Genomic DNA, 56,112 nt, shown 5'->3' with positions numbered 1-56,112 from the left:
TGCCGCACCCAGCCGCGGCTCCAAGGAGAACTCCGCGTGGCGGCTCACCATCAAACCGGGGACCGACGCCCCCGCTCACGCCCTCGACCGCGAGGAGATCTTCATCGCGCTGTCCGGGTCGATGACCGTCACCATGGGCGAGGAAACCTTCGCCGTGGCGGCCGGGGACGCGCTCATCGTTCCCGCCCACCAGCTGTTCGCCATGGCCAACCCGGGGAGTGAGCCGTTCGAGGCGATCGTCGTGCTACCGGTCGGCGGCCAGGGGCTCATCCCCGGCCAACCGCCGATCGTGGCCCCCTGGGCCCGCTGACCTATTCCTTGGTGCTCGCCGCGTCCAGGCCGAGCATCTCGAGCAGGTGCGCGCAGTCCGCGGCGTCGAGCGCGTGGCTCGCGACGGTGAGTGCGGCGGTGGCGTTCTGCTTCTCGCAGGCGGCCTTCTCCGCGGCACGCGCGGCGCTGAATTCGCTCTGTTCGTGACGAAGGGTGGTCTGACGTGCAGAGGTCATGTGAATTACTTCCCGCCGGTGGGGCCGGGTGACCGAATCCGAATGATGCGGGCCGACTGCTTCGATCCTCACCCTACGGTGTGCTCGGTGATCTCAGAACATATCGGCGAGTTTCTTGGTGTCGTCGAATAGTTCCTGTAGGGGTGCCGCGGCGATCTGAGAATCCGCCGCGGCGGCCGCTTCGGCACCGGCTCGGTCGGCGTAGATGTTCACCCGGTCGCAATAGACCTGGCGAATTTCGCCGCCGTGCGCCGGTGCGAGGGTGAACCATACGTCCGGGTGTGAGATGTTCTCGAAGCCGGTTGGGGTGACGGTCCACGAAATCCGTTCTCCGGTACGGGGATCCAGCGTGGAAACGTCCGAACGGGCCTTCAGCACCATCGGGAACATCACGATGTCGCAGACGCACCAGTTGTAGAATCGGCGGTCATTGATGGTCGAGATGTGTCCCTTCGACTTTTCGTCCGCGATCAGCGAAATGCCCGCTCCGACAATATCTCCGGCGGCATTCACTTCCAGATCGTAATCGCGGTCGGCGAAATACTTGATCATGCCCCGGGCGCGATCCGCCGGCGTCGGCAGCCACGAATCCGCGAGTTCGACGGGCAGCGGCCCATGATTGATCAGGTGGGTGGTGATCTTCGCGCCCTCCCGGATCAATTCCACGCCGGCGGGCTGTTCCCACTTCCAGATCAACTGCGCGGCTACATCGTGCAGCTTGGCTTCCTGAGCGGTGGTCATCGTGGTCGCGGTCATGACTTTCACGCCCTCTCCGGTGTGTTCGTGTGTGCCGATTCCGCAGGCCGCCGCGGCACCGGCGGCGAGTGCGGTAGCGGTCACGGCCAGAAATCGCTGTCTGCTCATTCGCAAGATCGCACCTCCCGAAGGCACAAGAAAAGCGGCCTCCGTGGTCGGGGACCGCTCTACGTGGCTTCGGTCGAAGCAATCGGGGGTCGGCTCCGACCCGCACTGTCCGTTCTCTAGCAACCTTACCGCAAACACGAAGCGCGTCCGGACTGTGAAACCACCCACATCGTCCGTGAGCGGCGGCACCGCCATCAGTGCGGCAGTCGGTGCTCGGTAGCAGCTCTACTTGGCCAGGGCTTTGCCGCCCGTGGGGTTGACGGCGAACCAGGTGCCGCCGACACCCTGACCATTGAGGTCGCCCGGGGTTTTGTCCTTGGAGAAGTAGTAGACGGGCCAGCCGCCGACGGTGATCTGGCAGGAGCCGTCGGGGCGCTCGATGAAACCGGTGCGGGTCGCGTCGATGCCGTCGACGTAGAGGGCCTGGCCGCGGCTGACCAGCAGGGGCGGCCAGGTGGTGGCGCAGTCGCCGGTGCAGTTCGACTTGGACGGGTCGGCGGTGTCCTTGTCGAAGCGGTAGAGGGAGCGGCCGTCGCGGTCGACGACACGCAGGCCGATCTTGGGGTCGGTGACCACGCGCAACTGCACCGCGTTGACGCCCTGCGGGGCGGTGCCGGTGTAGATGCTCAGCCATCCTTGGGTTTTCGTGGGTGCCGGGGTGGCGACCGTCGAGGTGTCGGGCTGCGCGAACGCGGCCGGGGCGGCGGGCAGGGTCAGGGCCGCGGTGGCGGCGAGGGCGGCGAGCGCGCCGCCGAGCAGGGCGGTGACCTTCGGCATTGTTTGTCTCCCAGCGGATCGTGTTGGCTACGAACACAATTCTGTGGAGAAACGGCGGTCGGGTCTGTCGGCGCGGTGACGGCTGTTGTGTGTCCGCGCCGACACAACGAGGTTCAGGCGTGGGCGCGCATCACGCCGTGGGCGTCGGCGGAGGCGACCAATTCGCCGGTGCGCGTGAAGATCTGGATGCGCTCGTACATCCGGCCGCCGCCCGCGAACGGGCTCTCGCAGCGCAGCAGCAGCCAGTCGTGGAGAGTGAAGGGGCGGTGGAAGGTGATGGTCTGGGCGAGCAGGGCGGCCGCTCCACGGCCGCCGCGGCGGGCGATCTCGGCCTGTGGATACGGGCGCATCGCGACCGGGCCCAGGAAGGCCTCACTGCCATGGGCCAGCAGCGCTCGGGCGGTTCCGGGTAGGTCCGGTGCCTTGTCGCAGCGCATCCATACATCGAGGGTCGGCGAGCCCGACAGCTCCAGTGCTACCGCATCGGCTCCGCCGAAAGTCCTTACCTCCCAAGGGAGCAACGCGCATGGCAGCTCCGCGCAATCCTCCGGCCCGGGGACATCGACCGGTACGACAGCGCCGTGCGCCAGGAAGTCGGGTTCTTCGATGCTCAGCATGGCCAGCACCCGCGCGTGCTCGCGCGTCTCCTGACGGAACGACACCTGCACCGTCGCCAGCGCCCGCCCCGACTGCACGACCTCTACCTCGACATCGACGTCGCGGTCGGCATAGCCGCCGCGTGGGAACACACCGTGCAGCGACTGCACCGCCATGTGCGGCACCGTGCGCTCGGCCGCCACCACCGCCTGCGCGAGCGTTTGACTGCCCAGCGTGGACGGCAGCGTCGAGCTCACGTTCCGCGCGCGGAATCGGCCCGGCCCGACATCATCGAGATCGAGTACGCCGAGCAGATCGTGCAGATCGACCACCGGCCACAATTGGGTTCCACCAGCCACCGCGCCATGCTCGCACACCCGATCGGACCCGGGAACTCCCAGGATCGGTGAGTGGTGACGCCGACGCCGCGTTCAGACGAGGTCGATCGCGTCGAGGAAGCGGGTGCCGAGCTCGGTGTCTCCGGTGAGCGTGACATCGCAGTCGCGCCACGGGGCCCGGGTGGTGGCCCACAGTGGAAATTCGCTGCCGGGCGTCACAATTCGAACCGCCGCGCCGTCCGGGTCGCCGGGCTCGACGCGCAGTGTTCGGCGCGGGTCGGGGTGGATACGCCAGGTACCGCCGCCCGGACCCGTGCAGGTGAGCGCAACGGATGCGTCGAGCCAGGCCAGTCGCTCGCGCTGGGACTGCGCGAGTAGAGCCGTCAACCAGTCCAGGATGGCGGCCATGCGCGGCGCGTCGGTGGGGGGAAGCGGGCGGCCCAGCGCCGTCGCCATGTCGTGGCGCAGGTGGGTGTGGAAGTCGAAGAGGTAGAGCGCCGGGAAGATTCGCAGCGGATAGCGGCCGAGTTCCGCGACGCGTAGCGGTATCCGGGCGATGCCGGGGGCGGTCATGACGGCGAGGGCGGTGGTACCGATCCGGGTCCAGGTCGCGAAGTCGTCGAGGATGGCTTGCGGGGACTGCGACCGCGACGCCGCGACAGCGCGCTCGTTGAGCGTCTCCACATCGTCGGTCCGCATGAAAGCGATCGCCGCCGGGGTGACGAGCGTCCGCATATCGGAGGCCATATGCGCCACCACGTCTTTCACGCTCCAGCCCGCGGCCCGGCTGTCGGCCTGCCATTCGGCGGCGGTGAGATCGGCGCAGAAATCCAGGACGGCCTGCCGCTCGACGCGCAGTGCCGATAGGTGCTCGTTGGTTGGCACTGGTGCTCACTCCCCGCGGTCGTTCGAATCTCCCACGACGATCACACCATGCGCGGCCGCCCCGCACCCGGCCTTCCAGCCGGATGCGGGTGAGGTTCAGCGGTCGTGGTCGTGGTCGTGACTGTCGTTGCCGCCGGGACCGATGCTGTTGTGGTCGTCGTTGAATTGGGTGCAGTCCGGATTGTTGACGTCGGGATACGGGCAGAGCTGGGAACCGGGGTCCGGGGCCGGGTCGTCCGGGTCGGCGTAGGCGACTCCGGCGGTGAGGATCGAGGCGGTGAGGCAGCCCGCGGCCAAGGCCGCGGTGACACGGCCGAGGGCCGCGGTGACAGGGCGAATCCGCATGGTGCTTTCCTCTCGTAGTCTCGGAACGCGAAGAGGTGGAGCGATGCGTTCCGAGCCTACGCCGGCCCCGGGACCTGCGATTTCGCTACTCCCTCCGCTGGACGGCGGCGGCGAGCTCCGCGGTCAGGGACCGCAGGGCGGCGTGACCCGCGGTCTCGTCGGGTGCGTCCAATAGCGCCTTGACCAGTGCGGAGCCGACGATCACTCCGTCCGCGAAGGCCGCGACCTCGGCGGCCCGGGCGGCGTCGGAGATCCCGATGCCGACGCAGACCGGCAGCTCGGTGGCCGACTCGACCCGGCGCACCAGGGTCTTCGCGGACTCCCCGGCCGCCTCACGGGAGCCGGTGACGCCCATCAGTGCCGAGGCGTACACGAATCCGGAAGCCGCCGAAGTGATTGCGTCGAGCCGCTCGGTGGTGTTGCTCGGGGCGACCACGAAGACGGTGGCCAGATCGTGGGCGGCCGCCTGCGCGCGCCACTCGGCGGACTCCTGGACGGGCAGATCCGGCAGGATGCAGCCCGCGCCACCGGCCTCGGCGAGCTCGGCGGCGAATCGTTCGATGCCGTAGCGGGACACGGGATTCCAGTACGTCATCACCAGCACGGGTTTGCCGGTGACGCGGTGGGCCGCGCGGACCGTGCGCATGACATCGGCGATCTTCAATCCGCCGCGCAGGGCGATATCGTCGGCCGTCTGGATGACCGGGCCGTCCAGGACCGGATCACTGTGCGGCAGGCCGACTTCCATGATGTCGGCGCCCGCGTCCAGGACCGTGGTGATCGCGGCGATCCCCGCGTCGACGGTCGGGAACCCGGCCGGGAGATACGCGATCAGCGTGGCGCGGTTCTCCGACGCGGCCTTGGCGAAGGTGTCGTGCAGTAGCTGAATGTTCCCGCTCACTTGGTGTGCTCCTCGCCGTTGCGGCCGAAATACTCTGCGGCCGTAGCCATGTCCTTGTCGCCGCGGCCCGACAGATTGACCAGGAGCAGTCCGTCCGGGCCCAGTTCGCGGCCGACCTCGAGCGCTCCGGCGAGCGCGTGCGCGCTCTCGATCGCCGGAATGATGCCCTCGGTCGCCGATAGCAGTCGAAACGCTTGCATCGCAGCGTCATCGGTGATCGGGCGGTACTCGCCGCGCCCGGAATCGTGCAGGAACGAGTGCTCGGGACCGATGCCGGGATAGTCGAGTCCGGCGGAGATCGAATGCGCCTCGGTGATCTGACCCTCCTCGTCCTGCAGTACGTACGAGCGGGAGCCGTGCAGGATGCCGGGCTCACCCGCGGACAGTGAGGCCGCGTGCTTGCCGGTCTCGATCCCGTGCCCGGCGGCCTCGCAGCCGATCAGCCGCACGGCCGTATCCGGGAGAAAGGCGTGGAACAGGCCGATCGCATTGGAACCGCCACCGACACAGGCGATTGCGGCATCGGGCAGCCGCCCGGCGCGTTCCACCAGCTGCCGCCGCGCCTCCACGCCGATGACCCGCTGGAAGTCGCGAATCATGGCCGGGAACGGATGCGGTCCGGCGACCGTGCCGAAGATGTAGTGGGTGTTGTCGACGCTGCCCACCCAGTCGCGGAACGTCTCGTTGATGGCGTCCTTGAGCGTTCGCGACCCGGAGGTCACCGGAACGACCTGTGCGCCCAGCATTTCCATCCGGGCCACATTGAGCGCCTGCCGCTGCGTATCGACTTCGCCCATGTAGATGACACATTCGAGCCCGAACAGCGCGCACGCGGTCGCGGTCGCCACCCCGTGCGAGCCGGCCCCGGTCTCGGCGATGATGCGGGACTTGCCCATTCGTTTGGCGAGCAGCGCCTGACCCAGCACATTGTTGATCTTGTGTGAGCCGGTGTGGTTGAGGTCCTCACGCTTGAGGAACACCCGCGCGCCACCCGCGTGCGCGGCGAACCGGGGCACCTCGGTGAGCGCCGTCGGCCGTCCCGCGTAGTTGACCAGCAACTCCTCGAGCTCCGCGACGAACCCGGGATCGATCTTGGATTTCTCGTACTCGACGGCGACCTCGTCGACCGCCGCGACGAGCGCCTCCGGGATGAACTTGCCCCCGAAACTACCGAAATAGCCCTCGGCGCTGGGGAATTGGCCCTCCCGGGCCGGGATGAAGAATTCTTCGGTCATGATGGACCCACTCCTGATCCGGGACATGTGCCCCGGTAGTGCGGTTGATGATGGTCACGACAACGCGCCCGTCCGCACCGAAAAGTGGATCGTCAGAAACCGAATCCGATGCGCGGCGCATCGCGCCATCGCATCCCATTGACCTGACCGGGTTCCGACCCGATCACATACCGCACCCGGCGTCCATGCACGCGCCGCGCAGGCGCCCGGCAGCCGCGCGGGCGGCATCCGGGACCGAGTCGGGCAGCGATGGACATACCTCGACCATAACCCATCCCGGCGCGGCGGCCGGTCATCGCCCGGGTGGCCTACCGTGCCCGCCGGTTGCGGGTGTAGCGGCCCGGGGGTTCGCCCTTCCAGGATTTGAAGGCGTGGGTGAAGGCGGAGGCGGTGGAGTAGCCGAGGCGCTCGGCGACCTGCTCGACGGTGAGGCCGGCGTCGAGGAGTTCCTCGGCGAGCAGGCCGAAGGTTTCCTCGCTGACTTCGCGGAAGGTGGTGCCTTCGTCGGCGAGCCGACGGCGCAGGGTGCGGACGCTGAGGGTGAGGTCGGCGGCGACCTCGGGCTGGGCGGCGATGCCGCCGCGGCGGACCAGGGCGGCGCGGACCTGGCCGCTGACGCCGAGGCGTTCGCTGCGGCGCTGCACCAGGTCGGCGCATTGGCGTTCGTACATGGCCGCGATGTGCGGATTGGCTTGGGGGAAGGGGATATCCAGCGCTGACGCGTCGATGATGAGGCGGGGGGCCGGGGCATCGAAGACGATCGTCGCGGTCGGCGCGTAGGCGAGGAAGCCGTCGTAGACGGGATCGGCCGGGAAGGGGAGTTCGAGGCGGCGAACCGGTAGATGGATCGGGATCAGCTCGTGCTGGATGGTGAGGGTGGCCTGGAGATCGCGTTCGGTGTGGAAGCGGCGGACCTGCGGGGGTACGGCGCTGTCGTCGAAGGCGATGACGGGATGCGGGCCTTCGTAGTCGAGGCGGATGCGGGCGAAGGAGAACGACAGTTCGGCGAATCCGACCCCGACCTCGAGCGCGCTGCGCACGTTGGGGCTGCTGATCACGGCGAAGCCCCACACTCCGTGACTGCTCGCGTGATAGCGCGTCCCGGCGGCCAGGCCGAGCCCGGGCCGGTCGCCCAGCTCGTCGATCACGTTGCGGAGCAACGACAATTCCTGGCCCGCGGTGATCTCGGCCATCGGGTCGTGGAGCAGTCCGACGCGGATGCCGGTGCCGCGCAGGGTCCGGGCCGTGGGCACGCCGAGTTCGGCGGCGAAGTCGGCCAGCAGTGCGGCGCTGGTCACCGATCGCAGTTTCGACCACTGATCAACCACGTGGCCCATGCTGCGGGCAAGTGGCCCAACTTCGCAAGTCTATGGCCCGGCATCTGATGGTTCGCCCAGGTCAGCGGCCATACCGTCAGACATGACCGAGACCACAGTGGTGAAGGGATATTCGATGGATACGACCGCAACGGCGCGGGCGCAGGATTCCCGCCCGCCCGGCCGGGTCTCCGTGGCGATCATCGGGGGCGGATTCAGTGGGCTGGCCACCGCGATCGGCTTGAAGCAGGCCGGGGTCGAGGACTTCGTACTGTTCGAGCGTGCCGAGGGTGTGGGCGGCGTGTGGCGGCACAACGAGTACCCGGGCGCGGCCTGTGACGTGGCGTCGTCGCTGTACTCGTTCTCCTTCGAACCGAACCCGGACTGGTCGCGGCCGTTCGCGCCGCAGCCGGAGATCAAGGGGTATCTCGAGCGGTGCGCCGAGAAGTACGGCCTCACCGGGCATTTGCGCTTCGGCACCGAGATCGCGTCCGCCGAGTTCGACGCGACCGCGGGGGAGTGGACGATCGAGACCGCCACCGGCGAGCGGCACACGGCCCGCGTGCTGGTGTCCGCGTGTGGGCAGCTGACCCGGCCCAAGATTCCGAACATTCCGGGGCTGGAAGGGTTTTCGGGAGAGGTCTTCCACTCGGCCGAGTGGCGGCACGACTATGACCTGACCGGCAAGCGCGTGGCCGTGGTCGGCAACGGGGCGAGCGCGGTGCAACTGGTGCCGCAGATCGCGCCGAAGGTCGCCCAGCTCACCGTGTTCCAGCGCAGCGCCGAATACCTGATCCCGAAGCCGGATTACCCGCACCGCAAGCTCGAACATTGGCTGTACAAGCGGGTTCCCGGGGCGCTCAAGGCGTTGCGCGGCGCGTGGTGGGGCATCGGCGAATACGTGAACCCGGCGCTCACCCTCGATATGAGCCCGGCCGTGCGCAAGGCGTATCTCGCGCCCTTCTACTACGCCACCAAGGCCCAGCTGCGCCTGCAGATCTCCGATCCCGAACTCCGGGCCAAGCTGACCCCGGACTATCAGATCGGGTGCAAGCGAATCCTGCTGTCCAGCAACTACTATCCGGCGCTGGACCGGGACAACGCGGACGTGGTCACCGACGCCATCGCCGAGGTCGCGCCGAACGGCATCGTCACCGCCGATGGCACCAAACGCGAATTCGACGCCATCATCTTCGCCACCGGATTCCACGCCAACGGCTTCGTCGCGCCCATGACGGTGCGCGGGCTGGACGGCCGGGAGCTGAACGAGCAGTGGGCGACCGGACCGGAGGCGTACCTCGGCCTGACCGTCAACGGATTCCCCAACTTCTTCCTCATGTACGGCCCCAACACCAATTTCGGTGGCGGGTCGATCGTGTACATCCTGGAGAGCCAGGCTCGGTACATCGTGGACGCGGTCCGGCAGCTGAACCGCAGCGGCGCAGCATATTTCGATGTCAAACGGGAAGCATTCGACGCGTTCAGCGCCGAGGCGCAGCGCCGCCTGGCCGGTTCGGTGTGGGCAAAGGGCGGCTGCACCACTTGGTACAAGAACGAGCACGGCAAGGTCACCAACAACTGGCCCGGGCTGATGATCGAATACCGCCGCCGCACCAGAAAGATCGACCTGCGCAAGTACGAGGTGGTCCGGTGATGACCATCGCCAAGCGGATCGGCTCCGCCCAGAACGACCTGGCCCGGCTCACGATCAACGTCCTGACCCCGCCTCGGCACCTGCCACGCCCCTTCGGGCCGACGTTGCGCGACCGGGTGGCGGGCAAGACGGTGCTCATCACCGGGGCCTCCAGCGGCATCGGCCGCGACCTGGCCGTGCGAGTGGCGGCCGAGGGCGCGATCGTTCTCGTGACCGCCCGCCGCACCGGCGAATTGGAGCAGTTGGTCGCCGAGATCCGGGGCCGGGGCGGGCAGGCGTTCGCGATCACCTCGGACCTGTCCACCGACGCCGGTATCGACAAGCTCGCCGACGAGGTGCTGGCGGAATTCGGCGCACCCGACATCCTGGTCAACAATGCGGGCCGGTCCATTCGGCGCTCGATCGCCAATTCCGAACACCGCCTGCACGATTACGAACGCACCATGCGCACCAACTACCTCGGCGCGGTCGGACTGATGCTGCGATTCCTGCCCGAGATGCGGCGTCGGCGCGGTGGGCACATCATCTCCAGTTCCTCCATCGGCGTGGTCGCCGACCTGCCGCGCTTCTCCGCCTACATCGGCTCCAAGGCGGCACTGGACGCGGTGATGCGGGTGGCCGCGGTCGAATGCCTTTCCGACGGAATAGCTTTCACCGATGTGCATATCCCGCTGGTGGACACCGACATGATCGGTCCCACCGGCTGGGGCGGCTATACGGCGCTGCCCATCGAGGACGCCGTGGAGATGCTGGTCGACGCCATCGTCCGCCGGCCCGCTCATCTGGAGAACCCGCTCGGTGCGCTGGCGTTGTGGATGAACCGGCTCACTCCCGGACTGGCCCGTCGTGGCCTGCACTATTTCCACCGCATGATGCCCGACTCCGACGCGGCGAAAGGGGCTGTGCCCCAGGTGGAATCGGAAACCGATCGACGACAAGGAAGTCGAGTATGAGCAACAAGGACCTCACCGGCAAGAAGATCGCGATCACCGGCGGTGCGCGCGGCATCGGCGCGGCCACCGCCCGGCTGCTGGCCGATCGGGGCGCGGCCGTGGCTCTCGGCGATATCGACGCCGACCTGGTGGACGAGACCGCCGCCTCGATTGCCGCCGCCACCGGTGTGCGGGTGGTCGGGCTGAAAGTCGATGTGACCGACCGGGATTCGTTCGCGGCCTTCCTCGATGAGGCCGACGAGGGGCTGGGCGGGCTGGACGTGCTGATCAACAATGCGGGCATCATGCCGACCGGTGAATTCCTGGACGAGTCCGACGCGGTCACCGACCGGCAGTTGGACATCAATGTGCACGGCGTGATCACCGGTTCCAAGCTCGCCGGTCGACGCTTCGCCGCCCGGGGGTCGGGCCACATCGTGAATATCGCCTCGGTGGCCGGGATTTCGGCTGCGCCCGGTGTCGCGGTGTACTGCGCCACCAAGCATGCGGTGGTCGGGCTCGGTGCCGCGCTGCACCAGGAGCTGGCCCCCAAGGGCGTGACCGTCACGACCATCGCTCCGAGCTTCGTCAATACCGAGCTCATCGCGGGCCTGTCGCCGAACTGGCTGGTGCGCCAGATCGGCCTGGTGCAGCCCGAGGACGTCGGCAATGCCATTGTCGACGCGATCGCGAGGAAGCGCGGCGGCTTCCGGGCTGTCCCCAAGGTCGGCGGGGCGTTCCTGAAAGCCTTGATGCCGCTGCCGGAGAACCTGCGCAACGGCCTGTACGGCGCGCTCGGCCTGCAGCACGTCACCTTGGACTCGGACGAGTCGGTGCGGGCCGCCTACCGCGACCGGACCGAAAAGACCACTCCTGCAAAGGCCGCTGCCAAGGGGCGTTCGTGACCACCACGCTGCCGGTGGCAGCGGATCAACCCGGCGCGGGAGTTCCCAGCGTCACCGTCATTTCGCCGATCGACGGTCGCGTCCTGGACGTGCTGCGCGGTGCGACTCCGGACGAGGTGCGGTCCGCGGCCGACCGGCTGCGGAGGGGACAGTCGGCCTGGGAATCTCTCGGCCTTGAGGGACGGCTGGTCTGGCTAGGCCGTTACCGAAACTGGTTGCTGGACAACGTTGACCGGATCAACGGGCTGTTGCACGCCGAAACCGGCAAGGCGAAGGCCGAAGCGCCCATCGAACTCGGGCTCAGTATCGACGCGCTCAACTATTACAGCGCGCACGCCGCCGAATTCCTCGGCGCGGACCGCCCGTGGCCGCACAGCCCGCTCACGGCGACCAAGCGGCTCGAGACCAACTACCGGCCTTACCCGCTGGTGGGCGTGATCAGCCCGTGGAATTATCCGCTGGCGCTGGCGCTGTTCGACGCCCTGCCCGCGCTCATCGCCGGTGCCGCCGTGCTGTTGAAGCCGTCGTCGGAGACGCCGCTGGCGATCTCGGCGGCCGTCGCCGGCTGGGAAGCCATCGGCGCGCCAACGGTTTTCGCGACCGTGGTCGGCGCCGGCATCGGCGCCACCGTCGTGGACAGCGTGGACTATGTGCAGTTCACCGGATCCACCGCCACCGGCCGCACGGTCGCCCAACAGGCCGCGGCCCGGCTCATCCCGTACGGACTCGAACTCGGCGGCAAGGACGCGGCCATCGTGCTGGCCGACGCCGATCTGGCGCAGGCGGCGCGCGGCATCGCCTTCGGCGGACTGTCGAACTCGGGGCAGATGTGCACAGCCGTCGAGCGCGTCTATGTCGAGAGCAGCGTGTACGAGCCGTTCGTCGCGAAGCTGGTCGAGGTGGTGGCCGCCCTGCGGCAGCGGCCGGGAGCAGCCGACGACGGCAGCATCGACCTGGGTGCGATGGTCACCGAATCGCAAGTGGCCGTGTGCGAGGAGCAGGTCCGCGACGCCGTCGCGAAGGGCGCGAGTGTACGCGCCGGCGGCGAGGGGAGCGGCCACTACTTCGCGCCGACCGTGCTCACCGGTGTGGACCACACCATGAAGGTGATGACCGAGGAGACCTTCGGGCCCATCCTGCCGGTCATGCCGGTGCGCGACGCCGAGGAGGCGGTGCGGCTGGCCAATGACTCCCAGTACGGGCTCTCGGCGAGCGTGTGGACGGGAAACAGCCAGCGCGGCAAGGAGATCGCCCGGCGGCTCGAGGTCGGATCGGTCGACGTCAACGACGTCAACGCGCATCTGGCGTGCTTCCCGCTGCCGATGTCGGGCTGGAAGGAATCCGGTGCGGGCGGCGGTCGTCTCGGTGGTGCGGCGGGCATCCGCAAGTACTGCCGGACCACAGCGGTCACCAGCCCACGCCTCGAAGTCTCGGCCATTGCTGCCCTACTGTGGTTTCCGTACTCGCCGACCAAGACCCAGCTGGTCGAGCGTGCCATGCGGCTGCTCGGCGGGCGGGACATCAAGCGCCGCTTCGGCATGTGAGTGATCTGGAGAACTGGCTATGACGTTGATTCCCTCGGCGCTGATTCCCGCGCCCCTCGCCGATCGCCTGACAAACGCGGCCGAGATGGTGAAAGCCGTTGCACGCCTGTACGACCGCGGCTTCGTCGACCTGCGGCGCCCGGACGGCGTGCTGCGGATGGCCTGGTTGAATCGGAGCTACGGGCCGCAGGCGGCGGCCGTGACCGCCTCCGCCGCAGTATATCCCGACGCGGAGGCGCTGGCCGACGAACGGGGCGTGCTCACCTATCGGCAGCTCGACGAGCAATCCAACGCGCTGGCGCGGGGCCTGCTCCGCAGTGGATTGAGCCAGGGCGATGTGGTGGGCCTGCTGGCCCGCGACCACCGGGGGCTGGCGTTGGCCACGGCCGCGGCGGGCAAGGCGGGGCTGCGGCTGGCACTGATGAACACCGGCTTCGCCACACCGCAGTTCGCCGAGGTCGCCGCGCGTGAGAAGGTGCGGGCGGTGCTGGCCGACAGCGAGTTCGGCGAACTGCTGTCCGCTCTGCCTGCCGACCTGCCGCGCTTCCTGACCTGGGTCGACGAGGGCCACGAACTGCCCGCCGACGCGGTGCGGATCGAATCGCTCATCTCGGCCAACGGCCGCGAATCCCTGCCCGCTCCGGCCAAACCCGCCGGGTTCATCATCCTGACCAGCGGCACCACGGGGCTGCCCAAGGGCGCGCCGCGCACCAAGGTGTCGCCGTTCGCGACGGTGCTGGTGGTGGACCGGGTGCCGTTCCCGAAGCGCGGGGCGATGGTCATCGTGTCCCCGATCTTCCACACCACGGGGATGGGTACGTGGATGATCGGCACCGCACTCGCCAACAAGATCGTGCTGCAACGCCGCTTCGACGCGGAAGCCACCCTGGCCGCCATCGCGGAGCACCGGGCCGAGATGCTGGTGGCGGTGCCGACACAGTTGCACCGCATCCTCGCGCTCGGACCGGAGATCATCGGCAAGTACGACACGTCTTGTCTGCATACGGTTTTCGTGGCAGGTTCGGCCCTCTCGCCCGAATTGGCCACTCGCTGGCAGGACACCTTCGGCGAAATCCTCTACAACGGTTACGGTTCCACCGAAGTCGCCATTACCTCCGTGGCACAGCCGCACGAGCTGCGGCAGGCTCCCGGCACCGTCGGCCGTCCGCCGGTGACCGCGCGGATCGCGCTGTTCGACGAGCAGGATCGGCGCATCACGACACCGAATACGCGGGGCCGCATCTTCTCCCGCACCGTCGCGCCCTTCGAGGGCTATACCGACGGCAGGAACAAACAGATCATCGACGGCTACATGTCCACCGGCGACATGGGTCACTACGACGAAAGCGGCCTGTACTTCGTGGACGGCCGCGACGACGACATGATCGTCTCGGGCGGCGAGAACGTCTACCCGCTCGAAGTCGAGAACCTGCTGGCCGAGCGGCCCGACGTCGACGAGGTCGCGGTGGTCGGCGTCCCCGACGAGGAGTTCGGAAAACGCCTGCGCGCCTTCATCGTTCCCGCCGCGGGTACCCAGCCGGACCCGCAGGAGATCAAGGGTTACGTGAAGGCCAACCTGGCCCGCTACAAGGTGCCCCGCGACATCGTGTTCATCGACGAGCTGCCGCGCAACCCCACCGGAAAGGTGCTGCGCCGCAAGCTCGAGGAGTGCACACCGCAGTAGCGCTCGAGCTCCGCCGAAAGCCGCACACCTTTCGGGTGTGCGGCTGCTCTGCGTCCTCTCGGTGGCGCGGTCAGGCAGTGATCGAGGTACCGGCCGAGATCAGCCTGCGCAGTTCTGCGGTGACCGCGTCGGGGTGCTCGACCGGGCCGCAGTGGCCACCCGCGAGCTCGACCAGGCCTAGCGAATTCCGCGATCGCGCCGCCAGCCGCTGCGACGGAGCGAAGCCCAGCAGCCGGTCGTTGCGGCTGCCGATCACCAGCGTGGGCGGGGTGAGTGCGGCGGCGTTCAAATCTCCGTCGTGCAAGGTGGACAGCATGCGGATGAAGCTGCCGCGAGTGCGCGCCGGAGTCGTGAGGATCAGCTCCTGAATCAGTGCTCGCGCGGCCGGGTGGGCCGCGGCACCGATCGCGATCGGCGACATGAGGGCTGTTCGTAGGGGCAATCGCTTCGGAACGGGCAGCCCGGAGAACCGTTCGAACAGGAACGGGAACAGGTGATCCACGATGGTGGACAGCGGTTTACGCATCCGGCCCTCGGAGAGCGTGGCACCCATGCTCTGCGTGAGATCGCCGGGCGTCGTATTGATCAAGGCGACCGAATCCGCGAAGCGCGCGACATTCTCGGGATGGAGGTGGGCCCAAGCTTGAATCGTGATGCCGCCCATGGAATGACCGGCGATCAGCGCCCGCTCTCCCGGCCGCAACGTGGCACGCAGCACCGCGTCGAGATCGTCAGCCAGACGTTCCACGGTCCACCCGTCCGCGGGCGGTCGCCCGCTGCGGCCGTGACCGCGATGATCGAACGCGATCACCCGGTACTCGGGCGAAAGCGCCGCAATCTGGTTCGCCCAGAACGGGATCGCGCAACAGATCCCGTGCGACAGCACAATCGGGTAGCCGTTCGCCGGGCCGAAAACCTCGGTGTGAATCGGTGTTCCGTCGGCGGAGCGCACCTCGAGCACCTCGCCCTGCGGGAGGTCGTCATACACCCCGAACTCGTCCGTAGCGCGGAGGCGGGCGAGCTCGCGCCGACTCAACGTCTGCCACTTTATCGTCGGCCGACCCATCTCAGCTCGCCCGCTGCGTGGTCGTCGCGCGGGTGACCCAGTCGATGATGGTGTCGGTGATCATGGCGGGGTCGTCGAACATCGGGACGTGGCCGACGCCGGGGTGGGTGTGCCAGGTTGCCGTGGGGGCCAGGGCGCGCCAGGGGGCGGAGTAGCGGGGCGTGGTGAGGAGGCGGTCGTGTTCGCCCCAGGCGATCAGGATTGGGATGCGGAGGTCGCCGTAGGGGTCGGTCTGGGCGATCATCGGGTCGGGTAGGTCCGCCATCAGGGTGCAGGCGAGGGCGTCGTAGCAGGCGACGAGTGCCTGCTCGGTGGTCAGTCGATCGCCGTGCTCGCAGACGATGCGCATCAGGTTGCGGCGCAACGCGGGAACGCGCATGACGGCGGGCAGTGTGAGACGGCCGAGCGTCATAGCGCGCCGCATAGCGTGGAAGATCGCGGGGATGCGCTTCTCGTCCGGGGTCCAGCCGCCGGCGGGGGAGAGGGCCACGACGCTGCGGGCGCGACCGCGACGAGCCAATTCCATTGCGCCCCAGCCGCCGAGCGAATTGCCGACGATATGGGCGGTGCCGAATCCGGCCTCGTCCATGAAGGATTCGACCGCCTCGGCCATCCCGTCGATGGTGAGCGGTCGTACGCCGGGCCGTCCCGCGTGCGCGGGGAGGTTCGGGGCGAACACCTCGTAGCGTTCGATGAGGCTGGGTAGCAGCGATTCCCAGCAGCGCCAGGAGCTGGTAGCGCCGTGCAGCAGCACCAGCGGCTCGCCGGAACCCGCGTGATAGTGCGCCGGGGGTGTCGGCCGTACGCGTCGGTCAGAGTTCGTCATCGTTGACGAGTCCTTTCGATATCTGTTGCCGCCCAGTGTGTTTCGGTTAGGTCGAGGGCGGTCCGGATGCGATGAGCAGGGCCTTGAACAGTCCGCCGATGGCGTGTGCTGTTTCCGCGGGCGGCCCGGAGGGGCGGATCAGATGGCTGAACACGAGCCGCACCAGACTTTCGACGAAGAAGGCCATATCGATGTCGGGCCGGATCAGGCCGCTCCAATGCTGTTCGGCGAAGGCCACATAGAACTGGGTCGCCGCCGCCACGAAGGGTGCGGAACGGGTGGTCACCAGCGAGAGCAACTCGCCCGGCTCGTCGGCAGGAGCGTCCAGTACGGAGCGGACCAGGGGGTCCTCGGCGCTGGCGGTGAGCAGGAATTCGGTGATCACGGTGACCGCGCCGACCGGATCGTCACGGTGTTGCTCCAGGCGCGCCCCGGCCTCACCGAGATAGAGGCCGGTGTGTCGCCACGCCATCGCCTCGAGCACGCCGGCCTTGGACTCGAATTCGTTGAAGACCGTTCGGCGGCTGACGCCCGCCCGCTCCGCGATATCGGTCATGCGGATGCTCTTCCAGTCGGCGGCGCCCGCCAGGTCGGTGGCCGCCACGAGGATGCGTTCGCGCACCAGCTCCCGGGTGGCGGCACGCAGGGAGGGGGTTCGACTGCTCGTCACCGTCGACATTCTTCCCTCCCTTCACGGCGGTAGCGTGTTACCCGTCCATCGCTATTGCACTCTTAGGGGTCCAGAGTGCACTCTTGGCACTATTCAGTCAACAGAGTGCAGAGGATTCGGTAGTGAGCGACACCCTCGCCGGCACGGCGACCACGATGTGTGCGGCCTTTCAAGCGACGGTCCGGCGGCAACCGGACAAGGTCGCGGTGCGGACCAGCGGCGATACCGTCACGCTGACCTTTCGGCAGTGGGATGAGCAGGTGCGCGCGCTGGCCGCCGGGTTCGCGGCGCTCGGGGTCACCCGGGGTGACAGCGTGGCGCTGATGATGGCCAATCGGCCGGAGTTCTATCCGATCGATGTCGCGTTGCAGCATCTCGGCGCGGTCGCGTTCTCGGTCTACAACACCTCTTCGCCGGAGCAGATCCGGTATCTGCTGGGTGATTCGGGGGCGAAAGTTGTTGTCTGCGAGCAGCAATACCTGCCCAGAATCGCGGAGGGCAAGGGTGACTCGGTCATCGTCGCCTGCGTGGACGGCAAGTCGGAGGGTGTCCTCGCGGTCGAAGACATCGCGGCCCAGGGTGATCCGGAGTTCGACTTCGAAAACGCCTGGCGGGCCGTCGAACCCGAGGATGCGCTCACCCTGATCTACACCTCGGGCACCACCGGCGACCCCAAGGGTGTCCAGCTCACCCACGCCAATATCCTCGCCATGGTCGAAGCGACCGAGCGGAAAGCAGGCCTGACCGAGGCCGACCGACTGCTGTCGTTCCTGCCGTCGGCGCACGTGGTGGACCGCTGGTCGGCGCTCTACAACCTGCAGGTTGTGGGTGATCAGGTGACCACCGTCGCCGATCGCACCGGTTTCCTGCCCGGCCTGGCCGATACCCGCCCCACCATTTTCGGTGCGGTGCCGCAGGTTTGGCAGAAACTGCGGGCGGGCATCGAGCAGCGTGTCGCCGAATCGACCGGTGTCCGAGCGGTTCTCGCCAATTGGGCGATCGGCGTCGGCCGGGCCGCCTCCGACGCGCGTCTCGACGGCGGTGCGCCCAGCGCCCTGCTGGGATTGCAGGAACGCGTGGCCGACGCCCTGGTCCTGTCGAAGCTGCGCGCCGCGATCGGCCTGGACGCCGTGCGGATCGCCATCTGCGGCGCGGCCCCCGTCTCACCGGATGTGCTGCGCTTCTTCCACGGTGTCGGCATCCCGCTCTCCGACGCCTGGGGCATGTCGGAACTATCGGGCATGGCCACCTTCAGCCCGCCCGGGCAGATCCGCCTCGGCACGGTCGGCACGATCCAGCCCGGCAGCGAAGTCATGATCGCCGAGGACGGTGAGGTCCTGGTGCGCGGCCCGATCGTCATGAAGGGCTACCTCGGCAAGCCCGCTCAGACGGCCGAGGCCCTCGACCCCGAAGGCTGGCTGCGCACCGGCGATATCGGCGAACTCGATGCCGCCGGCTACCTCACGATCGTCGACCGCAAGAAGGAACTTCTCATCAACGCGGGCGGCAAGAACATGTCCCCGTCCAACATCGAGAACTGGATCAAGGCCTTCTCCCCGCTGATCGGCCAGGCCGTCGCCATCGGCAACAACCGCAAATACAACGTCGCCCTGATCTCCCTCGACCCCGACACGGCCGCCGCCTACGCCGAAAAGTCCGGCCTCGCAGCCGACCCCGCCGTCCTCGCCAAGGACCCCGCCCTCCACACGCTCATCGAATCCGCCGTCACTCAAGCCAACGCCAAACTCTCCCGAGTCGAACAGATCAAGAAGTTCACCATCGTCCCCGACTTCTGGGAACCCGGCTCCGACGTCCTCACCCCCACCATGAAACTGCGCCGCAAACCCATCGACACCCGCTACGCGTCTCTCATCGAAGACCTCTACCGCTGACCGGGTTTGTGACCTGTGTAAACCCGGGTGTGACAGCGGTTTCCAGTCGGGTGTGACAGGCACTCCACTTCCGTTTACAAGGGGTTTCCAGCTGTACTTGCCGACACTCACCCGAATCCTCCAGTGCTGCAGGTTTCGGGTGGGCCCAGCTGGGAAGGGTCAGGTGAAGGCATGTCGATACGCAAGCCCGTCATCATCATCGGCACGATGGTGGTCGTTCTCGCCGCTGTCTGGGCTCTACTGGCATGGCGGGCACCCTCGCCCACCAAGGTTGAAACACCACCGCCCAATCACCTCGTGATGTTCGGCTCGCTGATCGGAGAGACCGTGCCTGCGGTCGAGGAGAAGCTGGGGCTTGCCGATCGCAAGGCGGAGATACCGATCGGCAAGCCCAAGATTGTTCCGGTCCGGGATGGTGCCACTGTCACCGGCATCTCCGACGAGCAACTCGTCGTTCTCGCGGTGTGCGTGCCTGATGCCAATGCCACGCCACTGGATATCTACTTCGGCGTCGCACCCCTATTGGAGGTATCTCGAGCCGATGTCGATCGAGCACGTGCGAACCAGGACGTGATACCCAGCTCACTGGCTGCGGCGACCGGGTGTCGAGGAGCCATGGGCGGCGTCTTCGTCAGTGGAACCTGACCGCCGTGGGACCGGTAGGTCAGGACTTGATGAAGTCGAGGATGTCGGCGTTGAGCTGGGCGGCGTGGGTGATCATGATGCCGTGGCCGGTGCCCGGGTATTCCTTGTAGGTGTTCACGGGGATCAGGTCCTTGGTCTTGCGGCCGCAGATGTCGATGTTCGCGGAGGCGTCGGCGTCACCGTGAATGATCATGGTGGGCACCGTGATTTCGCGGAGTTCGGCGCGGAAGTCCGTGGTGAAGATGGTCTCCATGATCTCGTCGGCCGCCAGCAGTGAGCAGTCCATGCACTTCTGGATCATCCATTCGATGCGTGCGGAGGACACCTGGTTGCCCAGGTGGGTGGCGAAGAACGCCTGCGCGTTCTGCTCCATCCACAGCGGGCGGTCCGCGGCGCGGGCGGCGTTCACCGCGTCGGCGATGGCCTTCGGGACGCCGTCCGGGTTGTCGGCGGTCTGCGCCGGGAACGGCAGGGTGCAGGAGACCAGCATGATCCGGTTGATCCGCTCGCTACCGTGCCGCGTCAGGTACCGGATGAGTTCGCCACCGGACATGGAGTGCGCGACCACCACGACATCGCGCAGGTCGAGGTGCTCCAGGAAGGCCGCCAGATCCTCGGACAGGGTGTCGTAGTCGTACCCGTGCCCGACCCAGTCGGACTTGCCGTGGCCACGCCGGTCGTAGGACAGTGTGCGCAGTCCCTGCCGGGACAGCGGCAGCATCTGCAACTCCCAGGAGGTGCTGCTCAACCAGCCGCCGGCGAGGAACAGCACCGGCTGCCCGGTACCCCAGTCCTGGTAGTGCAGCCGGGTGCCGTCGTGTGAATCGAAGTAGGGCATCGGATTCTCCGGATCTTCCGTGGTCGTTTGTGCTGATGACAACGTTATGGAGATCCGGCGGCCCGGGAATCTGTCGTACTTAAGTACTTTCGACGTGGGGTGCGGGCATCGGGCCGGGCGGGATTCGGTGGCCGGATTCGACGCCGAGGATGGCTTCGGTGATGCGTTCGGCGTGGGTGGCGATGCGGGCCACGGTGTAGGTTTCGGGGTCGCGCAGGTGTAGGCGGACGAGTTCGTCGTAGGCGGCGTGCAGGGTGCGGGCGGTGAGGTCGGTGTCGGTGAGATCGGCTGGGGCGGTGCCGGTTCGGACGAGGTTGACCAGGTAGTCCAGGACCGTGGTGCGGGCCCAGCTCAGGCGTTCGTAGAGTTCGGGCGGTGCGCCCTCGGGTGGGATCATGAACAGCCGCCAGGTGGCCGGGTCCTCATCCACGACGGCCAGGACCCGTTCGACGATCGAGCGGATGGACAGTTCCTCGTCGATCGGGGTGACGGCGGTGGTGAATCCCGCTGCCGCGCTCTCGAATTCACGATCCAGCAGGGCGATCTGCATGCCGAGCAGACCGCCGAACTGGTGGTAGATGACCGTGCGGGTGACGCCGCTTTCGGCCGCGACGGCGTTGATCGTCACCGCGCCGAAGCCCTGTTCGTCGGCCAAGCGGCGGCACACGTCGAGTATCTGATCGCGCCGCTGTGTCGCGGGCATTCGCTCCTGAACCACTTGACGAGTGTAACTTACGTCACGTAATTTAACTTTCACCGTATAAGTTATGAGGAACGGAGGCCTGATGAGCAGGCCCTATCGGCTGATCATCTGGGGACCCGGCGAGGTGGGCGGAGCGGTACTGCGGGCCGCGCACGCGAGCGACGACTTTGAGATCGTCGGCGTCAAGGTGTTCAGTCCACACAAGGACGGGCGTGATGCGGGGGAGTTGGTCGGCATCGGGCCGATCGGGGTGCGGGCCACCCGGTCGAAGGCGGAGATCCTGGCGCTGGACGCCGATTGCGTGATCATGGCCCCGCTGCCGACGGCGATCTTCGAGGGTCTCGATGACGACGTCATCGCCCTGCTGGAGTCCGGCAAGAGCGTGGTGACCACGGCCGCCTACCACAACGTGGCCATGCCGAACTGGTACAACAGCGCGCACTCGCCCAGTGCGCGACTGCGGGCGATGGCCCGCACTCGCGGTGTGGCGCGGTCGAATTCGGAACGGACCGCCCTGCGAGTCGCGCGGGCTCTGACCGGGCTGCGGCGACTGGACTTCCTCACCGACCCCTTTCTGACAGGCCTTGCCGCACAGCGGTTCCCGGCGCGCGCCGGCGCGGAACGGATCGTCCGGGCCTGCGAAACCGGCAACAGTGCGCTGCACGGCACCGGCGTGCACCCGACCTTCATGGTCGAACGCCAGCTCATGCGACTGTGTCAGCCGCTGACCGAGGTGTCGCACATCCGGTTCGTGGAAGCACTGGATTTCTCACTCGCGCCCGAGGGGATGTGGGGTGGCTTGGACTACTTCGGATTCGGGCACGACCCGGCCGAGATCGACGACGAGTGGGTGCTGGCCAAAGCCGGAGACTTCTACTACGGCGATCTCACCGGCAATGTGGCGCACGCGCTCTACGGCGCTATGCCCGAGGATGTTCGGGTCACGCGGTCCCTGCGCGGTATCCCCGCGCGCTCCGATATCCAGGTCGGCTCGACGGTGATCAAGGCCGGATCGGTCGCGGTCATGCACATGACCCATCGCGGCTATCTCGGCGACCACCACTTCTTCACCAATGAGGAGAGCTGGTACCTCACGCCCGAAAACGCGTACTACGGCGACGATCTGCCCTTCGGCAACTTCCCCGACCACGGCGGCTACACCTTCGAGATCACCGGGGAACCGGCCACGATTCGCGGTCAGATCGCGACGTCCACGCTGCGGGGGGCACTGAACCCGATCACCGTCATGTCGGTGAATGCCCTTCTGGCCGCGGTGGGTCCGGCCTGCACCGCCGCGCCCGGTGTCCTGATCGACGACCCGAGTCCGAAGTATCGGAGCATCTCATGACCTACCGAGTCGCCTTGCACGGCAGTGGAATTCTCGCCGATGCGATCGGTGTGCAGATCCTCGAGCGTGCCGACCTCGAACTCGTCACCGACGATGCGGACTGCGTTCTCGTCGCACCCGATCCTCGGGATACGCAGGCCGAGAGCACAATCCTCGAACTGCTGGCCGCCGGGCGCAATGTCGCGACGACCGCCGACCTGCGCACCGACCAGGACACGCTGCTCGACAGCTGCCGTCGCGGGGGTTCGACGCTGTACCGCACCGGGTTCGCGCAGTTCCTCATCCAGCGATTCGTGCTGACCGCGACCCAGGGGATGAGCTCGATCCGGCACATCCGATTCGTGGAATCCCGGTCGGCCGATCCGGTCGAACCCCCTCCCCGGACCGAAACCTACCGTCCGGCAATCGAATCGGTTGCCCGTGAGCTGTATGCCGCCGAGGCCGCCGCCGTTCGCATCGTCAGTGACTTCGAACAACTCTCCGACCGGGTCACCCTGACCGAACGCGCCTACCTGGACGACCATCACTTCCTCACCCTGGAGGCGATTCGATACCCCGCCGCGGGACCTGGCGCGCCCGCCGCCTACACGCTGCGCATCGACGGCGATCCCAGTGATCTCGTCATGCAGTGGGAGATCGAACCCAACGATGACTCCGATGTCCTGGCCGTCGGCTGCGCACACGTGCTCCTCGACGCGGTGGGCGCGATCTGCGAGGCCGAGGCCGGCCTCCTGATCGACAACCCCGACCCGCATTACCAGCACGACGACCGCGTGCACCGATAGTGATCCACCAGGAGTCTCGATGAAGCGACTACATCTCGTCACCGCCGCCGTACTGGCCACCGCCGCGCTGACCGCCGTCCAGCCGGTCTGTGCCACCGCCGCACCGCTGCTGCCGACACTGCCCGGCGCGCCCACGAAGCCCGATCAGGATCCGTTCTACGCCGTGCCCGCCGATATCGGTGACCATCCCGACGGCGCGGTATTGGCCGCGCGACCGATCGACGCGCCCGCCCTCCTGCTGCCGATGTCCGCTGCCGCGTGGCAGATTCGGTACAAGACGGCGGGGGCCGCGTACGTGCAGACCGCGACCGTCGCGACCCTCCTGGTTCCACACACCCCTTGGTCCGGACCGGGACCCCGGCCGTTGCTGTCCTATCAGATCGCCGAGGACGCCGTCGGTACCCGCTGCGCGCCATCGCAGGTGCTGCGCGCCGGATTCGGTGCGGGTCTGGGCAGCGGACAGGCCGAAGCGGTCGCGATCGCCGCCGCCCTCGCCAATGGATGGGCCGTGGTGGTCTCGGACTACGAGGGCCCCGAATCCCGGTTCGTCAGCTACCCCGACACCGCGCACGCGGTCATCGACGGTATCCGCGCCGCACTCGATTTCGCTCCGGCGGGGCTCGATCGTGCGGCGCCGATCGGGCTCACCGGCTATTCCGGCGGCGGCTACGCCTCCATGGCCGCGGCCGAACAACAGCCCGGCTACGCTCCTGAGCTGCACCTGACCGCCGCGGCCGTCGGCGGGCTGCCCGCCGACCTGCCGGTGTTGCTGAATGCCGTCAACCGGGGGCCCTTCGTGGGATTCGCGATCGGCGCGATCATCGGACTGGCGCGCGCCAACCCCGACGCCGGAATACCGGCGCTGCTCAACGACTCCGGCCGCGCCGCGGTCGCGGACAGTGCCACCGATTGCGTCGCGGATCTGCTGGCCGAGTACGCCTTCCGGGACGTCGCCGATTTCGTCACCGTTCCCGATCCGCTGCGGGACCCGAGTCTGGCCGCGCTCCTGCGGGCCAACAGTCTCGGACAAGCGACGCCCCGGCTGCCGATCGCCGAATTCCACTCGCTCGGGGACGAGGTCGTTCCGCTCGGCCAGACCGATTCACTGCTCGACAACTACAGTGCCGCAGGAGTTTCCGTGCAGCGCACCCGTGCCCCCGGCGACCACTTCACCGGATACCTCGCTGCGCAATACCCCGCCTTCGACTATCTCGCCCAGCGTTTCACCGACGCTGCCGCCGCGAGCGACTCGGTAGGGCGGTAACCGTGGCAACGGCATCGCGTCTGCGGTGCGTACGTGCGGAGCTGGACCGTCTCGATCCCGAACGGGACCACGAACGCATGGCCCATCTGCTGCTCGAAGTTCGCTACGGCAACTCGCTTTTCGCCGCGGCGGCCTACACGCTGGCATTCCTGCGGCAGATGTCGATCCCGTCCATCGCGCGCACGGTGCATCGCAGCGGGACGGGCGACATCATGCGGATGACGCGGCAACGCAATGACGACACACTCGTCTTCTTCGGCGAGATCCTGCGCTGCGGATACACCTCTGCGCGCGGGGGAGAGGTCATCGACCGGCTCAACGAGATCCACGCCCGCTACCGCATCTCCAACGATCAGAACCTCTACACCCTGGCGTCACTCAGTCTCGAGGCGCGGCGGATCGCGGAGGTGCTCGGCGTCGAAATCATGTCGGGGCGTGAACTCGACGCGCTGTATTTCTTCTGGCGAGGTGTCGGTGAACGCATGGGGATCACCGAAATCCCGCCTTCCAGCGCCGATTTCATGAACTGGACGCGGCAATACGAAAGGGATAACGCGACATTCACCACCGGAGGCCGCGCCGTCGCCGACGCAATGATCGCCGACTTCGCCGCGCGCTTTCCCCGGCCCTTACGCTCCGCGGGATCAGTACTCCTGCTGTCGATTTGCGACGACGACCTGCTCGCCGCGCATCGGCTGTCACGGCCGACCCGTCGGCGGCGGGCGATCGCACTGAGAGCCCTACGGGCCTACCTGTTCGCGGTACGCGTGCTGCCGGACCCAGGCGACCGGTCGTGGGTGGATCTGTTCGGCCGCACCACCGCCTACCCGGACTTCGGCCGAATCGGGCAGTCGCGTCACTCGGTCGCGCGGGATGCGAGCCAATCAGCTTCCAGTACACCGAGTTCGGTGCGGGGTGGCTCGGTGTAGAACCATTCGCGGGCGATGCGGTGCCAGTTGGCGGCGGCGTGGAGTTTGCCGAGGAGGGCTAGGGTGCCGTATTCGACGCGGCGGGCGAAAGCGTGTTCGGCGGGGGCATATTCGCGACGCCAGTTCTCGAAGTAGCCGCGACGGGGATCGACGAAGGCCAGGAGGGAGTTCGCGGCGGCGTCCTCGGGGATGCGGATCTCGGCGTCGGTGAGGAGCCAGCCGGAGACCTCGTGCAGCAGGCGCAGGCATTCGTCGGGGGTGGCGGGGGAATCCGGTTCCAGCACACCGTAATCCGCCAGCAGGACGCGGAGTTCGGTGCCGCGGTACTCGGCGGCGGCTCGGGCACAAGCGAGTTCGAAGTCGACCGCGATCTCGTCCATGTGTTTGAACAGGCCGAAGTCGAGGAAGGCGACCTTGCCGTCGGGTGCGAGCAGGATATTGCCGGGGTGTGGATCGCCGGTGAAGCGATGCTCCCGAAGCATCGATCCCACGTAGAAGCGCAGCAGGATTTCACCCACGCGGTCGCGTTCGGTGGCGGGCAGGGCGACGATCTCGTCGAAGCGGAGACCCTCGACCAACTCGGTGACAAGTACTCGGGCCGTACACAATTCGGTTTCGATGGCGGGGATGCGAATGAACGGGTGATCGCGGTACAGCTCGGCGATGGTCCGGTGGTGATCGGCTTCGGCGCGGTAGTCGATCTCGTCGGCGAAATGGGTGGTGATCTCCCGCAGCATCGCGTGGTCGGCGAGGGCGGGCGCGATGCCGCGCACCAGGCGGGTCAGCAGGGCGAGATTCTTCAGATCGGCCCGGATGGCGATATCGATGCCGGGGTACTGGACCTTGACCGCGACCGCGCGCCCATCGGCGAGCCGGGCGCGGTACACCTGGCCGATCGAGGCCGCGCCGATCGGCTGTTCGTCGAATTCGCTGAATACCGCGCCGATCTCGCGCCCGTAATCGCTCTCGATGACCGAGCGCATCCGGTCGAACGGGACGTGCGGGCTCTGGTCGCACAGCGCGGCGAGCTTGTGCTGGAAGCGTTCCCGTTGCCGCGGCGGCAGGGTGTCCGCGCCGAAGGCCGCGAGCAGATCGAACTGCGACAGCAGCTGCCCGGCCTTCATGGCCAGCCCCTTCATGCTGCCCAGCACGGTGACGATGTCCTCGGCCGCGTCGGCGAGTGCGCGTTCGGTACGGGCGACGCGTTCGGCCTCGGTATCGGCGACCGTCAACAGCGTGACACTCGCACCTCGAACCGCTTGCCCGGCAATGAGTTTGCCCAGCTCAGCGCCGCGTCGCGCCCGCGAGAGCGGGATGTCCTTCGTCATGGACGACCTCTTTTCGGCGACCGGCCGAGATTAGCAGACATGGCCGTCGACTAATCGGTATCCGCGACTCGGGCCTGGAGACCGGGGGTGAGCACGGCCATCGCGGTGTCGATATAGCGGCGCCGGTCCACCTCGCCGCGGCCCTGCAAGGCGCGCATGACCGGTGGAATGGTCAGTGCCAGCAGCATCCAGCCGACATCCTCGGTGTTCACATCATCGCGGATCGCGCCGGAATCGACTGCGCGGGAAAGGAATCGGTCGACGGTCGCGGCGAGAATGCCGCTCAGTCCGAGGATTCTGGTGTTGAGCTCATCGTCGATGCCGGGTAGCTCGAACAGCAGCGCCCGCATCAGCGCCGGATCGGATTCGGTGATGTGACACATCCGCTCGACGGCCCCGGACCAGGTCCGGATCAACTCGTCGACGGTGATCTCGTGATCCAGGACGGCGGGCTCGAACACGTCACCCGCGATCTCGGTGAGCAGCCGATCGAGGCCGAAGTCGACGACATCGTCGAGAATCGCGCGCTTGCTGTCGAAGTAGCGGTAGAAGGTGCCGTAACCGACGCCGACCTCGGCGGCGATGTCCGCGGCCGAGGCCGCGGCGTACCCCTTGGTGGTGAACACGCGGTAGGCGGCCTCGACGAGTTCGCGTCGGCGGCGCTCGCTGTTGCGTTCGTCGCGTGGCCGGCCGGGTCCGCGGCCGCGCTTGGCTGGTTCGGTCATCCAGCACATCGTATGTGGCTGCCCCGGGCGGGATGTCGACCGCGCGCTGCCCGGATCAACTCTTGCGCTTCTGTCTGAGACGGCTTATTTTGATGACGTACTTGTCCGTTAATTAAGTGCTGATCAGCCACCGTATTTACCAATAGCCTGATCCGGAGACGATCATGAGCATTACTTCGTTCCTGCACACCCAACACGCCGCACGGCAACCGGTCGACGACTCCGTCTTCGACAGCGCCGCCTTGGTTTTCACCATCGAGAGCACCTTCGACGCACCGGTCCGAGCCGTCTGGACCGCCATCGACGACGACCGCGCCTGGAGTTGGCTGCCGTTCCCCCGCCTGGGCGTGCGCTACGACTCCGCGGCGCGCGGCGTCGGCGTGGTGCGGGACATGGGATCGGTGTTCGAGCCACTGCGATTCCTGTGGGTGGAGCGTGAGAAATTCTGGCGCTACGAACCGGATCGGCGCATCACCTTCGGTGTGGTGAGCGGGAACTGGATGCAATACCTGCTGGTGCGCCAGTACGCCGAGGACATGACCTTCGCCGACCTCGGCGCCGACCGGACCAAGCTCGTCTGGACCGTCGCGGTCACCCCGCGACTGCCGCTGCGCTTCTCCACCTGGTTCCCGCCGCTGTGGCGCACGGCGTATCGGATCGGCGGCATCGGTCCGCTGTTCCGGTTGCGGGTCGCCGAGGTCGCCCGCACCGTCGTAGCGCCGTCGATCACCACGAACGGAAACGGCTCGGCCGCACGGGGCAAGCGGCGGACCGAGGAGGATGCCAAGTGACACCGCACTACGAGGTCATCGTGATCGGCGCGGGTATCGGCGGCATCTGCGCCGGAGTGAAACTCCAGGAGATCGGGATCCAGAATTTCCTGATCGTCGACCGGGTCGGCGGGCTGGGTGGCACCTGGTACAGCCACAGCTATCCCGACGCGGGATGCGACATCCCCAGCACCACCTATCAGTTCTCCTTCGCCCGCAAACCCGACTGGGACCGGCTCTTCGCCAAACGCGATCAGATCCTGGAATACCTGGAGCAGGTCGCCGCCGACCATGACCTGCCGCGCCGAATGCGCTTCCACACCAGCGTTGTTCGCGAAGAGTGGGACGACGACCAGGCGCTGTGGCGGCTGCATCTGGCGTCCGGGGAAGTCTTGACCGCCCGGTTCGTCATCAGTGCCGTCGGCGCGTACATCAACGCGAAAACTACCCCGGACATCCCCGGATTAGCCTCCTACACAGGCGTTTCCATGCACCCGGCGGACTGGAACCACGACTACGACTTCATCGGCAAGCGGGTGGCCGTCATCGGCGTCGGTGCCAGCACCATGCAGATCGCCCCCAAGCTCGCCGCGCAGGTCGAACGGCTCGACATCTATCAGCGGACCCCGCAGGTCTACCTGCCGAAACCGGACTTCGTGCTGCGCCCCTGGATGCAGCGACTGCTGGCCCTGCCCGGAGGCTCCGCGGTGGCGAACGGCGTCGCGCAGACGGTGGTCGACACGGCGCTGCGGGTGGCCATTTACACGCCTGCGCCGCTGTGGCGGGCCGGGGCGCGCCTGGTCGACCTCGCCGGTCGCAACGCCTACGCGGGCTGGGTGCGGATCAAGGTGAAGGACAAGGAGATTCGCAAGCAATTGCGGCCGGACTTCGGCATCGTATGCATTCGCGGCGGTGCGGGCGGTGACTACCTGCCGACCCTCAACCGCGACAATGTCGAGCTCATCACCACCGGCATCGCCGAGATCACCGCGAACGGGATCCGCGGCGCGGACGGCGTCGAGCGCGACATCGACGCGCTGGTGCTGGCCACCGGTTACGAAGTGTTCTCCGACCCCGAGAGCTACAAACCCGGAACCGTCATCGGCCGTGCCGGATTCGACCTCGGCGTCTTCTACAACACCGAGGAGCTCAAGGCCTACTACAGCACCTCGGTCTCGGGAATCCCGAACCGCTTCATCATGATCGGCCCGTATTCCTGGACCGGCACCGCATTCCACTACTTCGTGGAAAACGCCATGCGCCATATCGCCGCCGTCATCGACGAAACCCGCCGGCGCGGTGCCGTCGTGGTGGAGGTCCGACCCGAAGCCCAGGACCGCTTCCATCGGGACATCCTCCGCAGTGGCCGAAACCTGGCCTACTACTTGGAAACCCGCTGCGAAGGCTCCAACAGTTACTTCATCAATTCGCAGGGCAAATCCCCGTACATTCGCCCCTGGTCGCTGCTCAAGACCTACCGCAAAGCGGTCCGCTTCGACCGCGAGGACTACAGCTACCGCCCTGCCGTCGAAGTCGACGCCGCCGTCGACGTGCCGTCCCGGGCGACGGCGAGATCACTCACGCGCTGACGTCGGCCGGGTGATCGGAATCATCCGCGGAGTGGCTGGTCCGTGAGCTCACGTTGCGAAACCCGTGAAATGCTCATAGCCTGCGGAAAGAGGTACGAATACGCTGGCCGGAACACAGGATGACCTGACGCCCCGAGGCGGTTTATGACCGACGCTCGATCGCTGTATCGGACCTGGTGGCGCGACCGGGTCGATTATCGCTGGCTGGTCGAAACCCTCCAATCGCACTCCGCGCTACGCGGATTCAAGATCATGCTCGGGGCCGGGGGGATCGTCATGCTCTTGATCGCGGTGCTGGCCGCGGTCGCGCAGGGCGATCTCTCGGGACCGTTGGGCTGGCAGGGCGCGGTGGAGGCCGCGGTGGCCGCGGTGTGGACGCTGCGGTGGTGGTTGCTGCCGTGGCCGCGGGAGATCGAATCGCTGATCTGGATCGCGCTGTTCGACCTGGACACCGCCGCCAACAATCTGCTGGCCCACGATCGCGTCATCGCGGTGCTGGGGATCGTGCTGCTGATGGCGATGGGCGGCTATGTGACCGTGTTCCACGGGCCGCGGGTGCTGGCAGTGCATGTCGCGTGGTCGATGCTCGCGGCGGTGACCCTCGGTGCGCTGATCGCCGCCGGTCGCCTGCCCAGTACCGGGCGTGGCGGGTCGCAAGGCCGATATCAGGATCTGGCCCTCGGTCTCGACATCATTCTGGTGATGGTCGTGGTGGTCGGTGTCATCCTGCCGTTCGTGCAAGTGTGCCACTGGATCGTGCGGGTGGACGCGCTGTCGGATCCGCTGACCACGCTGCTCAATCGCCGCGGCCTCGACTCCTCGCTGGCCGCGCACATCGGCCGCTGCGGCCGCTTGTCCGGGTACGTCGCCTCGGTCGATCTGGACCGGTTCAAGACCATCAACGACACCTTCGGGCATCCGTTCGGCGATGAGGTGCTGGTGCACACCGCACAGCGATTGCGCGCGAGTGTCGAAGCAGACGCTCTCGTAGCCCGCACCGGCGGTGAGGAGTTCGTCGTCGTCGGCTGTCTGCGCGAGGATCCTGCGGCCGTGGGGGAGCGACTGCGGGCCGCCATCGAAACCACACCCGGCCTGCCCGTCACGATCACCGCCAGCGTCGGCGTCGCGATCCTCGATGCGTCGCAACCGGACGCCGAATGGAACGAGGCCGCCTTCCGGCGACTGCTGCACCGGGCCGACTCCGCCATGTATCGCGCGAAACGACTGGGCGGCAACACCTTTGCCGTCGCCGACGGCGACGAGCCGATCACGGACCTGCCACCCCGCCCGGTCGCTCCCGCGCTATTCGGTGGGGGTGAAATGCTCGGTGATGATGGTGCGGGCGAACGCGAGCAGGCGGCGGCGGGAGAAGATCTCGGGCTCGGAGAGGATCATGCGGCCGGCCTCCCAGGCGAGCGTGAAGATGACGCGGGCGGTCATCTCGATATCGGTGCCGGGCGGGATGGGGGCCCCGCGCAGATAGTCCTCGAAGAAGCCGATGACGGCTTTGCGTTGGGCTTCGACGCGACGGCGGAATTTCGGGGTGGTGCTGTCGACCAGGCTGAAGGCGGCACGCCAGCGGTCGGGGGCGGCGAGGACGGCGGTGAGGAAGCCGTCAAGGTATTCCAGTAGCGCGGTCGCCGGATCGTGGGACGCCTGCAGCGTCGTCAGCAGGGGGAGCACCTGGGCGACGGCGGCCGCCTGTTCGCGATCGAGCGATGCGTTCAGGATGTCGTCGGTGTCGGAGAAGACGCTGTAGACGACCGGGCGGGTGACGCCCACCTCGCGGGCCACGGTGTCCATCGACACCTTGTGAATACCCTGCTCCACAATGATTTTCAGGACGGCGTCCAGCAGTTGCTCGCGACGCTCCTCGGGGGACATGCGCGGGGCGTACACCTTGTTCCGTCGTTCCGGTGCGCTCGTCACGCTGCTCCCTTCCTCGACATCGAAGCCGGTCTATCCGCGAATACTACATTCTCTGTAGCTAACCGCTAGTGCCGCCGGGTGGCGGAGGCTACGAGCCGGGTTATGGCGTCGGCGCGGAAAGCCGTGGCCGGGACCGTCGGCCCGGCGTAGCGGAGGACGCCGTCGGCGATGAGCGCGGGGAGCCGGGGTTCTTGCAGGGTTTCGGCGGCGAAATCGTAAGTGGCGTCGAGTTTCGGCACGATCAGGCCGTAGTCGATCATCCGGGCGACGCGGCCCTCCAGAGTGATCACCTGCTCCACGGAGATATCGCCCAATGGGTAGACCTCGGGAAACACATTGCGCAGGTTCAGGAACAACCCCACGGATCGAGTGCGCGGATCGCCGGCCCGGGGCCCCAGCCGGGCGAACCGCCCGAGCAGCAGCCCCGGCCGCTCGATCAGTGCATGCGTGAACAGCATGCGCGCCAGCGTCACATTGATCATGAATCGTTCTGCCGCACACTCGTTCACGGCTAGCTCTACATGGTCGAGATACCCCGACACAACACTGCGATTGTGAGCCCGATACCAACTCGAGGGCGATGGCGCGGCCAGAAACTCCTGCCACCCTCGCGCCCCCGGCGTCGACGCCGTCCCACCCTCGGCGGCGAGGATCCGGCCCTCCATCTTGTCGCGCAACAACCGGTCGTTGACCGCCCGCCACCAGGGGCTCCCCAACTCGGGATGCAGCACGCCACGGGCCAATTCCCAACGCAGGAACGCCAATTCGGCGCGCCCGTAACCCACCAGCGCTGCCGGATAGGCCTCGGCCGCGAGTGCGACCCGCCCGGCGGGATCGTCCCGGACGGCCCTAACGCGCCGTTCCGCCTCATCGGCCGCGAACCTGGATTTCATCACCGCTCAGCCTACCGGGATCCGGATGCGGTTCCGGGTGGCCGAAACGACCCGCCGATCGGTCGTGATGGCTCGAGGTTCTGCGAACTGCGAGACTCGACGCATGGCTCGAACCGTGTTGAGGCTGCCGGAAACCGCGCACACGGCCCGGCCGTGGCGAATTCATGAGATCGCGAGCGACTTCCGCCTCGAGGACGTGTGGGCGCTGCCGACGCCAGGAGGTCCCGACGACTTCCCCCGCCTGGTGCGGCAGCTCTCCGAAGGGGTTGGGGAACATGGTTCCCGGGTGGTCCGTGCCCTGTTCGAGGTCCGCTGGAAACTCGGAGAATTGTTCGGCTGGGACCGTCCCGACTTCGCGGTCGGCGCTGGGGCGCCGACGTTGCGCGACCGGCTGCCCGCCGATCTGCGTGATGCTCCGCCGGGTCCCGACCTCCGCATGATTCCGTTCACCTCGGTGTACCGGACGCACGACGAGTGGGTATCGGAGAGCGCTAATCGGACGGTGCACGCGGTGCTGCACGTCAGCTGGGTGCCGACTGAGGTCCCCGGTGTCTACCGCGGCCAGATGGCCATGTTGGTGCAGCCGAACGGAATACTCGGGTCGGCCTACATGGCCGCGATCGCCCCATTTCGCCGACTTATCGTGTGGCCGTCCATGATCCGGAAGGTCGGGCGCGATTGGCAGAACCCGCCGATTCCCTGATCGTGCAACAAAGTCTTGATTCGTTGCATCGAATCTGAGTATGTTGCATGCATGAGTGGTCTCGGTCACAGCGCGGTTCTCGGTAATCAGGCGGTCGACCTCGCGCGGCGCAAATTCTTGGCCGGTGACCGGCTCGACATGCAGAAGCTCGCGGTCGAGTTGGGGGTCGACCGGTCGACGTTGTTCCGCTGGGTCGGCAATCGGGACCAATTGCTCGCGACCATCCTGTGGTCACTCGCCGAACCGACGCAGCGCGCCGCCGTCGCGGCGACCACGCGTACCGGCGCCGCCCGGATCGCGGATGTGACAGGCGCTTTCGCGCAGGCGCTGATCGATGCGCCGTTCTTCCGGATCTACCTGCGCCGCGAACCCGAACGCGCGCTGCGGCTGCTCACCACCAAGGACAGTCCGGTTCAGCATGAGATCGTCAGCGCCATAGAGCGTTTGGTGCAGCAGGAACTCGACCGCGGGCACCTCATCCATCCGATGTCCGCGCACGACCTGGCCTACCTGATCGCGCGGATCGCCGAATCGTTCATCTATGCGGATCTGATCACCGGGGACGACCCGGACGCCACCAAGGCCGCGATCGCGGTGGCGGCGCTACTGGGCGATCCGGCCTATATACCGAAAGGGATTACCTCGTGACTGTGTGCGGGCAATGCGGCCCTCGATTCGACGCGCTACGAACCGTTTTCGAGCAGCACCTGGCCTCGGGTGAGGAGCTGGGCGCCTCGATGGTCATCGACATCGACGGCGAGATCGTGGCCGACCTGTGGGGCGGTTACAGCGACAGCGGACGGACCCGGCCGTGGGAGCGCGACACCATCACCAACGTGTGGTCCAGCACCAAGACGGTCACCAGCTTGGCGGTGCTGATGCTGGTGGACCGCGGAGTGCTCGACGTCCGCGCACCGGTCGCGAAGTATTGGCCGGAGTTCGCCGCCAACGGCAAGGAACACATCGAGCTGCGTCACTTGCTCTCGCACACCTCCGGAATCTCCGGCTGGGAACCACCTTTCGGTCTCGATGATCTCTATGACTGGGACCTGGCCAGCGCACACCTGGCGGCCCAGGCGCCGTGGTGGGAACCGGGAACCGCGTCCGGATACCATGCCCAGAACTTCGGCCAGTTGCTCGGCGAAGTCGTCCGTCGCGTGACAGCCAAGACGCTCGCGCAGTTCGTCGCCGAGGAGATCGCCGGACCTCTGGATGCCGACTTCCAGATCGGCGCCCGCGAATCCGATTGGCCCCGTATCTCCGATGTCGTTGCCCCGCCGCCACTTCCGTTCGACCTCACCGCGTTCCCCGAGGACAACCTGCTGCGCAGAACCCTCGGCACACCCCCGCTCGACGCCGACGCCGCGAACACCGCGCCGTGGCGGCGCGCCGACCTGGGCGCCTACAACGGCCACGCCAACGCCCGCTCCCTCGCCCGCATCATGTCCGTCATCCCCCGCGGCGGAACCGTGGACGGCACAACGCTGTTGACCCCCGCCACCATCGAGCTGATCTTCGAAGAACAAAGCAATGGACCCGACCTGGTGCTGGGCGTCCCGCTGCGCTTCGGCATCGGATACGGGCTACCCGAACCGCGCACCGTCCCGTACATCCCCGACGGTCGGATCTGCTTCTGGGGCGGCTGGGGTGGCTCGATGGTCGTGATGGACGTAGACCGCCGGATGACCATCACCTATGCGATGAACAAGATGGGCCCCGGCCTCATCGGGTCGCCCCGCAGCGAGGCGTATCTCCGCACGATCTATCAGGCCATCGACGCCTGACCGCGCCGATGTGTCGGGTCAGCCGCCATTCCGGGCCCGCCTAGCGCCAGTCGCGGCGCGTGGCGGGGAGACCCGAGTGGCCTCGGGAATCGGGGACGACGCCGAGGACCTGGTGCAGGCCGAGGCCGCCGTCCTCGAATCCCAGGGCGGAGGCGGCCATGTAGATGCGCCAGACTCGGGCTCGGCCTTCGCCTGCCAGTGAAACCGCCTGCGCCCAGCCGGATTCCAGGTTGGCGACCCACTCGCGCAGGGTGAGCGCGTAATGCTCGCGCAGGGATTCGACGTCGCGGACCTCGAATCCGGCTCGCTCCATTGCCAATACGACCTCGCCGACGTCGAGGAGTTCGCCGTCGGGAAAGACGTAGCGGCCGATGAAGGATCGCGGCCGGATCGTCGAACCACCGATCGAGGAGATGGCGTGGTTGAGCAGGCGGCCTTCGGGGCGGAGCAGGGCGCGCAGCGTGTCGAAATACTCTGCGGCGCGGTTGGCTCCGACATGTTCGAACATGCCGATCGAGGAGATGGCGTCGAACTGTTCGCCGCGCAGGTCGCGGTAGTCGGTCTGGCGGATCTCGACATTGTCGGCGAGTCCGGCCTCGACGACGCGCTTGCGGGCCAGTTCGGCCTGGGCATTGCTGATCGTGACGCCCACGACCTGCGCGCCGTACACCGAGGCCGCATGCATGGCCATCGACCCCCAGCCGCATCCGACATCCAGCAGCCGCATGCCGGGGCGGTCGCCGAGCCCGAGCTTGCGGCAGATCAGATCATGTTTGGCGTGCTGGGCGTCCTCGAGAGAGACGGTGGGGCCCGCGGCGGCTCGGCCGTCGTCGTCCGAGGCGGCGAACCGCGCGCACGAGTAGGTCATGCTCGGCCCGAGCACGAGGCGGTAGAAGTCGTTGCCGACGTCGTAGTGATGACTGATCGCCGCGGCATCGCGGTTCCGGGTGTGCAGCCGCCCACGCGCGGGCGGCGCTTCCTCCGGCGGCGGCTTCGGGCGATGGGTGAGCGCACCCAACTGCCGCGCCGCACCGGCCGCCTGCCAAGCCCCGGCGACACCGAGGCGGGCGTTGCCGGGCACCGCGTCTTGCAGAGCGCGCAGGATCCCGAAGATATCGCCGTCGAGATCCACGGCACCCGAGACGAAGGCGCGCCCCAGCCCGAGTTCCCCTGGGGCCCAGACCATATGGCTCAACGCATCCTTGGACCGGATTCGCATGGTGCCGGGCGGATCGCCGTCCGGCTGTACCGCGCTGCCATCCCAGAACTCGAATCGTATTGGCGGTTGCGCTCCGAACGCGAGACGCAGCAGTGGTGTGAAAGCGTCCGCAACCGTTGCACTTTTGCCCATGCGACCACTATCGCCCGAAATGCACTGCGGGGCGGGGATGTTGTCGGTGGGCCTTGGTATCAAAGGGTATGAGCACCTTCATGCTGATCCCGGGAGCCGGCTGCGATGCTGGCTACTGGCGGCAGGTGGCGGACGAACTGCGCGGCCTCGGCCACGAGGCCGTGCCGGTGCAGTTGCCGAGCGAGGACGACACCGCAGGACTAAGCGAATATGCCGACGTGGTGGTAGCGGCCATTGGCGCGCGTCGAGATGTAGTCCTGGTGGCGCACTCGTTCGGCGGATTCACCGCACCGCTGGTGTGCGATCGGGCGCCGGTCGAGCGAATGGTGTTGGTCTCCGCGATGATCCCGGCCGCCGGTGAGGCCCCGGGCGACTGGTGGGCCAACACCGGACACCGAACCTCCGGCGACGACGACGTGTTCTACAACCAGCTCACCCCCGAACAGTGCAGCGAGGCAGCGCAATACGAGCGTGGCCAATCCGCTACCCCGATGGGTCTACCGTGGCCATTGACTTCCTGGCCCGACGTTCCCACCCGGTTCATCCTGCTTCGCGACGACCTCTTCTTCCCCGCCGACTTCATGCGCACCCTCGTGCACGACCGACTGGGCATCGCGCCGATAGAAATGGGCGGTGGCCACATGGCCATGATGTCCAGGCCCGCCGAACTGGCTCGCCTCCTGGTCTGAACGAAGTCAGGCGGGAATAGCCGAGCGCACCGCCCTGTTCATATGGTTGCCACGTCCACCAAAATCAAGGGAGCAGCTCATGACCAGCACCACCGCCACCGCACTGACCGCCGGCACCTGGGTGATCGATGCCGCGCACTCCACGCTCGGTTTCTCCGTACGCCACATGATGGTGAGCAAGGTCCGCGGCCGCTTCACCGACTTCTCCGGCAAGCTCGTCATCGGCGAAGACGGTTCCGCCGCCGCCGAGGCCGAGATCCGCGTCGACTCGGTGACCACCGACAACCCGCAGCGCGACGCCCACCTGCGCACCGCCGACTTCTTCAGCGCCGAGAACTTCCCGCTCGCCACCTTCAAATCCACCGGATTCCGCGTCAAGGGCGACGATTTCGTCGTCGACGGCGAATTCAGCATTGCCGGCGTCACCAAGCCGGTCACCCTGGATGTCGAATTCCTGGGCGTCAACCCGGGTATGGGCCAGGGCCCGGTCGCCGGCTTCGAGGCCACCACCGTCATCAACCGCCGCGACTTCGGCATCACCATCGACATGCCCCTCGCCGACGGCGGCGCCGTCATCGGCGACAAGATCACCCTGACCCTCGGCATCGAGGTCCTCCAGCAGGGCTGAACGTTCCCCCTGTGATGCGGGACACGGGATCGGTCAGCCATTGCTACGGGCGCGTAATATTCGCTGAACCGCGGTCGTAAATGCTCTCCCATCATTCGAAGGGGTGTAAGTCATGGCGAAAACGGAACCTGTGACCCTGGAATTCGCCGAGTCGGCGCCGTACCAGGTCAACTGCACGGTCGAGGTCGCGACGTCGGCCGCGAACCTCTTCGAGGTGTTGAAGGACAACCGCGGCGGCGAGAAGTGGCTCGGCTGGATTGTCACCAAGGTCGTGCCGACTTCGGACCCCGAACACGGCGTCGGCGCCACTCGTAAAGTCGTCTGGCTCTACGGATTAGGTGGATTGACCGAAACCTTCATCGGCTGGGAAGAGCCGACCCTGTGGTCCTTCACCGCGAATACCGTTCGGCCGGGGGTCTTCTCGAAATTCATGGAGCGCGTAACCGTCGAACCCGTCAGCGCCACGAGTTGCCGGGTCCACTACCGAGCCGGCATCGACTTCTCATCGTGGGCGCGGCCCTTCTCGGGTTTCATCACCGGCTATCTCGGCAAGGCCATCCGACCCGCGCTGGAGGATATGGGCGCCATCGCGGTCGCCAATACCGCAGCCGCGGGCCACATCACCTCGTGAGAACTGCGATGCGACTGCCCGAGTTCAGTCGGCGGGTTTCGGCTGTCGTTCGATTTCGACGGTGTAGGCGAGCACCACGTGCACGAAGAGTTTGGCGCGGCGTTGCCGGAGCTTCTCCTCGTCGGGATCCATCAGGCACTGGATCGCGGTGCCGTCTTCGACCGCCGCCAGCGCCTGACCGAGCTCGTCGCGGTCGACGACACGTCGTCCGGCATGGGCCAGCAGGGTCTCGATCGCAGGCATGAGGGCGGTCAGGTTCTCCTGCTCCTGGGCGACCACGATCCGCCGCAGTTCCGGATCCCGCTGCGCGTGTGCGTTGAACTCGGAGTTGATGCGAAACCACTTCTCGTCCAAGGGAACCGCGCGCAGCGCATGGTCCACCGCCGCGCGCAGATCGCGGATCTTGGTGTCGGGCTCGGCTTCGAGGACCGCGTTGATATCGGTCAGGAGCTGCTGCGAGCGCTGCTCCCACAGGATCAGGAACAGTTCGTTCATCGACGAGAACTGCGAGTAGAACGCGCCACGGGTGTAACCGGCCCGCTCGCAGATCATCTCCGGTTTGGTGCGGCCGAAACCCTCCTCGGCGAAAACCTCGTACGCCGCCGCGAGCATGCGCTGCCGGGTTTCGGCTCGCCGCTTGGTCACCCGTGGTGGCGGGGCGGGCGCAAGGGTTGCGGCCGGATCGGCGGCGCTCGTACTCACACGGAGTTCCTTCTGTCGAACTGTCGAAACTCGATCTGATTCGGAATCGTATCGAACAGGGTTGCGGTGAGGCACGTCACTCCAACTGTCTGGGTCAAAGTGCGAGTACAGAACTGAATCCGATGCAATAGTGCATTCGATTCAAGTTTGCGGCCGGGACCGACCGAACCCGACCGCGCACGTACACAGTGGTGAGGGTGGACATCATGCAGTTGTTCGACATCGGACGTCGTTGCGCGGCAACGACAATGGCGGTCGTGGCGGGTATCGCCGTCGCGACGCAGATCGTGGCGGCCCCGACGGCGGGCGCGTCTCCGGCAGCGGACCCGTTCTACGGCTACGACGCGGCGGCACTGGCCGACATCGCGCCGGGGGCGGTCCTGAAGACCCGGGTGGTCGACTTTCATCTCGCGGGAATTCCCTTGCCGATCAAGGTGACTCAGTTGCTCTACCGCACCACGACGGCGCTCGGTGCCCCCGCGGCCACGGTCACTTCGGTGATGAAGCCGCTCGTTCCCACCGCCCAGACCCGGCTGGTGTCCTATCAGTCCGCCTACGACAGCCTCAGTCCCAACTGTGAACCGTCGTACAACGTGGCTGGAGGCTTCCTCGACGATCCGCTCGGCTCGGGGTTCACCGGCGAATCGGGCGGCGTCATCGCCCTGCTCACTCAGGGGTACACCGTCCTCACCTCCGACTTCGAAGGTCAGCGTCCCGATTTCGGGGTCGGCCCGCAGGCCGGAATGGGTGTGCTCGACGGTATTCGTGCCGCACTGAACTCACCCGAGGTCGGGCTGCCCTCCGACGTTCCGGTCGGGATGCTGGGCTACTCCGGTGGCGGGATCGGCACCGAATGGGCAAGTGAAATGGCTCCCGACTATGCGCCGGACGTCAACGCGCATCTTGTCGGTGCCGCGGCGGGTGGGCTGCCGGTCGACCCGATCCACAACCTGAAATATGCCTCGGGCTCACTGTTCTGGTCGACGGTCATACCCATGGCCGTGGTCGGCGCTTCCCGGGCCTACGGCATCGACATGACGCCGTACCTCAGCGACTACGGAAAACGCATCACCGACACCATCCAGGACGGTTGCATCGACAAGGCACTCCTCAACGGCGGGCCACTGCTCACCTGGCAGCAGCTGGTCAAGCCCGAATACGCACGGCCGGAATCGATTCCGGCGTTCGTCCACGCCGTGAACAAGCTGATCATGGGCACCGGCGGTACCCCGACGGCTCCGCTCTACATCGCACAGGGGACGCTCGGTGAGCTGGAAGGCACGCTGACGAAACCGGACATCGGTCCCGGCGACGGCATCATGGTGGCCGCCGATTCCGCGGGATTGGCCCAGGAATACTGCGACCGTGGCGTCACCGTGCAGTACGAGCAGTATCCGGTCAGCCACGGCATCACCGGCGCCGTGTGGGCCCTGAAGACCCTGGGCTGGATGGCAGATCGATTCAACGGCGTTCCCGCGCCGCAGAACTGCGGCTCCCTGCCCCCGGGCACGCAGCCGCAACCGATCCCCGAATCCTGACGGTCCCGCTTCCGCGAGAAGCTGAATGCGTTGGGGTGGGCCGTGATCGAATGCGGGAATGTCCGTTTTGCCCGATAAGCTCGCGGCTCGTGAGAGTCTTCATCGTAGCTTGGCTCGCTTATGCCACGGCTTTGCTGGCCAGCAGCCGGGACCTGTTCACCAGGATCGTGGTCGAGGAGGGGGACATGGCGTCCGTTTCGATTCAGGTGCTGGCGGCGAAGGATTTCGAGCTGCTGGTCGGCAACTACTCTCGGGTGGGGTTTCATCATCCGGGGCCTGCGTTCATTTATGTGCAGGCCCTGGGTGAATGGCTCTGCTACGACGTATTGCATGTGGTGCCGTCACCCTGGAACGGACAGGCGATCGCGATTCTGCTGCTCAATGCCGCGCTGCTGGCGCTGGTATCGAGCATCGTCCACGACTGGTATCCGTCATCGACGCTCATCATCGGGCTCGGTGGGACGACTCTGCTCTTCCTCACCGCGTATCGCGACTTGATCAGCGGAATCTGGTTCCCCTACGTGTATTTCGCGCCATTCCTGCTACTGCTGGTCGCAATTTCCTCGGTGGTCGCGGGCCGTACTCGGCACCTCTGGATGGTCGCGCTCGCGGGCGGTCTGCTCATTCACGGGCATGCGGAGTTCTTGTTCTTCGTGCCGTTGCTGGGCGGTGCGGCGCTGTATCTCATTCGACGGCGCAAACTGGCTGTCGCCAAGCGTGATTGGTGGCTTTTCGGCGGCATCGCCGCCATCTTCGCCTCGACGATCCTGCTCGACGGGATCCTGCACTTCCCCGGGGAACTCGTGAAATATGTCGGCTACGGCGGCGGCCACGCCATGCACGCGCCCTGGACGGCGTTGTCCTACACGGTGCAATTCTGGGGCCCGAACCGCGTGCTCGGCTGCGTTATCCTCATCGCCCTTTTCGCCCTCGTCAGCCTGTTGGCGCGCGGCGACGAATTCCTGCGTACCGGCCTGGCGTTCTGCGCGGCGACCGTGCCGCTCATATGTGTCTACGCGATGATCGGCATCGACCAGATCGACGAGTCCTACATCGGCTACTTCTCGTACGCCGTGCCGCTGTTCATGTTCATGCTTCTCCTGACCGGTGTCACCCGGCGGATCAGCCAGTCACGAACCGTGCAATGGAGATATGCCGCCATCAGTCTGCTGATCGTCGGCATCGCGGTGAGTGGACTGACGCAATCGCTGGCCAACCGCCGCCACGAAATGACCGGCATCCCCGCCACTTTGGACGCGATGGCACAGGTGGCCGGACCCCGGCCGATCGTCCTGCAACGCCGCCCGCACGACGCCTGGGCCGAGGTGGTCCCCCTCGTCCTGACGGGCGCCCGCACCGGGGTCCGCGTGTGCGCCGCCGACCTGGAACTCCTGGTTACCCCCGCATACGCCTGCACCCCAACCGAATTGGCGACCGGAGCCCATTTCACGGTGGCACGAAAGGACGCCGGTGAACCGCCCGGCCGGATCATCGGCGAGGTGGCCCGCGAGCGCGGCGAACACCAGAGTTGGGCGACAACGCCGAGCTGACCGATCCGGATATGCGAGACTGGCGCTGTGCAGCCCCAGCGTAAGGTCCATTTCGTGGGCAGCCTGCCCGCACAGTTGGACAGTCCGGAGCAGGCGATGGCGTTCGCTGTCGACACGGCCGGTGAATTCCTGGATGGCATGGTTCCGGGCGGTGAAGCGGATCCCTATCGCGCGCAGTGGTACGTCAGACCCATCATCGATCGGCTCGGCGGCATCCCGGCGTTGGCGCCGGTGCGCAGCGGTGACTGGTCGACGCTGCGTTCCCGGGACACCTTTCGGCTGCGGGCAGGTCGATCGCTGACCGAAGCCGATGTCGACGCCGCGCTCGGCTATGCGGCGGAGGCCGAGCGCGCCGGGAAGGCGTTGGCCGAACTGCGCCGAACCGATCCCGGACTTCGCTTGCAGGTAGGCATACCGACACCCTTCGTCATCGGTTTCATCGCCTTCGAGGCGCGCATGCTCAGGTGGCGTCGGGGCTTCCCCTACTACCGCCCGATCGTCGACGCCACGGTCCGGGAGATCGTCCGGATCCATGAGGCGTTGGGGGACAACGTCGTATTCCAGCTCGAACTGGCGGCCGAGACGCTCCTCTGCGCGGCCACACCCCCGGGGCTGCGGCAGGGTCTGGCCACGGCGGCCGGTCGAGCCATCGGACGCCTCGTCACCCGGGCCCCCTACGGTGCCCGTTTCGGGGTGCACCTGTGTTACGGGAGCCTCGACGACAAGCCTGCCGTGACACCGAGGTCGACGGCCGGGGTGGTCGCGCTGGCCAACGCGATAGCGCGATACTGGCCGGCGGGGAGGCAGCTCGATTTCGTCCACATGCCCATCGGCGACGGCAAGCAAGCGCCGGTTCGGCCGCGGTACTACGCGCCGCTGGCGCGCCTCGAATTGCCTGTCGACACGCGGCTTATCGCCGGACTTGCGCATCCGGCGCAACCGCTCGCGCAGGCACGACAGGCGCTGGCGACGGCGGAGTCGGCTTACGGCCGCCGACTGGACGTGGCATCCCCTTGCGGTCTGGGCCGTTATGCGACCGTCGACCGGGCTCGGTCGGCGGTCGCGTGCGCCGTCGCCCTGGCTGAAACAGATCCGAGTCCGATCCGCGAGGGTAGCCGGGAGTAGCCGCTGTCGCCCGGTCCTCGAGTGTTGGATCGTGTTGTGCCGAACCGTGGTTCGCCCATGGCGCGTCGTGCGCCATGTCCGGGCGACGACAGAATTCCGGAGTCGCGTACACCCGGGGTGGCGTTCGGTTACGGTTACACCTGTGGTCGAGGAAGCCGAGGGGCCTGCGTCGGAGCGCGAACGGATACCGCACTCGCTCGACCCTGGTGAGCTGAATTCCGCCCGGGTATACGACTACCTGTTGGGCGGAAAGGACAATTACGAGACCGACCGGGCGATGGCCGGTCGGATGCTCTCTCAGGTACCCGAACTGAAGACCTTGGTCTGGTTCGCTCGGGGTTTCGTGCTCAAAGCGGTCGAGATGGCCGCTGATGCGGGTATCCGGCAGTTCCTCGATCTCGGCTCGGGCATCCCGGTCACGCCGGCCGTGCACGAGGTGGCGCAGAAGCTCGAGCCGTCGGCGCGCGTGGTGTATGTCGACTACGACCCGGTCGTCGTCGCCCACAGCAACGCGCTGCTGGCCGGACCGCCCGGAGTCGCCGCCCTGCTGGGCGACATTCGTTCTCCCAGCGATATTTTCGAGCAGCTCGAGGACAATGGGCTGATCGACTTCGACGAACCGGTCGCCGTCTTGTTCTCCGGCGTACTGCATTACGTGATGGACCACGAACACCCCGCCGATATCGTCGCGGCCTTCCGTGATCGGATGGCACCGGGCAGCTACCTGGTCATCAGCCATGGCTCCCTCGATTCATCCCCGGAGATATTGCGGGTGCTCACCGGCACCGCCGACTCTCCGGCCCAGGTCGCCTTTCGAACCACGCCGCAGACCGAGGCCTTCCTATCCGGTTTCGAGTTGTTCGAACCCGGTGTGGTGCCGGTACAACAGTGGCTCCGCCCCGACTTGCCGGACACTCGGATGGTCATGCTCGGTGCCATCGGCCGCAAACCCTGAGGAAGCAGCCGTGAGCACGAGTACTCTTGAATGCGCCAAATTTGCGCTGTCCCAGTTGATCAGAGGATGAAGAGATGAAGTCCTTCAACGTTGTCGCTGGTGTCGTGTCGTCGATCATGACGGTCGCCGTGGTCGCGACCGGCGCCTCGGTTGTCAATGCTCCTGCCGCCTCCGCCGCTCCCGGCGATTTCCTCATCACCAAAGACGTTCCCACGCTTGATGATCTGCACGACCAGGTGGTGTTCCTGATCGAAACGCCCGGCGTCTCGGATCAGGCCAAGGCGGCCAATATGGAAGGCGGTATGGGGGCGGTCGCGGTCGCGGACGCCCTCTACAACACCGGCCTGTTCCGGGCTCCGTACGGGTCGAATGAGATCACCGGTCCCGAAACCCAGGACGGCATCGTGCACACCGCAATGTTGCGCACCAGGTCGGTCGGCCGACCGGATATCACTGCGCGCGTGGTCTGGAAGCGGATCGATGGTGTCTGGAAACTCTCCAACAGCTCGGTGTGCGAGGGCATTCAGGCCGTGGGTCTGTCGATGTCCTGTGATTTCTGACCGGCTCCGGACACCGTGATCGATATTCGTGACCTCACCCTGAGCTACCCGGGCGTGACCGTCCTCGATGTCCCCGAACTGACCGTGGCGGACGGGGCGCTCACCTACCTGATCGGTCTCAACGGCACCGGCAAAACCACACTGCTGCGGTGTATCTGCGGCCTCATCGCCCCTGCCGTCGGGACCGTCCGGGTCGACGACACCGTGGTTCGAGCCCATCACACCACGCCGGCGACACTCGGAATGCATCTCGACTACCGAGCTTTCGACCCACGCCACACCGCACGCCGGCATCTACGCTGGATCGCTCGGGCACGCGGTTTACCCACCGGCCGGGTCGGCGAGGTCCTCGAGATCGTCGACCTCGTCCGGGTCGCCGATCGCCGACTCGGGCACTATTCGCTCGGCATGCTGCAACGCGTCGGCATCGCCGCCGCACTGCTCTGCGAGCCTCGGACCCTGCTGCTCGACGAACCGCTCAACGGCCTCGACATCGCGGGTATCCGCTGGATACGCGAACTGCTGCGCGAGCTCGCCGATGCCGGGACCTGTGTGCTGGTCGCCTCGCACCTGCTCGATGAGGTCGAACGCAATGCCGACCACATCGTCATCCTCGGAAACGGGCGTGTGCTGGCCGATCAGCCTTTCACTCACCTCATGAGCACGCTCGAGCCGGGCGAGACCGGCCTCGAAGACGCCTATGTGCGAATTGCCGGACTGCCTGACCGTCTCGCGTCCGGCACGGCCCGATGAACAGTCCCGGTCCGGCCACCCTCATCCGCCGCGGCGTCGCCGCCGAATGGGCTCGCACCACCGGTCGTAGTTTCCTGTGGGCCTTCGCTGTCCCGCTCACCTTCGTGCTACCGCTGGCGGTCACCTTCGGAATCGCCGCTGTCGCAGAACGACTCGCCACTCTCCCCGGGCAGCGTTTCGTAACCCCGGTCTCGACCACCAACTCCGTGTACTGGGTGATGACCTTCTCCGTATCGGTCATGATGGTCACCGCCGCCTACGCTCACGGAACCCAACGGCGCGGTCAGACAAGCGATCTCAATACCTTCCTGTTCCCCAGGAGCTGGACGGTCGCATTGGCTCGGTGGATCTACTACGGCGTCATCGCGGCGATATCGACGGTCGTGCTGCTGGTCGTCGTCATGGTCACACTGCCGCACCAGTTCCCCGAACTGTATGGGGCAGTGGATATCACCGACTCCGCTGGCATCCGGTTCCTCTGGACCGTCCCGATCTACGCTTTCGCCGCGTGCGGAGTCGGCATCGCGGTCGGGTCGCTGATTCGCACTCCGTCCGCCGCCGTCGCCGTTCTCCTGTTCTGGGTTTACGTGGCCGAGAGTTCCATGAATCTGCTGCCCCACGGATTCACCCTGCAGGCGTATGCCCCGTTCCTCAACGCCGTGGCCGCGACAGGTCAGCAGGTCGCGTTTCGCCCCCGCTTCGGCCGCACCGGATCGCTGCTCTACTTCATCCTCGTCGCGGTCACCCTCTTCGTCACCGCCGCCGTCCTGCCCATCCTCATTCGCCGGATGTCCGGACTGCGCAGGACGGCACTCACCAAATCAGACCAAAGCTGAGACCGGGCGAACCTCGAGCGGCAGCCGCCGCAACCCGGGGATCGGACCCATGGCCCGCGGCAGCGGCTTGGTCGCGACCGGCTGGAACTCCCACTTCGACAGCAGGCTGTGGAGAGTCGTCTGCATGACCGGCCACGCGAAATTTCGACCGATACACATCTGATTGCCCATGCTGAACGGAACGAAGCTCCGGCATTTCGACCCGGATTTCGACGGCGACCACCGATCGGGGTCGAAGGTGTGCGGCTCGGCGAAAATCTGCGGGTTGCGGTGCACCGCCGCAATGCTGTAGCCGATATCGGTTCCAGCGGGAAATTTGAAACCATCGAGTTCGACCGTGGTGACGCTGCGCCTGGTCTGCAGTAGCGGCGAATGGATCCGCGTCACCTCGTTCAGGAAACAGTTCAGGTAGTCGAGCTCGTCGAGGCTTCCGGGGCTGAATTCTTCCGCGTCCAATATTTCCTGCCGCAGTTTCGAAGCAACCTCCGGACGCTGGGACAACTCGTACAAAGCCCAGGTCAGCGAGGCGGTCAAGGCGTCGATCCCACCGAAGAGAATCGTCACGGCCTGCTCTGCCAGGAACTTGTCGCCCCGGTGCTCGACATCCGGCGAGTTCAGCAGGAGATCGATCAGGTCGCTGCGGCGCTCACCGCTGTCGCGGCGCGCGATGATCAGGTCCCGGCAATAGTCTCGCAGTCGCGTTCCCGCCGACAGGAATCTGCGGTTCACCGGCAATGGCAGGCTCGCCAGTCGCTTCGGCAGCACACTGCCCACGATGGCGCCCCCGCCGATATCCCCGATCAGACTCGAGATGAGTTGCAGCTCACCGCTGTCCGGTTCGTGCGAGAACATGGACCCGAGCAGGTCGGTAATCACCATGTCCAGCAGCGCGGAACGGATCTCGACAATCTGGCCCGGTCGCCACGAACTCGCCAACGCATCAGCGTTTCGCTTGACGACCGGCGCGTAGTTCTCCAACTCTGTTCGATGGAACGCCGGTTGCAGCAGTCGACGAAGATCCCTGTGCTCCTGGCCATCCGCGACAATCAGCGATTCCTCGAAAATGAGACGGATGCGATCGAAGAGGAGCCCACGCTCGTAGGTGTCGGAGTTCTCTACCAAGACCCTGTGGAGCAGTTCGAAATCGGTGATGACATAGACAACGCGATTCCCGATATCGACACGTGCGATTTTCCCGGTGCCGGCCAGATCCACCATGAACTGGACCGGATCACGCCACATCTTCCAACCGTGTCCTAGCACCGGTAAACGTCCGGGTCCGCACGGGACGTCACGAAGATCCACTGCAGGCTGCCTTTCCCTCGGCAAGCTCGATGCGCCCGGCTACGAGAAGCGGTCCTCTGACCAGGTCGATCACCACTGAGGCCCTGTCGTCCATCAACACGTTACGTTAGTCGGGATCATGGACCGATCACCATCTTTTGGCCGAAACGCCAACAACCCGAGCCTCATTCGCAGTAGAGGTGATGGCGCAGAACGCTGCAGCTGACGGCGCACCGGGCCGGCGGCGGGAACCGGTCGGGTGCTGCGGCGCCGGCCGAGGCGGCAGAGCTACCTTTGGTGTCATGTCATGGTTCAGGTCGCCGATTATGCCCATTTCCAACCCCTTTCGGGGTGCGCGGTAAGAATGATTGAAAGTATCCGGATCTTGTTCACATCTTCCGCGACAGTTTCTGGATAAATCTACAAATGGTGCCGAGTGAACCGGTTCGCAGGTTCGGATGAATCGTCGTTTTTCGCGCGTACGCCAGCCGAGTTTAGTTGTCGGAACACGCAATACGGACAGAAGACGGGCACGCATGAGCAAGTTGGTCATTGAAAACGCTTATATCGCACCGGTTGTCGGTGACGAGATTCCCAACGGCTATCTGATCGTCGGTGACGACGGGCGGATCGAAGCTCTCGGCGCGGGACCGGCGCCGACGGTGGTGGGTGCTGACCGCCTCTCCGGCACCGGTTGCCTGGTGACCCCGGGCCTGGTGAATACCCACCACCACCTCTACCAATGGGCCACGCAGGGGCTGTTCCAGGACGCGACGCTGTTCGAGTGGCTGACCGGGCTCTACCGGCTGTGGGCGACCATGGACGCGGAGATCGTGCACGGCGCGGCGCAGGCGGGTCTGGGTTGGCTGGCGTTGACCGGCACCACCACCTCGACCGATCACCACTACATCTTCCCCAAGGGGCGCGGTGACGTGTTCGAGGCGGAGGTGCGTGCGGCGCGTGAGATCGGGATCCGTTTCCACCCGTGCCGCGGTTCGATGGATCGCGGGCAGTCGCAGGGTGGTCTGCCGCCGGATGAGGTGGTCGAGGACCGTGATGCGATCCTCGCCAGCACGGAGGAGATCATCCGCACGTATCACGATCCGTCGTTCGATTCGATGCTGCGCGTGGCCGTCGCCCCTTGTTCACCGTTCTCGGTGTCGGAGGGTCTGATGGTGGAATCCGCCAAGCTGGCTCGCAAGCACGGGGTCCGGCTGCACACTCACCTTGCCGAGACTCTGGACGAGGAGGAGCACTGCATCGAGCAGATGGGTTGCACGCCTGTCGAATACATGGAGAAGCTGGGTTGGCTCGGCGACGACGTGTGGTTCGCGCATGCGGTTCACCTGCACGACAAGGATATTGCGGCCTTCGCGAAGACCGGCACCGGGTCGGCGCACTGCCCGACCTCGAATGCCCGATTGGGTGCGGGGATCGCGCGGGTCACCGACCTGCTGGCCGCGGGTGCGCCCGTCGGCCTCGGTGTCGATGGCGCGGCGTCGGCGGAGCTGACGTCCATGGCCGGTGAGATGCGTCAGGCGCTGCTGTTTCAGCGTGCCGTGCGTGGACCGCGGGCGATGACGGCGCGTCAAGCGCTGGAGGTCGGCACCTTGGGTGGTGCTCGAAATCTTGGGCGGCACAACGAGATCGGCTCGCTCGAGGTCGGGAAGCTGGCTGATATCGCGGTCTGGCGGGTGGACGGCTTCCGGGCCGCGCTCGAGGATCCGGTGTGCGCGTTGGTGTTCGGACCGCAGCCCCCATTGGCCCGGCTGCTCGTCGGTGGCAACACCGTCGTGGCAGACGACGAACTCCGGACTGTGCCGCACGATGCGGTCGGTAAAGCCGGCGTAGATGCCCGCAAGCGCATCATGCGACAGGGGAACCGATGAGCACTCGCTGACAGACGAAGGGCCCCATATCCATTCGCGGATATGGGGCCCTTGCGGTTCAGCGGACCGTGCACACGTCAGTGGTGGCCGTCGGGAATTCGGGTCTGCTCCGGCAGCCGGGCCTCCGCGTCCGAGGCGGCGGCGAATACCGAAGCGCCGGGGCGGCGACCGAACTTCCATTCGTTGAAGGCCAGGTTGAGCAGCACCGCCACGATGGCGGTGGCGCTGATACCGGAGTTCAGGACCACGCCCACCATGTCGGGGAAGGCATCCCAGAACTTCGGGGCGGCAACGGGAATCAGGCCGACGCCGACACCGACCGCGACGATCACCATATTGAGGTTGTCCTGGAAGTCCACCTTCGCCAGGGTGCGGATGCCGCTGGCGGCGACCGAACCGAACAGCACCAGACCGGCCCCGCCGAGCACCGGGTACGGGATGCCCGCGACGACCGCGCCGACCACGGGCAGCAGGCCCAGCAGTACCAGGATCAGGCCGCCGGTCGCCACCACGAACCGGCTCTTGATTCCGGTCAGGGCCACCAGGCCGACGTTCTGGGCGAACGCGCTGCAGGTGAAGGATCCGAATACCGGCGCGATCGTGGTCGAGAGCATGTCCGCGCGCAGGCCGTCGGCGACCCGGCGCTCATCGACCGGGGTCCCCACGATCTCACCGATCGTCAGGATGTCGGCGGTCGTCTCGATCAGGGTCACCAGGATGACGACGGTCATCGCGATGATCGCGCCGATCTCGAAAGTCGGTGTGCCGAAGTGGAAGAGCTGCGGCGGCGCCACGATCTTCGCGGTGCCGACACTCGAGAAGTCGGTCTTCCCCGCGCAGATGGCGACGACCGTGCCCACTCCCAAGCCGATCAGAATCGACAACCGGGAGATCGCCCCCTGGAACAGGCGACTGATCACCAGGATGATGATCAGCGTCAGCCCGGCGAAGCCGATATTGCCCATCGACCCGTAATCGGGCTTGCCCGGATCATTGCCCATCGCCCAACCGAACGAGACCGGCATCAGCGACAAACCGATCACGGTGATGATCGAGCCCGTCACCACCGCCGGGAACAGCCGCACCAACTGGGCCACGAACGACGACAGCACCAAGCCGATCAGCCCGGCCACGATAATGGACCCCAGCACCGGGCGCAGTCCGCCGGTGGAGGCGGTCGCCACCATGGTCGACACGCCCGCGAACGAAATACCTTGCACGATAGGCAGTTTGCTGCCGAACGGTCCGAAACCCAGCGTCTGCACCAGCGTGGCCAGTCCCGACACGAACAGGCTCGCCGTCACCAGCAAACCGATATCGGTGACCGACAGACCCGCCGCCCCGCCGACGATGATCGGCGGCGCGATCACACCGCCGTACATCGTGAGAATGTGCTGGCTGCCGTAGGCGAACAATTGCCAAGGCGTGTGCCTGGCATCCTCCGGCCGCTCGGATTCCTCCGGGGAACGGCTGCGCCTCGTGAAAATGCTCATGGAAACTTCCTCTCCACCGCGGAACTACATTTCCGCCGACCAGCAGAGTGGCACGCATCACTCATGATCAACAGGCAATTCAACTTCATATATTGTGGCCTGCATCACAGGGTTTCAAAGAAAGAAACCTCGCTTGCCATCGTGCGCGAATTTCCATGTTTGAAATCGATAATGAGGCAATTCACAAGCCGATCTACTGTTCGCCGGAGTGCGTAATGCGCACAATTCCCGCGCCCTGATCTCGATGGGGCGTGCTGATTCAGTGAGGACAGTAGATGAGGGATTACCGGAGTGTGGGTGCCGCCGCGGCGGTGACCGCGGCGGTCGGTCTGCTTTCGGCGGGTGCGGCGAACGCGGACGCCTTCGTGCCATTGCCGGACGGTCACATCACCGAACCGGGTGTAGCCATCGACAGCGTGGGCAACAGTGTTGTGATCTCACCGTCGCTGGCCGCCAATGGCGCGGGCCGGGTGGCCTGGCTGTCGTCGCACATCACCGCGAACGTCGATACGCCGACGGGCAAGGTCGGTCCGTGGAACGGACCCGCGAACGGGGCGGGCACCAACGATTCGTCCACGCATGGCGCCTCCACCATGTCGGTCGGTTACCTGGTGGGCTGTCAGGTGGCGCTCGGCAGCCTGTCGGCGGGGATGTCGGCCGGAATCAGCTCGAGCCCTTCGCTTTCGGGCTCGCTGTCGCTGCCGTTGGGGCCGGGCGAGGTCAAGTGGGTCAACTTCGATCAGAAGGACATGGTCGAAAGCGGTGCGTACCACTTCGATCTGCAGGACCAGCAGATCGAGATCCAGGGCTGTGCGGGCTACGCGCAGGCCCGTCAGGTGGTGACCGTGGAAATCGTCGGTCCCGACTATTCCAAGACCACCCTGTACGGCCAGCCCTTCAGCATCGGCTGAATTTCGCTGGCACGCACAGCTTTTCGATTCTTCAAACCTGATATTCGAGGAACACGCACATGAACAACTCGAGCAGTATCGCCCGCCTGGCGGGCTTCGGGCTGAGCGCCGCCGTCATCGGATGCCTCTCGGCCGCCCCCGTGCATGCCGACACCATCGTGCCGCTGCCCGGCGGGCACATTACCCAGACCATCGGCGACGGCACGGTTGTGGATGTCGACCTGACCGGGGAATCGGCCAACATCAATCCCTCGCTGGGTGCCACGCCCTTGCACCGCAACGCGTGGACCAGCGGCCACGGTGCGGTCGATCTGAGCGGTGGTGCGGCGGCCGATCCCGCCACGTACACCAAGCTGAACATCGGCTACATCGTCGGCTGCCAGGTCGACCTGTCGGCGGGCATGACGGCCGGTGTCGATGCCTCGGCCACCGCCGACCTCAGTTCGGGCCAGGGAACGATCACGCCGAGCGGCGGTGCCTCGACCTCGCTGACCTTGGCGGCCGGTCAGGCGAAGGTGCTCAATCTGCTCGATCTGGAAGTCCCGGACGACTACAACAAGGAGAGCCACTACTCGGCGCCACGGGTGTCCGGGCCGCATCAGAGCGTGACCTGGCACGACGAGACCTTCGCGGTGAACGGATGCGGCGGCTACGCGCAGGCGCGGTCGTTCGTCCAGGCGAAGGTGTACACCCCGACCACGGTCGGCATGGTCACCCTGTGGGGCGAGCCGTTCAGCCTCGGCTGACCGGAGGCTGAGCGATCTGCTCCCCGACCAGGGCGCGGCCGATCTGCATCCCCGTCGCATGCAGTGCCGCTGGAACGGCCGTGCGGGTGGTCTCGGTCCGGGGCATCACCACCGACAGGGCCGCGACCACTTCCCGGCCGGGCAAGCGGAGCGGCACTGCGATGGCCGTGGACTCCGGATCGCCCACCGCCGGACGGAAAGCGACACCGGTACGGCGGATCTCGACGAGTTGCGCCCGCAGGGAGTGCAGATCGGACCCGCCGCCGAGGGACACCATCGGCGGCGGGTCCGACAGGAAGCTCTCCTGAACGGCCATCGGCGCGTGCGCGAGCAACACCCGCCCCGGCGCGGACACGTGCAGCGGGAGCCGGTCACCGGGCTCGCGGACGAAGGCCGGGACCGCGGCGGGCGTGGACATCAATTCGACGAAAATAACCTCATTGCCCTGCCGCACACCCAATTGGACATTCTGACCGAGCCGGGCGCTCAATTCCGTCATATACGGGCGAGCGACCCGGCTCAAATTGCGTGTCGGCACCGCGCGGACGCCGAGTTCCCACATTCGCAAACCGAATACCACTCGGCGGTCGTCATCGCGTTGCAGCCAGCCCTGATCGACGAGATCGGAAACCATCCGCGAAACGGTGGGCAAGGACAGCCCGGTTCGCTTCGACAGGTCCGAGACGGTGGCGAACGGCGCATCGTCATCGAATGCTTCGAGGAGGCGGACCAATCGCGAGAATGCGGACTCGCCGTTGGAATATCTGGCCATCAGGACTTGCCTTCCGAACTAAGACTGCTCAGGCCTCACGGCCCATCGGTCATCGAAATCCGTTGCATCCTTGTCGATTACGAGACCGCCGGAGGCGGCGCGTCAGTTTCCGACGGGTTCATAGCCTCCGGGTTCGAATTGTAACCGGCACCGCACCCTCCGGGTCCGTGCAGGGGTGCGAGCGATCGCCGCTGCCACCGCCGGATGTGGGAGGCTGAAGGACATGAACCGTCTGGGCAGCGCCACCTCGCCGTACCTGCGTCAGCACGCGGACAATCCGGTGGATTGGCGGGAGTGGAGCGCCGAGGCGCTGGCGGAGGCGGCCGAGCGGGATGTGCCGATCCTGCTGTCGATCGGGTACGCGAGCTGCCACTGGTGCCATGTGATGGCGCATGAGTCGTTCGAGGATGAGGCGACTGCCGCGCTCATGAACGCGAACTTCGTGTGCATCAAGGTGGATCGGGAGGAACGGCCCGATCTGGATGCGGTGTACATGAATGCGACCGTGGCCATGACGGGGCAGGGTGGGTGGCCGATGACGTGCTTCCTCACGCCCGAGGGGGAGCCGTTCTATTGCGGGACTTATTACCCGAAGACGCCTCGGCATGGGATGCCTTCGTTCACGCAGGTGCTGACCGCGGTGGGGGAGACGTGGCGGAATCGGCGGGATGAGGTGAATACGGCGGCGGCGCAGGTGGGGGACGCGTTGCGGCAGCAGACGGCGGGGTTGCCGGATGCGGAGATACCGCTCGGGGCGGAATTGCTGGCCCATGCGGTGAGTGCGGTGTCGAAGGATGTGGACCGGGAGCACGGCGGGTTCGGGGGTGCGCCGAAGTTTCCCCCGTCGGCACTGCTGGAGGGGCTGCTGCGGCACTATGAGCTGACCGGGGATCTCGGTGTGCTGCAGACCGTTTCGTTCACCTGCGCGGCGATGGCGCGGGGCGGGATCTACGACCAGCTGCGCGGTGGATTCGCGCGGTATTCGGTGGACGCCGCCTGGGTGGTGCCGCATTTCGAGAAGATGCTCTACGACAATGCACAGCTGCTGCGGGTGTACGCGCACCTCGCGCGGCGGGACTTCGACACGGGAGATGCGGGCCGGGAGTCGTTGGCGCTGCGGGTGACTCGCGAGACCGTGGAGTTCCTGCTGGCGGATCTGGGCACCGAGCAGGGGGCGTTCGCGTCCGCGCTCGATGCCGACACGCATCTGGAGCCGGGGAGTCCGGGTGTCGAGGGAGCCACCTATGTGTGGACGCCCGCCGAGCTCAACGGGGTACTGGGCGCGCTCGACGGGGCTTGGGCCGCAGAGCTTTTGGGGGTTACGACGGCAGGAACCTTCGAGCACGGCACCTCGGTCCTCACCCGATACCACGATCCGAAGCCGGTCGACCAGGAACGCTTCGACGGGATCCGGGCACGGCTGTCCGCTGCCCGCGACCGCCGTCCGCAACCCGAGCGCGACGACAAGGTCGTCACCGCCTGGAACGGCATGGTGATCGTGGCACTCGCGGAAGCCGGTGCCGCACAAGGACATCCGGAGTGGGTGGACGCCGCCGCGCGCTGTGCCCGCTACCTGCTCGACGCCCACGTGACCGACGGTCGCGTCTGCCGCGCCTCACTCGGCGGGGTGCCGGGCTCGGCCCCCGGCGTACTGGAGGACTACGCCTGGCTCGCGCTCGGGCTCCTGGCGTTGCAGCAGACGACCGAAGGTGAGTGGCTGCCCGCGGCACAGGCCCTGATCGATGCTGCGATAACCCATTTCGCCGACCCGGAGACCCCCGGCAGCTGGTTCGACACGGCCGACGACGCCGAAACCCTGCTGACCCGCCCCCGCGACCCCTTGGACGGCGCGACGCCCGCCGGCACCTCGGTGCTCGCCGAAGCCTTGGTCACGGCTGCCGCGCTCGCCGACACGGAGGCCGCGTCCCGCTACCGCCACCTGGCCGACCTCACCCTCACCCGAGGCGCGGTCCTGCTGGCCCGCGCTCCCCGCTCCGCCGGACACTGGCTCGCTGTCGCCGAGGCCGCCCTGCGCGGCCCCATCCAGGTGGCCGTGGTAACCGGCCCGGACAGCGAATCCGGCAGTACCGCAACCCTCTTGGCTGCGGCCCGCGCGGCCGCCCCCGGCGGCTCGGTCATCGTCTCCGGCCCAGTCGATTCGCAACCCCTGCTGGCCGACCGCCCCCCGGTCCGCAACACCTCCGCCGCCTACATCTGCCGAGGCTCGGTCTGCGACCTCCCCGTCACCACCCCCGAAGCCATCCGAACCAGCCTCCTCCCACCAGCCTCGGCCTGAGCCACTCGGTGGAGGGGGTCAGGCTCGGCGGCCGGCCGTGATGGCGGCGGGGAGGAAGATCAGCACGGCGATGACGTGGACCGCACGGAACAGGCCGAGCAGCACCTCATTCGGGGTCCACCCGGTCAACAGGTCGCCGAATTGCTGGGCCGAGAAGATCGCGCCGAGCGGTTCCATCACCAGCGAGGCCAGTCCCACCGTGCCCAGCCCGACCACGAGAATCCCACGCGCCC

56 protein-coding genes and 1 pseudogene (2 of these 57 running past the window's edge) are annotated in these 56,112 nt (G+C 66.7%); 32 read left to right on the top strand and 25 right to left on the bottom strand.

Features of this window, described 5'->3' with window-relative positions:
• Positions 1 to 310 carry the 3' portion of a cupin domain-containing protein gene (locus ACFXHA_RS31735; RefSeq protein WP_379362643.1) on the top strand. It extends 65 nt beyond the left edge of the window, so 310 of the gene's 375 nt are visible here — the last part of the coding sequence; its start codon lies beyond the left edge, outside the window; the stop codon is at positions 308 to 310.
• Between the two features lies 1 nt (position 311).
• Here the strand turns inward: ACFXHA_RS31735 and ACFXHA_RS31730 are convergent, their stop codons facing one another.
• From ACFXHA_RS31730 to ACFXHA_RS31685, 10 genes are all read right to left on the bottom strand, one after another.
• Complete coding sequence (locus ACFXHA_RS31730; RefSeq protein WP_379362642.1) at positions 312 to 506, bottom strand: hypothetical protein; 195 nt, start codon at positions 504 to 506, stop codon at positions 312 to 314.
• Between the two features lie 93 nt (positions 507 to 599).
• A complete protein-coding gene (gene merB, locus ACFXHA_RS31725) occupies positions 600 to 1,565 on the bottom strand; it encodes an organomercurial lyase (protein WP_379362641.1) in 966 nt (321 codons plus the stop codon).
• Between the two features lie 30 nt (positions 1,566 to 1,595).
• Positions 1,596 to 2,147, bottom strand: coding sequence for a hypothetical protein (locus tag ACFXHA_RS31720; RefSeq protein WP_379362640.1), 552 nt, complete (start codon positions 2,145 to 2,147; stop codon positions 1,596 to 1,598).
• A 113-nt stretch (positions 2,148 to 2,260) separates the two neighbouring features.
• The gene (locus ACFXHA_RS31715; RefSeq protein WP_379362639.1) at positions 2,261 to 3,103 is read right to left on the bottom strand and encodes an acyl-CoA thioesterase; all 843 of its coding nucleotides are present in this window, start codon (positions 3,101 to 3,103) and stop codon (positions 2,261 to 2,263) included.
• Positions 3,104 to 3,175: 72 nt separating this feature from the next.
• On the bottom strand, positions 3,176 to 3,967 hold the full coding sequence (locus ACFXHA_RS31710; RefSeq protein WP_379362638.1) for a maleylpyruvate isomerase family mycothiol-dependent enzyme: 792 nt from the start codon (positions 3,965 to 3,967) through the stop codon (positions 3,176 to 3,178).
• A 96-nt stretch (positions 3,968 to 4,063) separates the two neighbouring features.
• Positions 4,064 to 4,312 (bottom strand): hypothetical protein, encoded by a 249-nt coding sequence (locus tag ACFXHA_RS31705; RefSeq protein ID WP_379362637.1) that lies wholly within the window; start codon positions 4,310 to 4,312, stop codon positions 4,064 to 4,066.
• An 85-nt stretch (positions 4,313 to 4,397) separates the two neighbouring features.
• Complete coding sequence (trpA, locus tag ACFXHA_RS31700) at positions 4,398 to 5,201, bottom strand: tryptophan synthase subunit alpha (RefSeq protein ID WP_379362711.1); 804 nt, start codon at positions 5,199 to 5,201, stop codon at positions 4,398 to 4,400.
• 8 nt (positions 5,202 to 5,209) lie between these two features.
• Positions 5,210 to 6,448 carry a tryptophan synthase subunit beta gene (trpB, locus tag ACFXHA_RS31695; RefSeq protein ID WP_379362636.1) on the bottom strand — a complete coding sequence of 413 codons (1,239 nt, stop codon included), beginning with the start codon at positions 6,446 to 6,448 and terminating at the stop codon, positions 5,210 to 5,212.
• A 92-nt stretch (positions 6,449 to 6,540) separates the two neighbouring features.
• Entirely contained in the window at positions 6,541 to 6,705 is a 165-nt protein-coding gene (trpM, locus tag ACFXHA_RS31690) for a tryptophan biosynthesis modulator TrpM (protein WP_379362635.1), read from the bottom strand.
• Between the two features lie 51 nt (positions 6,706 to 6,756).
• Positions 6,757 to 7,746, bottom strand: coding sequence for an AraC family transcriptional regulator (locus tag ACFXHA_RS31685; protein WP_379362634.1), 990 nt, complete (start codon positions 7,744 to 7,746; stop codon positions 6,757 to 6,759).
• Between the two features lie 121 nt (positions 7,747 to 7,867).
• Between ACFXHA_RS31685 and ACFXHA_RS31680 the strand changes: the two genes are divergently transcribed.
• The 5 genes from ACFXHA_RS31680 to ACFXHA_RS31660 are packed head-to-tail and all read left to right on the top strand — an operon-like array spanning position 7,868 to position 14,483.
• Positions 7,868 to 9,418 (top strand): flavin-containing monooxygenase, encoded by a 1,551-nt coding sequence (locus tag ACFXHA_RS31680; RefSeq protein ID WP_379362633.1) that lies wholly within the window; start codon positions 7,868 to 7,870, stop codon positions 9,416 to 9,418.
• On the top strand, positions 9,418 to 10,371 hold the full coding sequence (locus ACFXHA_RS31675) for an SDR family NAD(P)-dependent oxidoreductase (RefSeq protein WP_379362632.1): 954 nt from the start codon (positions 9,418 to 9,420) through the stop codon (positions 10,369 to 10,371). Before ACFXHA_RS31680 ends, ACFXHA_RS31675 begins: the two co-directional genes overlap by 1 nt.
• Positions 10,368 to 11,255, top strand: coding sequence for an SDR family oxidoreductase (locus tag ACFXHA_RS31670; RefSeq protein WP_379362631.1), 888 nt, complete (start codon positions 10,368 to 10,370; stop codon positions 11,253 to 11,255). The genes ACFXHA_RS31675 and ACFXHA_RS31670 overlap by 4 nt, the downstream gene beginning before the upstream one ends.
• Positions 11,252 to 12,799: an aldehyde dehydrogenase family protein gene (locus ACFXHA_RS31665; protein WP_379362630.1), complete on the top strand. Its 1,548-nt coding sequence runs from the start codon at positions 11,252 to 11,254 to the stop codon at positions 12,797 to 12,799. The genes ACFXHA_RS31670 and ACFXHA_RS31665 overlap by 4 nt, the downstream gene beginning before the upstream one ends.
• Positions 12,800 to 12,818: 19 nt before the next feature.
• Positions 12,819 to 14,483: an acyl-CoA synthetase gene (locus tag ACFXHA_RS31660; RefSeq protein ID WP_379362629.1), complete on the top strand. Its 1,665-nt coding sequence runs from the start codon at positions 12,819 to 12,821 to the stop codon at positions 14,481 to 14,483.
• Between the two features lie 70 nt (positions 14,484 to 14,553).
• On the opposite strand, the gene ACFXHA_RS31655 is transcribed toward ACFXHA_RS31660, so the two are convergent.
• Genes ACFXHA_RS31655 through ACFXHA_RS31645 form a run of 3 tightly spaced genes read right to left on the bottom strand, consistent with a single transcriptional unit; the run spans position 14,554 to position 17,045 of the window.
• Positions 14,554 to 15,519: an alpha/beta fold hydrolase gene (locus tag ACFXHA_RS31655; RefSeq protein WP_379362628.1), complete on the bottom strand. Its 966-nt coding sequence runs from the start codon at positions 15,517 to 15,519 to the stop codon at positions 14,554 to 14,556.
• Between the two features lie 31 nt (positions 15,520 to 15,550).
• Positions 15,551 to 16,375 (bottom strand): alpha/beta fold hydrolase, encoded by an 825-nt coding sequence (locus ACFXHA_RS31650; RefSeq protein WP_379362627.1) that lies wholly within the window; start codon positions 16,373 to 16,375, stop codon positions 15,551 to 15,553.
• Positions 16,376 to 16,421: 46 nt separating this feature from the next.
• A complete protein-coding gene (locus ACFXHA_RS31645) occupies positions 16,422 to 17,045 on the bottom strand; it encodes a TetR family transcriptional regulator (protein ID WP_379362626.1) in 624 nt (207 codons plus the stop codon).
• 122 nt (positions 17,046 to 17,167) lie between these two features.
• On the opposite strand from ACFXHA_RS31645, the gene ACFXHA_RS31640 reads away from it, so the two are divergent.
• On the top strand, positions 17,168 to 18,937 hold the full coding sequence (locus ACFXHA_RS31640; RefSeq protein ID WP_379362625.1) for an AMP-dependent synthetase/ligase: 1,770 nt from the start codon (positions 17,168 to 17,170) through the stop codon (positions 18,935 to 18,937).
• 171 nt (positions 18,938 to 19,108) lie between these two features.
• The gene (locus ACFXHA_RS31635) at positions 19,109 to 19,582 is read left to right on the top strand and encodes a hypothetical protein (protein ID WP_379362624.1); all 474 of its coding nucleotides are present in this window, start codon (positions 19,109 to 19,111) and stop codon (positions 19,580 to 19,582) included.
• A 19-nt stretch (positions 19,583 to 19,601) separates the two neighbouring features.
• On the opposite strand, the gene ACFXHA_RS31630 is transcribed toward ACFXHA_RS31635, so the two are convergent.
• Positions 19,602 to 20,420, bottom strand: a complete 819-nt coding sequence (locus ACFXHA_RS31630; RefSeq protein WP_379362623.1) for an alpha/beta fold hydrolase — start codon at positions 20,418 to 20,420, stop codon at positions 19,602 to 19,604.
• Between the two features lie 79 nt (positions 20,421 to 20,499).
• Positions 20,500 to 21,138, bottom strand: a complete 639-nt coding sequence (locus ACFXHA_RS31625) for a TetR/AcrR family transcriptional regulator (protein WP_379362622.1) — start codon at positions 21,136 to 21,138, stop codon at positions 20,500 to 20,502.
• A gap of 67 nt (positions 21,139 to 21,205) precedes the next feature.
• Here ACFXHA_RS31625 and ACFXHA_RS31620 point away from each other — a divergent pair, with 67 nt between their 5' ends.
• Genes ACFXHA_RS31620 through ACFXHA_RS31605 form a run of 4 tightly spaced genes read left to right on the top strand, consistent with a single transcriptional unit; the run spans position 21,206 to position 25,449 of the window.
• Positions 21,206 to 22,471 carry a hypothetical protein gene (locus ACFXHA_RS31620; protein ID WP_379362621.1) on the top strand — a complete coding sequence of 422 codons (1,266 nt, stop codon included), beginning with the start codon at positions 21,206 to 21,208 and terminating at the stop codon, positions 22,469 to 22,471.
• Complete coding sequence (locus ACFXHA_RS31615; RefSeq protein ID WP_379362620.1) at positions 22,468 to 23,256, top strand: hypothetical protein; 789 nt, start codon at positions 22,468 to 22,470, stop codon at positions 23,254 to 23,256. The genes ACFXHA_RS31620 and ACFXHA_RS31615 overlap by 4 nt, the downstream gene beginning before the upstream one ends.
• 19 nt (positions 23,257 to 23,275) lie before the next feature.
• Entirely contained in the window at positions 23,276 to 24,520 is a 1,245-nt protein-coding gene (locus ACFXHA_RS31610; RefSeq protein WP_379362619.1) for a lipase family protein, read from the top strand.
• Positions 24,521 to 24,522: 2 nt separating this feature from the next.
• Positions 24,523 to 25,449, top strand: a complete 927-nt coding sequence (locus ACFXHA_RS31605) for an oxygenase MpaB family protein (RefSeq protein ID WP_379362618.1) — start codon at positions 24,523 to 24,525, stop codon at positions 25,447 to 25,449.
• On the opposite strand, the gene ACFXHA_RS31600 is transcribed toward ACFXHA_RS31605, so the two are convergent.
• A complete protein-coding gene (locus ACFXHA_RS31600; protein ID WP_379362617.1) occupies positions 25,377 to 26,777 on the bottom strand; it encodes an ABC1 kinase family protein in 1,401 nt (466 codons plus the stop codon). The two genes, ACFXHA_RS31605 and ACFXHA_RS31600, sit on opposite strands and share 73 nt — an antisense overlap.
• Positions 26,778 to 26,827: 50 nt before the next feature.
• Positions 26,828 to 27,502, bottom strand: coding sequence for a TetR/AcrR family transcriptional regulator (locus ACFXHA_RS31595; RefSeq protein WP_379362616.1), 675 nt, complete (start codon positions 27,500 to 27,502; stop codon positions 26,828 to 26,830).
• 164 nt (positions 27,503 to 27,666) lie between these two features.
• Here ACFXHA_RS31595 and ACFXHA_RS31590 point away from each other — a divergent pair, with 164 nt between their 5' ends.
• The 3 genes from ACFXHA_RS31590 (at position 27,667) to ACFXHA_RS31580 (ending at position 31,493) form a co-directional block, all read left to right on the top strand.
• The gene (locus tag ACFXHA_RS31590) at positions 27,667 to 28,293 is read left to right on the top strand and encodes an SRPBCC family protein (RefSeq protein ID WP_379362615.1); all 627 of its coding nucleotides are present in this window, start codon (positions 27,667 to 27,669) and stop codon (positions 28,291 to 28,293) included.
• Entirely contained in the window at positions 28,290 to 29,861 is a 1,572-nt protein-coding gene (locus ACFXHA_RS31585) for a flavin-containing monooxygenase (RefSeq protein ID WP_379362614.1), read from the top strand. Before ACFXHA_RS31590 ends, ACFXHA_RS31585 begins: the two co-directional genes overlap by 4 nt.
• Positions 29,862 to 30,005: 144 nt before the next feature.
• On the top strand, positions 30,006 to 31,493 hold the full coding sequence (locus tag ACFXHA_RS31580; protein ID WP_379362613.1) for a diguanylate cyclase: 1,488 nt from the start codon (positions 30,006 to 30,008) through the stop codon (positions 31,491 to 31,493).
• Between the two features lie 99 nt (positions 31,494 to 31,592).
• Here ACFXHA_RS31580 and ACFXHA_RS31575 read toward each other — a convergent pair.
• Positions 31,593 to 31,745 (bottom strand): annotated as a pseudogene (locus tag ACFXHA_RS31575) (TetR/AcrR family transcriptional regulator); the annotation flags it as partial.
• A 110-nt stretch (positions 31,746 to 31,855) separates the two neighbouring features.
• A complete protein-coding gene (locus ACFXHA_RS31570; RefSeq protein WP_379362612.1) occupies positions 31,856 to 32,683 on the bottom strand; it encodes a hypothetical protein in 828 nt (275 codons plus the stop codon).
• 103 nt (positions 32,684 to 32,786) lie between these two features.
• Here ACFXHA_RS31570 and ACFXHA_RS31565 point away from each other — a divergent pair, with 103 nt between their 5' ends.
• From ACFXHA_RS31565 to ACFXHA_RS31555, 3 genes are read left to right on the top strand one after another with little or no spacing between them, the layout of a single operon-like run.
• Positions 32,787 to 33,386, top strand: coding sequence for a DUF2867 domain-containing protein (locus ACFXHA_RS31565; RefSeq protein ID WP_379362611.1), 600 nt, complete (start codon positions 32,787 to 32,789; stop codon positions 33,384 to 33,386).
• A gap of 51 nt (positions 33,387 to 33,437) precedes the next feature.
• Positions 33,438 to 34,034 carry a QsdR family transcriptional regulator gene (locus tag ACFXHA_RS31560; RefSeq protein ID WP_379362610.1) on the top strand — a complete coding sequence of 199 codons (597 nt, stop codon included), beginning with the start codon at positions 33,438 to 33,440 and terminating at the stop codon, positions 34,032 to 34,034.
• Entirely contained in the window at positions 34,031 to 35,170 is a 1,140-nt protein-coding gene (locus ACFXHA_RS31555) for a serine hydrolase domain-containing protein (RefSeq protein WP_379362609.1), read from the top strand. Before ACFXHA_RS31560 ends, ACFXHA_RS31555 begins: the two co-directional genes overlap by 4 nt.
• Before the next feature lie 40 nt (positions 35,171 to 35,210).
• On the opposite strand, the gene ACFXHA_RS31550 is transcribed toward ACFXHA_RS31555, so the two are convergent.
• Positions 35,211 to 36,521 (bottom strand): class I SAM-dependent methyltransferase, encoded by a 1,311-nt coding sequence (locus ACFXHA_RS31550; RefSeq protein WP_379362608.1) that lies wholly within the window; start codon positions 36,519 to 36,521, stop codon positions 35,211 to 35,213.
• 68 nt (positions 36,522 to 36,589) lie between these two features.
• Between ACFXHA_RS31550 and ACFXHA_RS31545 the strand changes: the two genes are divergently transcribed.
• The 3 genes from ACFXHA_RS31545 (at position 36,590) to ACFXHA_RS31535 (ending at position 38,469) form a co-directional block, all read left to right on the top strand.
• Positions 36,590 to 37,210: an alpha/beta fold hydrolase gene (locus ACFXHA_RS31545; protein WP_379362607.1), complete on the top strand. Its 621-nt coding sequence runs from the start codon at positions 36,590 to 36,592 to the stop codon at positions 37,208 to 37,210.
• Between the two features lie 79 nt (positions 37,211 to 37,289).
• On the top strand, positions 37,290 to 37,838 hold the full coding sequence (locus ACFXHA_RS31540; RefSeq protein ID WP_379362606.1) for a YceI family protein: 549 nt from the start codon (positions 37,290 to 37,292) through the stop codon (positions 37,836 to 37,838).
• Positions 37,839 to 37,950: 112 nt separating this feature from the next.
• The gene (locus ACFXHA_RS31535; protein WP_379362605.1) at positions 37,951 to 38,469 is read left to right on the top strand and encodes an SRPBCC family protein; all 519 of its coding nucleotides are present in this window, start codon (positions 37,951 to 37,953) and stop codon (positions 38,467 to 38,469) included.
• Positions 38,470 to 38,493: 24 nt separating this feature from the next.
• Here the strand turns inward: ACFXHA_RS31535 and ACFXHA_RS31530 are convergent, their stop codons facing one another.
• Positions 38,494 to 39,171, bottom strand: coding sequence for a TetR/AcrR family transcriptional regulator (locus tag ACFXHA_RS31530; protein WP_379362604.1), 678 nt, complete (start codon positions 39,169 to 39,171; stop codon positions 38,494 to 38,496).
• A 206-nt stretch (positions 39,172 to 39,377) separates the two neighbouring features.
• On the opposite strand from ACFXHA_RS31530, the gene ACFXHA_RS31525 reads away from it, so the two are divergent.
• The 7 genes from ACFXHA_RS31525 (at position 39,378) to ACFXHA_RS31495 (ending at position 46,488) form a co-directional block, all read left to right on the top strand.
• Complete coding sequence (locus ACFXHA_RS31525; RefSeq protein ID WP_379362603.1) at positions 39,378 to 40,709, top strand: lipase family protein; 1,332 nt, start codon at positions 39,378 to 39,380, stop codon at positions 40,707 to 40,709.
• 89 nt (positions 40,710 to 40,798) lie between these two features.
• Positions 40,799 to 42,259 carry a hypothetical protein gene (locus tag ACFXHA_RS31520; protein WP_379362602.1) on the top strand — a complete coding sequence of 487 codons (1,461 nt, stop codon included), beginning with the start codon at positions 40,799 to 40,801 and terminating at the stop codon, positions 42,257 to 42,259.
• 27 nt (positions 42,260 to 42,286) lie between these two features.
• Positions 42,287 to 43,384 carry a hypothetical protein gene (locus ACFXHA_RS31515; RefSeq protein ID WP_379362601.1) on the top strand — a complete coding sequence of 366 codons (1,098 nt, stop codon included), beginning with the start codon at positions 42,287 to 42,289 and terminating at the stop codon, positions 43,382 to 43,384.
• Positions 43,385 to 43,526: 142 nt separating this feature from the next.
• Positions 43,527 to 44,339: an SAM-dependent methyltransferase gene (locus ACFXHA_RS31510; RefSeq protein WP_379362600.1), complete on the top strand. Its 813-nt coding sequence runs from the start codon at positions 43,527 to 43,529 to the stop codon at positions 44,337 to 44,339.
• A gap of 74 nt (positions 44,340 to 44,413) precedes the next feature.
• Entirely contained in the window at positions 44,414 to 44,899 is a 486-nt protein-coding gene (locus ACFXHA_RS31505; protein ID WP_379362599.1) for a hypothetical protein, read from the top strand.
• Between the two features lie 15 nt (positions 44,900 to 44,914).
• Positions 44,915 to 45,652, top strand: coding sequence for an ABC transporter ATP-binding protein (locus tag ACFXHA_RS31500; RefSeq protein WP_379362598.1), 738 nt, complete (start codon positions 44,915 to 44,917; stop codon positions 45,650 to 45,652).
• Complete coding sequence (locus ACFXHA_RS31495; RefSeq protein WP_379362597.1) at positions 45,649 to 46,488, top strand: ABC transporter permease; 840 nt, start codon at positions 45,649 to 45,651, stop codon at positions 46,486 to 46,488. The genes ACFXHA_RS31500 and ACFXHA_RS31495 overlap by 4 nt, the downstream gene beginning before the upstream one ends.
• Here ACFXHA_RS31495 and ACFXHA_RS31490 read toward each other — a convergent pair.
• Entirely contained in the window at positions 46,474 to 47,730 is a 1,257-nt protein-coding gene (locus ACFXHA_RS31490; RefSeq protein WP_379362596.1) for a cytochrome P450, read from the bottom strand. The two genes, ACFXHA_RS31495 and ACFXHA_RS31490, sit on opposite strands and share 15 nt — an antisense overlap.
• 578 nt (positions 47,731 to 48,308) lie before the next feature.
• Between ACFXHA_RS31490 and ACFXHA_RS31485 the strand changes: the two genes are divergently transcribed.
• Positions 48,309 to 49,661, top strand: a complete 1,353-nt coding sequence (locus tag ACFXHA_RS31485) for an 8-oxoguanine deaminase (protein WP_379362595.1) — start codon at positions 48,309 to 48,311, stop codon at positions 49,659 to 49,661.
• A gap of 77 nt (positions 49,662 to 49,738) precedes the next feature.
• On the opposite strand, the gene ACFXHA_RS31480 is transcribed toward ACFXHA_RS31485, so the two are convergent.
• The gene (locus ACFXHA_RS31480; protein WP_379362594.1) at positions 49,739 to 51,154 is read right to left on the bottom strand and encodes a nucleobase:cation symporter-2 family protein; all 1,416 of its coding nucleotides are present in this window, start codon (positions 51,152 to 51,154) and stop codon (positions 49,739 to 49,741) included.
• A gap of 275 nt (positions 51,155 to 51,429) precedes the next feature.
• Between ACFXHA_RS31480 and ACFXHA_RS31475 the strand changes: the two genes are divergently transcribed.
• Both ACFXHA_RS31475 and ACFXHA_RS31470 read left to right on the top strand, forming a co-directional pair.
• A complete protein-coding gene (locus ACFXHA_RS31475) occupies positions 51,430 to 52,065 on the top strand; it encodes an MspA family porin (protein WP_379362593.1) in 636 nt (211 codons plus the stop codon).
• A gap of 59 nt (positions 52,066 to 52,124) precedes the next feature.
• The gene (locus tag ACFXHA_RS31470) at positions 52,125 to 52,811 is read left to right on the top strand and encodes an MspA family porin (RefSeq protein WP_379362592.1); all 687 of its coding nucleotides are present in this window, start codon (positions 52,125 to 52,127) and stop codon (positions 52,809 to 52,811) included.
• Here ACFXHA_RS31470 and ACFXHA_RS31465 read toward each other — a convergent pair.
• Positions 52,798 to 53,583, bottom strand: coding sequence for an IclR family transcriptional regulator (locus ACFXHA_RS31465; protein ID WP_379362591.1), 786 nt, complete (start codon positions 53,581 to 53,583; stop codon positions 52,798 to 52,800). The two genes, ACFXHA_RS31470 and ACFXHA_RS31465, sit on opposite strands and share 14 nt — an antisense overlap.
• 223 nt (positions 53,584 to 53,806) lie before the next feature.
• Between ACFXHA_RS31465 and ACFXHA_RS31460 the strand changes: the two genes are divergently transcribed.
• Positions 53,807 to 55,879, top strand: coding sequence for a thioredoxin domain-containing protein (locus ACFXHA_RS31460; protein WP_379362590.1), 2,073 nt, complete (start codon positions 53,807 to 53,809; stop codon positions 55,877 to 55,879).
• Positions 55,880 to 55,897: 18 nt separating this feature from the next.
• On the opposite strand, the gene ACFXHA_RS31455 is transcribed toward ACFXHA_RS31460, so the two are convergent.
• A protein-coding gene (locus ACFXHA_RS31455; RefSeq protein ID WP_379362589.1) for a hypothetical protein crosses the window boundary here: on the bottom strand, positions 55,898 to 56,112 show its 3' end. 250 nt of this gene lie beyond the right edge of the window; the window shows 215 of its 465 coding nt (coding positions 251–465); the start codon falls outside the window, past its right edge; its stop codon occupies positions 55,898 to 55,900.

Origin of the sequence: Nocardia sp. NPDC059240 (assembly GCF_042753865.1) — a bacterium.
In the GTDB taxonomy this organism is placed as follows: domain Bacteria; phylum Actinomycetota; class Actinomycetes; order Mycobacteriales; family Mycobacteriaceae; genus Nocardia.
The sequence above is the reverse complement of the archived record's forward strand: the minus strand, read 5'-3'. Positions and strand labels throughout refer to the sequence as shown.

Coding starts and splice junctions, on each gene's coding strand:
- ACFXHA_RS31615 (WP_379362620.1), top strand. CDS start 22,468: ATGACCTACCGAGTCGCCTTGCACGGCAGTGGAATTCTCGCCGATGCG.
- ACFXHA_RS31660 (WP_379362629.1), top strand. CDS start 12,819: ATGACGTTGATTCCCTCGGCGCTGATTCCCGCGCCCCTCGCCGATCGC.
- ACFXHA_RS31540 (WP_379362606.1), top strand. CDS start 37,290: ATGACCAGCACCACCGCCACCGCACTGACCGCCGGCACCTGGGTGATC.
- ACFXHA_RS31590 (WP_379362615.1), top strand. CDS start 27,667: ATGAGCATTACTTCGTTCCTGCACACCCAACACGCCGCACGGCAACCG.
- ACFXHA_RS31480 (WP_379362594.1), bottom strand. CDS start 51,154: ATGAGCATTTTCACGAGGCGCAGCCGTTCCCCGGAGGAATCCGAGCGG.
- ACFXHA_RS31485 (WP_379362595.1), top strand. CDS start 48,309: ATGAGCAAGTTGGTCATTGAAAACGCTTATATCGCACCGGTTGTCGGT.
- ACFXHA_RS31570 (WP_379362612.1), bottom strand. CDS start 32,683: ATGAAATCCAGGTTCGCGGCCGATGAGGCGGAACGGCGCGTTAGGGCC.
- ACFXHA_RS31675 (WP_379362632.1), top strand. CDS start 9,418: ATGACCATCGCCAAGCGGATCGGCTCCGCCCAGAACGACCTGGCCCGG.
- merB (WP_379362641.1), bottom strand. CDS start 1,565: ATGGCGGTGCCGCCGCTCACGGACGATGTGGGTGGTTTCACAGTCCGG.
- ACFXHA_RS31610 (WP_379362619.1), top strand. CDS start 23,276: ATGAAGCGACTACATCTCGTCACCGCCGCCGTACTGGCCACCGCCGCG.
- trpB (WP_379362636.1), bottom strand. CDS start 6,448: ATGACCGAAGAATTCTTCATCCCGGCCCGGGAGGGCCAATTCCCCAGC.
- ACFXHA_RS31720 (WP_379362640.1), bottom strand. CDS start 2,147: ATGCCGAAGGTCACCGCCCTGCTCGGCGGCGCGCTCGCCGCCCTCGCC.
- ACFXHA_RS31460 (WP_379362590.1), top strand. CDS start 53,807: ATGAACCGTCTGGGCAGCGCCACCTCGCCGTACCTGCGTCAGCACGCG.
- ACFXHA_RS31545 (WP_379362607.1), top strand. CDS start 36,590: ATGAGCACCTTCATGCTGATCCCGGGAGCCGGCTGCGATGCTGGCTAC.
- trpM (WP_379362635.1), bottom strand. CDS start 6,705: ATGTCCATCGCTGCCCGACTCGGTCCCGGATGCCGCCCGCGCGGCTGC.
- ACFXHA_RS31560 (WP_379362610.1), top strand. CDS start 33,438: ATGAGTGGTCTCGGTCACAGCGCGGTTCTCGGTAATCAGGCGGTCGAC.
- ACFXHA_RS31595 (WP_379362616.1), bottom strand. CDS start 27,502: ATGACCGAACCAGCCAAGCGCGGCCGCGGACCCGGCCGGCCACGCGAC.
- ACFXHA_RS31650 (WP_379362627.1), bottom strand. CDS start 16,375: ATGACGAACTCTGACCGACGCGTACGGCCGACACCCCCGGCGCACTAT.
- ACFXHA_RS31680 (WP_379362633.1), top strand. CDS start 7,868: ATGACCGAGACCACAGTGGTGAAGGGATATTCGATGGATACGACCGCA.
- ACFXHA_RS31705 (WP_379362637.1), bottom strand. CDS start 4,312: ATGCGGATTCGCCCTGTCACCGCGGCCCTCGGCCGTGTCACCGCGGCC.
- ACFXHA_RS31730 (WP_379362642.1), bottom strand. CDS start 506: ATGACCTCTGCACGTCAGACCACCCTTCGTCACGAACAGAGCGAATTC.
- ACFXHA_RS31465 (WP_379362591.1), bottom strand. CDS start 53,583: ATGGCCAGATATTCCAACGGCGAGTCCGCATTCTCGCGATTGGTCCGC.
- ACFXHA_RS31470 (WP_379362592.1), top strand. CDS start 52,125: ATGAACAACTCGAGCAGTATCGCCCGCCTGGCGGGCTTCGGGCTGAGC.
- ACFXHA_RS31580 (WP_379362613.1), top strand. CDS start 30,006: ATGACCGACGCTCGATCGCTGTATCGGACCTGGTGGCGCGACCGGGTC.
- ACFXHA_RS31490 (WP_379362596.1), bottom strand. CDS start 47,730: ATGTGGCGTGATCCGGTCCAGTTCATGGTGGATCTGGCCGGCACCGGG.
- ACFXHA_RS31630 (WP_379362623.1), bottom strand. CDS start 20,420: ATGCCCTACTTCGATTCACACGACGGCACCCGGCTGCACTACCAGGAC.
- ACFXHA_RS31495 (WP_379362597.1), top strand. CDS start 45,649: ATGAACAGTCCCGGTCCGGCCACCCTCATCCGCCGCGGCGTCGCCGCC.
- ACFXHA_RS31600 (WP_379362617.1), bottom strand. CDS start 26,777: ATGACGAAGGACATCCCGCTCTCGCGGGCGCGACGCGGCGCTGAGCTG.
- ACFXHA_RS31565 (WP_379362611.1), top strand. CDS start 32,787: ATGGCTCGAACCGTGTTGAGGCTGCCGGAAACCGCGCACACGGCCCGG.
- ACFXHA_RS31635 (WP_379362624.1), top strand. CDS start 19,109: ATGTCGATACGCAAGCCCGTCATCATCATCGGCACGATGGTGGTCGTT.
- ACFXHA_RS31525 (WP_379362603.1), top strand. CDS start 39,378: ATGCAGTTGTTCGACATCGGACGTCGTTGCGCGGCAACGACAATGGCG.
- ACFXHA_RS31670 (WP_379362631.1), top strand. CDS start 10,368: ATGAGCAACAAGGACCTCACCGGCAAGAAGATCGCGATCACCGGCGGT.
- ACFXHA_RS31620 (WP_379362621.1), top strand. CDS start 21,206: ATGAGCAGGCCCTATCGGCTGATCATCTGGGGACCCGGCGAGGTGGGC.
- ACFXHA_RS31475 (WP_379362593.1), top strand. CDS start 51,430: ATGAGGGATTACCGGAGTGTGGGTGCCGCCGCGGCGGTGACCGCGGCG.
- ACFXHA_RS31505 (WP_379362599.1), top strand. CDS start 44,414: ATGAAGTCCTTCAACGTTGTCGCTGGTGTCGTGTCGTCGATCATGACG.
- ACFXHA_RS31535 (WP_379362605.1), top strand. CDS start 37,951: ATGGCGAAAACGGAACCTGTGACCCTGGAATTCGCCGAGTCGGCGCCG.
- ACFXHA_RS31550 (WP_379362608.1), bottom strand. CDS start 36,521: ATGGGCAAAAGTGCAACGGTTGCGGACGCTTTCACACCACTGCTGCGT.